This is a genomic window from Amycolatopsis anabasis, from assembly GCF_009765355.1.
Classification (GTDB): domain Bacteria; phylum Actinomycetota; class Actinomycetes; order Mycobacteriales; family Pseudonocardiaceae; genus Amycolatopsis; species Amycolatopsis anabasis.
Genome location: NZ_VTHK01000031.1, coordinates 54,474 through 110,220, shown reverse-complemented (window position 1 = coordinate 110,220; position 55,747 = coordinate 54,474). Strand labels below are relative to the sequence as shown.

Sequence of the window (55,747 nt, the reverse complement as noted above, 5' to 3'; positions counted from 1 at the left end):
GGGCTGGAGCAGGAGCAAGTTCATGTCTGATCTGTCGAAGACTCTGACAGGCGAGCCGTATATCCGTGTTTTTGTGAAGGTGGCCCACGGTCCGGATTTCGTCCGGAGCTACCTGCATAACTTCAGCGCACGCCTTGAGTACGTGTTCAGGATTCCGCGGTTGAACAACCTGCAGGTCGTCGGCATCACGTCGGAGCTGGGCAACATCTCCGCAGTCATCACCGACTCACTCGACGGGTTCCCGGAATACCTCGCCAAGACGAAAGTCATCTACAAGACCGATGACATGGAGGCCACCTTCAAGGCGGCCGAGGCCGCGGGGATGACAGTGCTCCAGGGAAAGACACCCGTTCCCATCGGCTACCAGGGCCGATTCGAGATGCCGGGCGGCTACATTGTCGAGCTGTTCGAGGTCTCCCCGGCGGGCGAGCAGTACATGAATCCCAACCCCTTGGAGTGGGGATTCGTCTAACAACGCGCGCTCATGCCGCTGACCGGGAGTTTCGCGTAATACGGGCTCGGCTCTTCGCTGGTAGTCAAAGAACCAACTGTCGGAGCGGCGAGCATCCCATATCCACAGCTCGGCATCGAAAACGACGATCACCGATTCATCATCGCACGCGGGACCGACAATCCTTCATCGTCTAGAGTCACACGCCGAGTGTGCCTCAATCGCCACCAGAAGCCCTTGCCGAGCACGCTGTCATGCCGACGTCGGTGCGCCTCGGTTTGAGGAAGGCTCTACGGGCACGGCTGGCGGGTCGGAGACTTCTGGTTCTCGCGTTGGACGTCCGTCGCGTCGGACGTCTGGGCCGCAGCGCTAGGTACCGTTTCGTTCTTGGCGTTGCCGGTACCGTGTCCAGTATCGGTTTCATTGTGGCGAGGAAGCTCTCGCGGGTGAAACCGATGGGTTGGATGCGGCGACTGTAGTGAGCCAGCCCGGGATAGTCTGCTGGGTCGGCGCCCAGTGTGATGACTCGGAAGGTTTCCAGTCTTCGCTTTTGCTCGGCCGGGCCGGAGGATTGGCTGGCTGCGTGCGCGGAGATGAGGGACACGGACAGGGTCACCAGCCGGTGGTACCACTCGGGGATGAGTTCCTCGGGGACTCCGGCGTCGCTGAGAGGCCCTGCAGGGTTTCCTCGATCACCAGTTGGCTGCCGGGTCCGCTGCCTGGGTAGTGGCTGGTGTCCTTGGCCAGTTGTGGCAGCGCGGCGTAGGCGTCCCATGAGCGCTGGTCAGGTCGAGGAGTCGCTCGCGCCAGGTCCCCTGCCGCTGGTAGTCGTGCATGGTTTGGACCAGCACGTGGTCCACGATTGCGAGCATCAGCTCGGTGCGGTTGCGGAAGTGGCGGTACAGGCTGGAAGAGTGCGCTCTCCGACGAAGAGCTGGTCGGCCTGGCGGATCTGCTGATCGCCAGGCCAGCGGCGCCAGCACGGGCGGTTCTATACCTGGGCCGGGTTCGCGATTGCTGGGATCGTCGTCTCCCTCTGGATGTCAGGGCAGGGTGGTGGTGTCGAGAGCCTGGATTTGGCGGGAACCGAAGTTGGTGGCGAGGAGGGTGGTTCCGTCCGGGCTGGGGGCCAACTCGCGGGGGAGCGTGCCGGTGGGGATGCGTCCGAGGTTGGCCGGTTTCCCAGCCAGGGCCGCGCGCGTGTCCACCACGGTCAGGCCGGTGGTCGCGCCCGGGGTGTCGAACCGGTTGGAGTCGGCGGTGACGATCCGGGCGCCGTCCCGGGTGAAGGTCAGCCCGACCGGGGCGCTGCCGACCTGGACCGAGGTGAGCAGGGCGTTGCTCCCCCGCGCGGTGACCCACACCGTCTTCCCATCGGGGGCGGGCGCGACCCGCACTGGGTTGCAACCGGCGGGCACGTTGCGCAGCAATGCCCCGCTGGGATTGGTTTCCAGCTTGGTGAGATCGAGGACGCCGAGTTGTCCCTGCCCGCCGGTCCCGTCAGGGGTGAGCTGGCTGGTCGCGTACAGCCAGCGGCCGTCGGAGGAAATCGCGGAGCCGACCACCGCCTTGCCGAGCGCGACGCTGCCGACGACGGTCCCGGGGCCGAACCCACCGCCCAGTGCCGTGCGCAGATCGAAGACTTCGATGGCACCGCGGCCACCGGTCTGGGCATTCCCGTATTCCTGGCTGACGAAGACAAACCGGTCGTCGGGGGAAACGGTCACCGCGATCGCGCTGGTCCCGACCGTGCCGGTCAGCGTGCCCAGCACCGCCCCTGGCATGCCGACCTCGGCTTTGGCCGCGTCCAGCACGATCGCTCCTCGCCCCGTGGCGACGAGCAGACTGCTGCCGTTGTGGGTCAAGGCAAGTCCGGTGGCGCCGCTTTTGCCCAGGCTCTCCGCGGGGAGCGGGATCGTGCGCACCAGCCGAGGTGGGAAAGTGTCTGTGGCCAGCACCCCGAGTTCGGTCCGCAATGCGACGAACGCCGTACGACCCGATCGGGCGTAGGCCAGCCCGAACGGGGCGGCGGGAACGGTCAGGCTCGCGGCGCGCACGTTGTTGAGCGTCGCCTGTGGCGGCGGCGCGGTGGTCTGACACCCCGGCGCGGACTTCCCGGCCCCGGTGGCCGGTGCGATGGCGGCCGCGGGACCGCAAGCGGCGACCAACGCGACCGCCGCGAGCACGACCGCGGCCCCGAACGACCGCCGCTGGCGGTGAATTGCGCTGTTCACGGTTATCTCCGATCCGATCGTCTCGAATACGTCCGCGAGATTACCTATTTCCCGACGAAGAAGTACTGCGAACCGGCGCTATGGGAATTTTCCGGCCGAATCTGACTTTTGCGCAGATCGGAAATACGCGTGGACATACGTAGATCTACCAATGCCTCTCGCCAGGTCAGCCAATTGCGGTCGCGGCCCGGCGTGCCGCAAGGCGGCCGTCCCAGTAGCGGTAGTGACCACGTGAACGTGACCGACCTGCCGTGGCTACCCGCGAGGCACGACCTCGATGCCTGCAACAACTTCCCCGAGATCCGGAACGCCTGGCACGACAGCAAACCCGGCGAACCCGCGCACTACGCGGTCAGACTGATCTGCGCCGGATGCCCGGTCCGGCTCCAGTGCGCGCTCTCCGCGCTCGAACGTGGCGAACCGTGGGAAATCTGGAGTGGCCTCAACCGCGCCGAACCCAAAACGGTCGCGCTGGAGTTCGGATACCCGGTGCCCACGATGATGCCCGACGACGGCACCCTCGCCCGCTACGTCAAGCACGGCCGCGGATGCCCAGACTGCAGGCCCGGCCCCGAGCAACTCCTGCTGCCCGGGCTGCCGCCATGCCGAAGTGCAACCCCGATCGACGACACGACCAGCGCGCCGCCCCGGCTCGCGGTCGCCGCATAGGAAATGACGGAACCGCGTGACCGTGAACATTCGTCTGATGGGCGTTGCAGACGAGGGCGATGCCGTGTTCGCCGCGATGAGCGGAGTGCTCGACGTCGCGGGCGGCTACCGGGCGCCGACACTCTCAAGCCGTGGTAGCGGGTGTCGGCACTCGGGGGATCGCGGAGGTCGGATCGACGCCGGAAAACGCGAGTCCTATGACGAATCCGGCGACTTCCTCGAGCTGACGGGCACGGCTCAGTGACCCGAGCACCGCAGCCTGCGCGCCCACGTCGCGGACAAGGTCGGCAGTGGTGCGGAGCGCGGCATCATGGTCACCAGCCAGCACCACCGTCACCGGCTTCCGGCTCTCGCTCCATTGATCGGCGGCGAACAGGTGAAACGCCTTGACCACCTGCGAACCCGGCGCCCAGTCGGCGATATGTTCGGCTGCCGCGCGGCCATCCCGGGTGAGCAACTCGCCGACGCCATGCTCGACGGCGTTGGTAGGGTCGATCAACGGCGTGCCGGCCAGCGAACCATCCGCCGCCCCGGCGGCGCGAAGGATGCCCGGCAACCCCGGCCAGGACACAGCGACCAGCACGGCGTCCCGCTCGATAACCGCCTCGGCCGGAGCTACCGCCTGGGCTGGTCCACCCATCCGCGCGGCCGCGGCCGCGGCTTTGTCTGGTGAGCGGCCGCCCACCAACACCTCGTGCCCGGCGCGGGTCCATGCCCCGCCCAACGCGATGGCCAAGGCGCCGGTGCCCAGAATCCCGATACGCATGGTTGGCTCCTCACTTGATCGTGGACTGCCGAGAGTTACAGCTACCGTAGGAATCCGAGACGCACCGATCGGTAGGAAACGGACGCGCGACCATGGCATCGACGAATTCCGACCGCACCGTGGACCGACGCGGCTCCTGCGATGAGTTGCTCGTTGACTGCCGCCTGCGTGCGGCGACGGAACTGTTCACCCACACCTGGGACCCGGTCGTGCTCGTCGGCCTGCGAACCGGGCCGCGGCGCCGTTCTGAGCTGCTTGAGGCGGTCGGCGGTCTCAGCGACAAGGTGCTGACCGAGACCCTGCGTCGGCTACTCGCCAACGGCCTGGTCGAACGCCACAGCTATCCCGCCGCGCCGCCACGCGTCGAATACCGCCTGAGCCCGCTGGGTACGAGCCTCGTCAATGGACCGATGCGCGAGCTAGGACGATGGATACTCGAGCACGGCGACGAGTTACTGGAGGCCCAGGAGCGCGCGACCGTACCGGCAGCCATCGGTGCTGCACAGTCCGCTGAATGACGGATCGGGATGGTCATGAGCTTGGTCGGCCACCACGTCGCCGGTGACGAGACAGTGGTGACCGAGGCGATCCGCCGGTCTTGCCGCACACTGCGTCCCGAACCACGGAAGCGCATCGGAACACAACTCGAAGCCGGTCGGAAGCAGGGCTGGGCACTCTACGCCTGGAACGTCCGAACCACGGAGAGAACAGGATGCAGGCAAGTGCGCACACAAATCATGCGGATGGCTTTGCTCGCGAGCGCGGCGGTCGCAGCGACCACCGGTGTAGCATCCGCCAGCCCCTCGGCTGGCGCGGGCCCGGCGAGTGAGATCGCGGCCCAGTTGGCGGCCGTCCCCGGGGGCACACAGGTCAGTGACAATGTGATCGTGTGGCGAGGTGGGAACGTGGTGATGTCCTTCCCCGATCCCGGTCAGGAATATGCCCCCGCAGGTCTCGGCCGGAACGTGCGGCCAGATGCCTTGCGTGCCGCGGGAGCCGAATGGCTGAACACCGCCGGCCCACGGGATGTGCACGGCTGCCAGTCCGGAGAGGGCATCAAGGACGCCTACTGCTTCTACACCGACCGGGATTTCCAGGGGCGCAGGCTTCAGTTCTTCGAGACCTGCTCGGACAACGCCTACAACTGGGGATTCGAACACAAGACCAGCTCGTGGGTGGCTACCGACATTGACAAGACAATCTATACATATGATGTTGTTGACGTTGACCAAGATGACTATTTGTGGCGGGAGCCTGAGAACTCGCAGTCCTCTTATGTGGGTGATAATGTCAACGACGATATGGTTTCGTGGATGTGTGGGAAGTAATGGCACCAGGGGACTGAGGTCGTCGGAATGTCAAACGGAAGAAAGCGCGGACACGGGTAGGCCGATCTGGTGCCTGGGTATCACCGGCGAAATCAGATCGTTCAACCGCGTTTCCAGCACTTTCCTCGTGAACATTTCCAGCAGCCCGTCCGCGCTACCTATCCGGCCCGGGCACACCAGCCCGGGGCGAGTGCGGCGGCCACGCAGCGGTTCGCCGACCGCATCACAACGGCCTGGATCCGGCCAGCCGGGCGCTGCCGGAATGGATCGGTGAACAACTACGACCCCTGTTGAGCGAACAGAAGGAGACCGTCCGATGAGAACTGTTGCCGCGTATGCCGCTCCGGCGGCGAAGGCGCCGCTGGAACCGACCACCATCACGCGGCGGCCGGTGGGCGACCACGACGTGCTGATCGAGATCAAGTACAGCGGAATCTGCCACTCGGATATCCACCAGGCGCGCGAGGAATGGGGCAGTGGGGTCTTCCCGATGGTGCCCGGACACGAGATCGCGGGTGTGGTCGCCGAGATCGGCGCTGCGGTGACCCGATACGCGGTGGGGGATCGGGTCGGCGTGGGCGTGTTCGTGGATTCCTGCCGCGAGTGCGCACACTGCCGGGCGGGGGAGGAGCAGTACTGCCTGAACGGGATGACCCCCACCTACAACGCGATCGGACGCGACGGGGAGCCGACCTACGGTGGCTACAGCACGCACGTGGTGGTGGACGAGAACTACGTGTTGCGGATCCCCGATCAGATCGCCCTGGACGCCGCCGCCCCGCTGCTGTGCGCGGGAATCACGATGTACTCACCGCTGCGGCACTGGAACATCGGTCCGGGAAGCCGGGTGGCGATCGTCGGGATGGGCGGCCTGGGCCACCTGGGCGTGAAGATCGCGCACGCGCTGGGCGCGGAGGTGACGGTGCTGAGCCAGAGCCTGCGCAAGAAGGACGACGCGATGCGGATGGGCGCCGATCACTACCACGCCACCAGCGACCCGCGAACGTTCACCACCCTGGCGCGATCGTTCGACCTGATCCTGTGCACGGTGTCGGCCACCCTGGATGTGGACGCCTATCTGGGGCTGGTACGGCTGGACGGGTCGCTGGTGTTCGTCGGGTTGCCGGAGGAGCCGGTGTCGTTCCGCATGTTCTCGGCGGCCGCGATGCGGCGAAGCGTCGCCGGCACCAACATCGGCGGAATCCGCCAGACGCAGGAGATGCTCGAGTTCTGCGCGCGACACGGAATCAGTGCGGACATCGAGACCATCGCGGTGGACCAGATCAACGAGGCATACGATCGGGTCCTCGACAGCGACGTCCGCTACCGGTTCGTGATCGACACCGCGACCTTCGCCCAGTAGGCCGACCAGTCATCGGCAACAGGGCGGGCGGATGACATTCGTCGCGAGTCGGGTCCGCGGAGCGTTCTGCCGTCCTGCGGTTCGGACGAGGGCGTCCCGTCGGGCCTGCTTGTGGTCGTTATCGTTGCCGGTGGTGAGCATGCGGATTACTTGGGCGACGTCGAACCGGCAGGCCGCCAAGACGGTGACCGCGTACATCAGATGGGCGGGCTCGGTGTCGGCGGACAGGTGATCGCCTGTTGCGCGGACGCAAGGGCGGTGACCTTGTCGCGTGCGGGGTGGTTTTGGTTTCACACGGGGGTTCCTGGCAAGCGCGGAGGTCCAGATCGCGTCCTCGGGCACGTCCAGCCCGGTGCGGCCGAGCCGGGCCCGCAGGTCGCGCGGGGTGTAGATCGAGTTGTTGGTCAGCACCAGGAACCGGATGTCGTTGGCGCGCAGTTCGGCGAGGAACTCGTCGGCGCCGGGCACCAGGTGCTCCTCGTGCACCAGCACCCCGTCCATATCCGTCAGGTAGGTCCACATGTGTTCGATCCTGTCGGCGGCGTGTTTCTGGAAAGTGAAATTGGCAGCCGGGCGTGAGGTGCTTCACCGAAAGACGTAACTGGATTGTCTGAATGCGACCGGAAAACTGTTCTGCCGGTTGTTTGGCGAGTGAAGTCTACGCTCTAGTAGATGTGAAAGAGCTTCGAATTGTCGTTCTGTCGGCCGGGGTGAGAAGTACCACTCCACCGACTCCGTGTCTGGCGGCTAATTTCGATGGAAAGCATGACGGAAGGCAAAGGGGGCGCAGTGACCGTTGTCGTGGTATCGGGTGCGGCCGGGTTGGGCAAGACCACGGTCGGCACCGCACTCGCCGCGGAACTCGGAGTGAAATACGCCGAAGCGGACGAATTTCATTCAAAGGTCAACATTGCGAAAATGAGTGCCGGAATTCCGCTGACGGACGAGGACCGCTGGCCGTGGCTGCACGCGATCACGGACTGGATCCGCGCGTATCAGGAAGGCGGAGGAATTGTGGCTTCCTCCGCGCTCAAGCGGAGATATCGAGATGTACTCCGGCGCGGGGGCCGGTCTGGTTTCTGCATCTGAGCGGAAGTCGTGAACTCATTGAGCTTGTTGGAGCGTGACGCGGTCGTCGTGTGTGGCGGTGGGTGTTTCCTTAGCATGATGCCGAAGGGGTGGCTTCGCCTATTCCAGGGGATGTCCGGTTCCGTACGTGGCCAGGAAGGTGTGTGTTGCGGCGTCGGCGATTGCTTGCAGTTCTTGGTCGGGGATAGGCCGGGTGCCCAGTCGGGATCGGGCGTCCCACGGGCCGGTGAGCAGGGCGAGGAATTGCTCGGCGGCCAGGTCCGGGTTCTCGGTGCTGAGGTGCCCGGCGAGGGAAAGGCGGGCGAATCGGTCAGCCAGCGCGTGCTGGACCTGGTTGGCACAGTCCAGGGCGGCCAGCAGTTCGGGGTGCCGGGACAGTTCGGTGTGGAGCAGTCGGCGCAGCGCAATGGATTCGGGGGCCGCGTGCATGCGCAGCAGGTGGATGGCGGTGTCACGCAGGTGGCCGGTGTCGGCGAGTCGCGTCACCACGGCCACCCCCGCGGCGTGCACGCGGTCGGCGGCGGCGGTCACGGCGTGGCGGAACAGGGTGGCCTTGTCGTTGAGGTGGTTGTAGACGGTGGGCTTGGCGACCCCGGCCTCAGCGGCAATCGCCTGCACGCATGCCTGCGCGTAGCCCTCGCGGGCGAACACGGTGAACGCGGCGACCAGGATGGCCTGCCGCTTGTCAATCCGTCCCCGTGACCGGGCGGTATCCACCCCTGCTGTGCTCACAGCGATGATCCTAACCTTGCCCTGTTGGTCTACCACTCAGTTCAATAGAATGAACCCATGAGTTCAAGAACGCTGGTGGTTTCGGGAGGCACGGACGGGATCGGGCGGGCGCTGGGGCTGGCGTACCTGCGCCGCGGCGAGCAGGTCGCGATCATCGGCCGGAACACCGCGAAAGGTGATTCGTTCCTCGCCGAAGCCGACATGGTGGGCGCCGCTGGCCGGGCGCATGTCATCACCGCCGATCTGAGCCTGGTCGCCGGGGCCAGGGCGGCGATAGCGGCGGTGCGGGAGCGGTTCGACCGGGTGGACGCGCTGGTGTTGGGCGCGCGGCATGTCAGCTCGCACCGGCAGGTCACCGCCGAGGGCTTCGAGCTGACCTTCGCCCTGTACTACCTGAGCCGGTTCCTGCTCAGCCACGAGTTGGCCGACCTGCTGGACGCCGCGCCCCACCCGGTCGTCGCGAACGTGTCCGGGCCCGGCGAGACCCGCGGCGACCCACGGTGGGACGACCTCAACCTGGCCAGGGGCTACACCCTGACGGCCGCACTGTCCCACGGGGGTCGGCTCAACGACCTGCTCGCCGTCGGCTGGGGCATGCGCCATCCCATGGCGAGAACGCGGTACGTGCTGGTGCATCCGGGGGTGGTCGCGACCAGCTTCTCCGGGACCTACGACCCGCGCACAGCCGCCGTAATCGACCAGCTGCGGAGCACGGGCGCCCCGGTCGCGGAGGCGATTCAGCCGATCGCCCGGCTGCTGGACGACCCACCCGTGGCACCGGTCAGTGCCTGGGCCCAGGGCAGTTCGCTTCCGCTGACCAGGGACGCCTTCGACCCGGCCGCGGCGCGGCGGCTGTACGACATCACCATGGAATTGTTGCAGGGGGAAAAGTGACGGTGTCCCAGGAGAAGCTGCAGGAACTCCTTGACTCGCCGGTGTTCGCCACCGTCGCGACGATCCAGCCCGACGGCAGCACTCAGCAGTCGGTGGTGTGGATCCTGCGGGACCGCCAGGACGTGCGATTCATGATGGCCGTCGGCAGCCGCAAGGAACGCAACATCCGCCGCGACCCGCGAATCAGCGTCCTGGTCAGCCCACCCGACGCGCCCTACACCTACGCGGTCCTGCACGGGGCCGTAGTGCTCGAGACCGAGGGCCGGTTCCAACTGCGGGACGAACTATCCAAGAAATACATCGGTGTGCCCTACGCCCAGCACATCAAGCAAACACCCGAAGCCGGACACGACCCCCGAGACATCATCGCCGCCAGGCTCACCCCGCACCGAATCGTCGGCCGGCTATGACCCACCACACGGGCACACAACAGCCGACGTCCACACATGCCGCGTAAGCACACTCAACTGCCGAGAAGTGGGCACTGCGAGTAAGCGGTTCACTGACGTTTAACGGTACCCAGCCGCTTCGACTGTTACAGCCCCATCTGAGGGCAACGACGTGGCCGTCGTCGGTGATGGCGACGATTCTGCGACCGTCGAGCTGCGGAAAGAGCCAACGGGCGGGGCGGGTCGAAATCGCTGTGGTGAAGCATTCACGCAGGTGATCCGGATCGGGACCGTCGCTTGACCAAGGGGTGTCTGACCGACCTGCGGTGCAGGCTGTGCTTCACAGCATCGTTGCCGCCCAACCGGGCAGGTTTGGCTGTTGTGGAGCCAGTTCAGGTATTCGAAAAATCGTTCCACATAGGACGTCGATGCCGGCGCCGCGGCAATGGTGTCCGCGTACTGTCGCACATGCTGGTAACGGTCGATTCTGTCGTGTTAGTACGCCGCCAACGGGGCCCGGTTCCCCCGGACGGGCAGAAATTTACGACACCGGTCGATGCGGCGAAGGGGTGCGCTGGAGCGTGCGCTGCCGAGGCGGGCGGGCGATGATGAGAGCGACGCTGGCCGCCCGGTGGTGCGTCTCACGCGTCGCATGGACTCGCCTGAGCGCGTCCTTGGCTTGGTGGGCCACGGTCTCGGGCACGCCGAGCTGCACCAGGTTGCGCACCCGGTCGGCGGCAACGCCGAGCTCGTCACCATGGTGATCCCGGGCCATCCGGGTCAACAGGACCACCGCCGCTTGCAGAACTTCCGGCCCAGCCGGATCCATCTGCCCCGGCGGAAGCAGTTCCTCAACAACCTCGGCCAGCGCTTTCGCCGAAACCCGATCGAAGCTGGCCATGTTGTTGTCCTCGACCACGGTCTCCACCCTGCGCACGAGAACCCGCTTCGGAGAAGTACCCGTCCGAGTGTCCCTCAGAATTCACCGGATGCGGTGAGGTCCCAGGCAGTCAGGGTTTTCGCCGCGGAGAGCCCAGCCGGATCGCCTTCGGCGACTTGTGGGTATGCGGGTCGGCGGCTACTGCGGCTTCAGGACGTGGCAGAAGTCGCCGTACATCAGGACGACAAATCGGTACTGATGGCATCGCGAATTCAACTGTTGCGAGTTTTCCAGAACTGCCGTCAGAGTCCCTCCATTCGCGAGATCGTGAAGTTCTCACGCTCCCGGCCGCGGCCTTCCGACACTGCCAGGGTCTGGGGAGTTGTCCCCGGGCCCGGGTCTGCGTAGGCAAATTCGGTTGGCTATGGCCGGTGGATCCTGGACACTGCTGCGGTGTTCTCCAGTGCTGATGTGGCAGCTCTGTACGACCTGATGAACCCGTGGGACTCCGCTCGACCCGAGGTCGTCTTCTGTACCGAGCACGTCATGGCGGCCGATGCCGTGCTGGATCTGGGTTGCGGCACCGGGAGCATGCTGCACCACGCCCGCGACCTTGGCCACACCGGCCGTCTGGTTGGGCTTGACCCGGATCCGAGCATGTTGGACCGAGCCCGGCGCCGCACCGACATCGAGTGGGTCCACGGAGTCGCCGCCGACGCTGGTTGGCGCGAAGAGTTCGACCTGGCCACGATGACCAGCAACGCCTTCCAGTGCCTGGTTACCGACGACGAACTGCGCGCCTCCCTGACCGCGATCCGCACCGCTCTGCGCGATGGGGGTCGCTTCGTCTTCGGCACCCGCCACCCGCAGGCCCACGCGTGGGATGACTGGAATCCATCGAACGCCTTTGACGTCGAAGACGCCACAGGGCGCAAACTACGCATGTGGCACGACGTGGAGTCCGTCGCCGCCGGCGTCATCACGCTCACCGAGACCACCACCGAGCGCGACGGCACGGTCCTCCGCGTCGACCGGGCAAGCCTGCGCTTCCTCGACGTTCCGACACTGGCGAGATTTCTGACCGAGGCCGGGTTCACCATCGAGGACCAGTACGGCGATTGGCACCGGGGACCCATCACGAACACCAGCCGGGAGATCATCACGGTCGCCCGCAGAACCTGATCACCCATCGCAGACGGTCCACGCCGCCGGCGACCCGCCGCGACGGTGCGTCCGGCGCTTCAGCAGGTGCTCAACGCCATCACCGATGCGCCGGCTTGGATTTGCAACGGCCGTTATGACGTGCTGGCCATGAATCAACTTGCCCGCGCGCTGTATCCACCGGTGCTGGCCGACACGCGACGGCCGGCGAACACCGCGCGGTTCGTGTATCTGGATCCCGAAGCGGCAAAAACGTTCTTCGTCGACTATGACCGAATCGCCTGCGATGTGGCCGCGAAGCTACGCATGGAAGCCGGCCGCAATCCGCACGACGAGGAGCTGATCGCCCTAGTCGGTGAATTAGCAACAAGCAGTGAACTGTTTCGGCAGCGGTGGGCATCTCAGGACGTTCGGCTCCACCGGTCCGGACGCAAGCGTGTGCACCATCCGGTAGTGGGCCGGCTCGACCTGGACGTCGAGTCGATGGATCTGCCTGCCGAACCCGGGCTGCTCCTGAACGTCTACACCGCGCCCGCCGGCACGGCGACCGCGGACGGTCTAGCCCTATTGGCGTCGTGGGCGGCTAGCCAGGAGAGGCCAGCGACCGAGATTCAAGCACTCAGCTGAGTCAGCGCTGAACGATCGGCGAGAGCGTCGGACCCACGTCGATCACGAGGCAAAGCCACCGTGATCTTCACCGGCCTCTGCTACGCACAGTGACCGGATCACAAAACTTGGGCCAGAGCGGTGGGAAGCACGTCCACCACCGCAGGGGGTTCAGCTTGCCAGGTTGGGCGGCTGCCCGGGATGCGGCTCAGACGACGATCACCCGGCGCCCGCGGCTGTGACCGGCCTGGCTGTCGATGTGCGCCGCCGCGGCGTCGGCGAGCGGGTAGGACTTCTCGACCGGGATGTGGAGCTTTCCCCGCGCGATGAGGCAGGAGGCTTCGGCGAGCGCTTCCGGCACGCTCCCGGCCACGCCGGAGAATCGGACACCGAGCTCCGGCGCACCGAGATCGGCGATGGAGACCACCTTCTGCGGATCCCCGGTCAGCTCGACGAGCTCGCGGAGCACGCCCGCACCGGCCAGATCGAGAGCCGCGTCGACGTGGCCGAGCTGCCGCACCCGCTCGACCCAGCCCTCGCCGTAGGTCGTGGCGAGGGCACCCAGGCTGCGCAGATAGTCCTGGTTCGCGGCCCCAGCCGTGCCGATCACCGTGATGCCGCGGTCGCGGGCGACCTGCAGCACCGCCGAGCCGACTCCGCCGGACGCACCGCTGACCAGCAGCGTCTGCCCGGACCGCACATCGACCTCGCGGAGGACGCGCAACGCGGTCTCCACCACGGAGGGGTACCCGGCCGCCTCTTCGAACGTCAGGCCCTCGGGCATCCGGGCCCAGGCCGTCAGCACGGCGAACTCGGCATAGGTGCTCGAGCCTTCGCCGAACACGCGGTCGCCGACCGCGACCCCTTCAACGCCCTGACCGACCTCGTCCACCACCCCGGAGGCGTCCAGCCCGACTCCGGCGGGCAACTCGATCGGATGGGCCTGCCGGAACTGGCCTTCCCGGATCCTCCAGTCGACGGGGTTCACACCAGCCGCCCGCACGGCGATGCGCACCTGACCGGGGCCCGCGTGAGGCTCGTCGGTGTCGGCCAGGTGCAGGACGTCCGGGCCGCCGAACTCGGCGAAGCTGACCCGCTTCATGCGATCGGCGCGGTGGTGAGCATCCAGTGGCTGAATGCGGCGTATCGTTGCGCGGATTCTGTTGGGCCGCCGGCATTCGCGACTTCGTCCGCCAGCTTCCGCACCTGCTCGAAGCGATGCATGCGCAACTGTTCGTAGCTGGTGAGCGCCTCGCGCAGGGTCGACGTGGTCGCGAGCGCGTTGCGGAGCACGCCCACGTCCTCGATGCCCAGGGTGCCGCCGGCGGCGATGTGCGGCGAAAGTCCGTGGGCGGCATCGCCGATCAGCGCGACGCGGGGGCTTGTCCAGCGCGGCAGGGGCGGCACGAGCATGATCTGGTTCTCCAGGATGCTCTCTTCCGGGGTGGCGGCGATCATGCCCAGCAGGTCCTCGTGCCAACCGTCTTCGGCGAGGTGGCGAGCGCGTTCGAGTGCGCGGTCGCGCTTGCTGCCGGTGAGTGTTCCGGCCTCGAATTGATTGACGAACCACATGGTCTCCCTCGCGGTGATGCGGGAATACCCACCGCGGGTGCGCTCTCGCCCGATGGTGAGCACAGTCCCGTCGAGCCGCTCGTCGCCCGCTGGGACCACGGCACGCCAAGCGACGTTGCCCGCATGTGGTTGGGCCTCGCTGCCGGGCAGCAGCTGTGCACGCACCTGGGAATAGACGCCGTCGGCGCCGATGAGCAGGTCCCCGTGCACGCTCTCCCCGCTGTCGAGGTGCACCACGACCTCGTCCTCGGTCTCGGTGTAGCCATTCACCCGCGCGCCAAGGGTGATCCGGCTCCGGCCGACGGCGTCGGCCAGCACGGCATTGAGCTGTGGACGGGGCACGAGCAGATACCGATAGGCGGAGTCGTCATAGCCCGCGGACCGCATCGCGCGGCCGGCGGGGTCGAAGAACCAGGCGTCGATCTCGTGCCCCATCGACCGGACCACGGTGCCGATCCCGCACCGGTCGAACTCGCGAAGCGCGTTGGGCCACAGGCCGATCCCCGCCCCGGCGGCCCGAATCTCCGGGGCCTGCTCGAGAACCGTGACCTGATGTCCGTCGCGGCGCAGCGACGCCGCGGCAGTAAGCCCGACCAGGCCGCCTCCGGCGATGATCGCTCGCATAACCCTGCTCGATCTCTTCATACCGCCGACCATAACACTACCTGTTAGTGTTTTAGAACAGTTGCGGCTCTGTATCTGGTAGTGTTAGCGCATGCCCGTGCCGACCGGACGCCGTGAGCGCAAGAAGGCCGCGACCCGCCAGAAGATCGCCGACACCGCCCTGCGCCTCTTCCTGGAACGCGGGTACGACGCGGTGGGCATCCGCGACGTGGCCGCCGAGGCCGACGTGGCCGTCACCACGCTCTTCTCCCACTTCGCCTCGAAAGAGGCCCTGGTGTTCGAGCAAGATCAAGACTTCGAGCAACGTCTCGCCCGAGCGGTCACCGACCGGGCACCGCACGAGCCACTCATCCCGGCCCTGCGCCGGGAGATCCAGGCCCTGGTACGACACTGCGCGGCAGAGGATGCCGCCCCGATCTGGCGCATGATCGACGCCTCACCCGCCCTGCGTCAGTACGAAGTGTCGATGCGGCTGCGCCACGCGGAGTCACTGGCAGCGGCCATCGCCGCCGATCCCGACCAGGCGCAGACCACAACGGCCTGCCGGACGATCGCGAGGTTCGTGATCGACGCCCATTCACTGGCCCGCGAGGCGGCCGATCCGGAGGCCGCGGTGGACGAGATCTTCCGGATGATCGAAGCGGCCTGGAACGTCTAAACACACGCACCCACCCCAAGGGCTACATCGCCGTCGACGGCGGCCCGCACCCCCAATCCGCGCAAGGCGGCCGAGGGGTTCCGGCTGCGCGTGCTGACGATCGACGTTGAGGCGGCTGCGGTGGTGCGGCGGATCTTCGCCGAGTGCTCAACCAGGACGGGATTCCGTGCCCTTCCTGGTACCGGCCCGAGCAGAACCGGCACCGGCACGTCGTCCGGTTCCGTCGCGCGGAGCCGGACCGGATCGTGCGCTCACGGCGGCGTTCGACTACTTCCGGATCGATCGTCCGTGAGGAACGCGCGTACCGCGTCCGCCTCGGGAAGGCCGAGTGCGGTGTAGAGGCCCAGCGCGGCTTCGGCGTGGCGACGGGCTTCGGCGGGCTCGCCGAGTTCGCGGTGCGCGCGGGCGAGGCCGTGGCAGGCGATGGCTTGGGCTTGCCGGTAGCCGATCTCGCAGGAGAGGGTTTCGGCTTGCCGGTAGTGTTTCCGCGCCTCATCCGGATCGTCGGTGACCAGGGCGAGCTCGCCCAACTGGTTGAGCACCTCCACCTCAAGGCTGTGCGAGCCGTCCCGCGCATCGGGGAGCGCGTGCTGGAAGCATTTGCGGGCTTCCGCGAAGCGACCGGTTTCCTGGTGCAGAGCTCCGAGACTTGTCAGAATGATCGCGCCGAGGGACCAGTTTTGCAGTTCCCGCACGATGGCGAGGCCCGCGTGCAGGTGCTCCGCGGCCATCTCGTAGTGACCCAGTTTGCGGTGGAGGTCGCCGAGATTGTTCAGGGCCGTGCCCTCATGGGACCGGTGCCCGGCGCGCCGGGCCGTCGCGAGCGCGTGTTCGTAGTGTTTGATCGCCTGGTCGTACTGGCCGAGCTGATCGTGGATGATGCCGAGGCTCGCGCTCACTGAGGTTTCCCCCGCGAGCCCGCCGGTTCCCCGGAATAGTGCGAGGGCCTTGTGGCTGTCGGCGAGCGCCTCGGCGTAGCGGCCCAAGCGGACAAGGGTGAAGCCGCGGCAGCCGAGGGCGTGGCCTTCGCCTTCGGTGCCGCGGGCGGCGTCGAGTGCGATGGTGTGCAGGGTGAGTGCGTCGTGGTAGTGCGCGTTCCAATCGAGGTAGCGGAACAGTGTGATGGACAGGTGCCACGCGTGGCGGCGCCAGCCGTGGGCCGCCGCGTGGGCGGCCACCGCCAGCAGGGTGGAACGTTCGGTGTCCAGCCAGGCACGTGCGTCGCGGAAATCGGCGAATTCGATCGGCGGACCGGTGGGCTCGGGGATCGGCGGGCGGCGGTAGGGCTCGTGTGGCGACAAGTGGTCCGCGGCGACGGAGGCGGCGTAGCGGTAGTAGTCGAACAGTCGGGTGAGTGCGACTGTTTTGTCCGCAGTGGTTGGGAGTTCGGTGGCGTAGAGCCGGACGAGGTCGTGCATCCGGTACCGGCCGGGGACGTACTGGCGTACCAGGTGTGCGGATTCCAGTTCTCGCAGCACCGTGCGGGTGCGGGGGAGTGGCAGGTCGAGGAGGGCGGCGGTCGCGGGCAGGCCGATGTCGGTGCCGGGGGCCAGGGCGAGCAGGCCGAACGCGGTGGCCGTTTCGTGGGCCAGGGCGTGCACGGATGCGGCGAATACCGCGCGGAGGTCGGCGGGTAGTTCGCCGGCGTCGAGGGCGTCGAGCCGGGTGTCGCGAAGTTCGGTGGCCAGTGCGGTGAGCGGGAATTCGGGGTGCGCGGCCGCGCGGGCGGCGATGATGCCCAGGGCCAGGGGGAGGCCCGCACAGTGCCGGGAGATCTCGCCGACCGCTTCGGGTTCGGCCGCGACGCGGGAGGCGCCGAGGTGGCGGATGAGCAGGTTGCGTGCCTGGATATTGTCGAGGACGTCCAGTGGCAGCGGGCGGGCGCCGTGTGTGGTGAGCAGGCCGCCGAGCCGGTGGCGGCTGGTGATCAGCACGGTGCCGCCGCCCGGCAGCAGCGGGGTCACCTGGGCGGTGTCGCGGGCGTTGTCCAGGACGACCAGTAGCCGCCGGTCGGCCATCAGGCTGCGGTACAGGCCTGCTTGGGCGTCCAGGTCGGCCGGGATCCCGGCGGGCGGCACGCCGAGCGCGTCGAGGAAACCGCGGATCGCCGCGGACGGGGACAGCGGGCGTTCCACCGGATCGAATCCGCGCAGGTTCACATACAGCTGCCCGTCGGGGAATTCGTCGGCGTGGTCGTGTGCCCAGCGCAGGGCCAGCCAGGTCTTGCCGATCCCGCCGCCGCCGCTCACCACGGAGATGGGGGTTGTGCTGTCGAGGGCGGCGAGTTCGGCGGTCCGGCCGGTGAACGAGGGCGGCATCGCGGGCAGCTGGCGCGGCACGACCCGGCCCGGCAGGCTCGCCGGTGTTTCGATCGCGGGGTCGGCGGTCAGGATGCGTTCGTGCAGCCGCCGCAGTGGCGGGCTCGGGTCGGTGCCCAGTTCCTCGGCCAGCCGGGTGCGGATCTGCTCGTAGTGCGTGAGGGCCTCGGCTTGGCGGCCGGACCGGTACAGCGCGAGTATCAGCTGGCCCGCCAGGCGTTCGTCCAAACGCGACTCTTCCGCGCGGGCGGACAGATCGGTGAGCAGTTCCGCGTGCTGGCCGAGCCGGAGCCGGACGTCGTTGCGGTCGAGTTCGGCCTCCCGGCGCCGCCGGTTCAGGGTGTCGCGCAGCGCGACCAGCCACGGGGTGTCCCCCTCGGCCAGGGGCTGCCCGCGCCAGAGGGCCAGGGCCTGGTCGAACAGCTCCAGCGCCCGCCGGTCGTCCGTGCTCGCCCGGGCCCGCGTCACTCCATCGGAGAATCGGTGCAGGTCCACGGTCGCCGGGTCCGCGGTGAGCGCGTAGCCGCCGGGTTGTTTGCGCACGGTGACCGTGTCGAGGTCGGCGAGCGCGCTCCGGAGCCGGGACAGGTGGCCGTAGAGCGCGTCGCGGGGTCGCCGGGGCAGCCGTTCGCCCCAGATCCGGTCGGCGAGTTCGTCGAGTGGCACCGGGCGGTTGAGGTCGGCGAGCAGGGCGAGCAGCACGGCCCGTTCCCGGGTGTGCCCGATCCGCACCGGATGCCCGTCGACGAGCAGCTCGAGCTCGCCGAGCAGCCGGAATTCGACCTCCATGACGCCTCCCCCGAAGCTTTGCCGAAGGTTCTCACACGGTCGGGCCCCCACGGTGGTTTCGGCAACGGAATTACTCCAGGGGAGGAACACCAGATGGGACTGCTGGACGTGGAGGCCGCCCACCACATGGCGCGGGAACGCCGGGAACAAGCGACCACCGAAACCGACCGCCACGCCGAACAGAAGCCCGACTTCAGTACCCAATATCGCTCTCTATTCGGCGTGAGCGGGCTCTGGCGCGTGGCTTCTGATGAGAGTCGGTCAGGAGGTGGTCGGTGAGGTGGGTTGTTCGTCGTGACGTTGCCTTTGCGCGTCGGGACCGGTCCCGTCCTGGGGCGGTAGGTTTGGCCTTCGGTCGCGTGGCCGCTGGGAAAGGTAGTGGACTTCTGGCTACGATCGGTACTTCCTGCAGGAGCGATGCGGGTGACGTGCTCGGCTAGCGCCACGCGGGCTTTTCGATCAGCCCGGGTACGCCGCCAGCGATTCGGAGTAGATGCTGGTCGCCGCGTGGTGGATCGGCGCTGGGGAGAAGCGTGTCGTTCAAGTACTACCTCTACGTCAGCGACGCCAAGATCGACATGCTCTTGTCGCAGATCGATCCGGGAGCCAGCCAGAAACGAGGGACCGAGCTCGGCGTCGACCTCAAGATGCTGAAGGTCAAGCGGGTGTCCGAACCGGGTGCGGGCGACCGTATCGCGCGACTCGAACTCGTCGTGCGTCATCTGCTGGACCATGGCGACGTCGGTTCGGTGGCGGAACCGGGACAGTTCTTCTGGGGGCTGCTCCCGATGCGATGGGGACCGTTTCCGGCCGAGACCGGCTCGTCGCTGGTGTTCTTCGGCGGGTCGGCCGACGGAACGACCGTGGGCCTGGGCGGTTCCGTCAAGCACGTGTTCGGGTCGGTGCCCGACCTCGCCGAACACGGCATCGGCCGCTCGCTGATGCCTTCGATGCTGGACGCGCTCGGTGCGTCCGCCGAACTTGAGGACGAGTACGTCGCCGACGCGGTGGACGGCGATTTCGACCGCGCCGACGGTGTCGCGCTCGCCAAGGTGCACAAGGCCGTGACGAGTCTGCGCGGGCCTGCCCAGAACGTCGAGTTCGTGGCGAAACGCCTGCTTCATGGCGATGATCCGAGCTCGGGAGGGTCCGTGCTGCTCGGCTCGCCGATCTATGTCGCGCTGGTGGACTGAATCGGTATGGACGCCGGACGCAGGTGGCAGGTGGGCGAGGTCGTTCTCGACCTGTACGAGGTCCGGGAAGTGGTCCGCAGCGGGGGCATGGGGCTGGTCTACCGGATGTACCACCGCGGCTGGAATGTCGAGCTCGCCGTCAAGACGCCACGTCCGGCGCTGCTCCGATCGCCGGGGAGCCGGTCGGACTTCGAGCGAGAAGCCGAATCCTGGGTCGCACTGGGCCTGCACCCGCACACGGTGAACTGCGCGTACGTGCGTAGGGTCGGCGACCTCCCGGCGGTGTTCGCCGAATGGGTCGATGGGGGCGACCTCGCCGACGAGGTACGCACCGGGCACTTGTACGAGGGCGGACCGCGGCGAGCGCTAAGCCGGATTTTGGATGTCGCCGTCCAACTCGCCTGGGGCCTCGGCCACGCGCACGCACACGGGCTGGTGCACCAGGACATGAAACCGGCCAATGCCATGATCACCCGAGCGGGCACGGCCAAGGTAACGGACTTCGGGCTGGCCAGGGCACGCGCCGCCGCTGGCGGGGACGGTGGCGGCGCTACCGGAGCCAGCCTGGCGGCCAGCTACGGGGGACTGACCCCGGCGTACTGCTCACCCGAGCAGGCACGTGGCGCGCGCCTGACCAGTGCCACGGATGTCTGGTCATGGGCACTGACGGTGCTCGAAATGTTCACCGGCGGCCCGCCGGCCACCCACGGCCAGGACGCGGCCGAAGCTCTTGCGGCAGCCGTGCGCCAAGGACCACCGCACGATCGTGTTCCCGCGTTGCCGGACGCACTGGCCGATCTGCTGCGCCGCTGCTTCCAGCCGGAGCCGTCCGCCCGACCGGCACGGATGGACGAGCTGGCTGACACCCTGATCGAGATCTACCCGGACCTGCTCGACGAGACCTATCCACGCGAACGTGCCGAACCTGCCGACCTGATCGCGGACAGCCTGTCCAATCAGGCACTGTCCATGATGGACCTCGGCCACGCCGAGCAGGCGGAGACGTTGTGGGATCAGGCATTGCGGGCCGACCCGCAGCATGTCCACGCGATCTACAACCGGGGGCTGCTCCGGTGGCGTGCCGGAAGGATCACCGACGCGCAACTCGTGGCCAAACTCGAAGTGGCCCGCGCCCACGAGCTGACCGAACAGTTGCTCACCCAGGTACAGCTGGAACGCGGTGCGGCGACCTCTCGATGGGAGGTGGTGGGCGAGGACGAGGGCGCGTTCTTCCGGGATGACGCGGCCGCGTTGAGTGCCAGCGGCAAGCTGGCCGCGGTGGTGACCACCGAATACTCCGAGAACGCCGAGCGGTGGGAAGATTCCGTCACGGTATGGGACGTCGAAGCCCGGCGCCTCCTTGTCGATCGGGGTGCCCACGCCGGGAAGATCACGGCGGTCGTGTTCACCTCCGATGACCGGCTGATGATCTCGGCGAGCGAGGACCGGACGGTACTGGTGTGGGATGTGTCGACTGGCCGGCGACTGCACCGGCTCGACCACGCGAGTGACGTCAGATCGGTGGCCGTGGCGGGCAACGGTGGCCTGGTGGTGTCGGCCGCGCTGGACGGGGCGTTGCTGGTCTGGGATCTGCGCACGGGACAGCCGCGGCGGACCTTGCGTCCGGGGCGCCCTGGCACTCGGCACCTCTGGTCGTCGGTGGCCGTGACCGAGGACGGCGGCACCGTCATCACCTCGGACTACACCACCCACACGCTGCAGGTTTGGGAGACCGCGACCGGGCGCCTGGTGCGTTCGACAACCCTCGCCGCGGACAACCTGAACACGGCAACCGGCATGCGGCAACTGCTGTTCACGGCGCTGGTCCAGGTGGCGCCATCGCGCGATGGCAGGTTCGCCCTGACTTACCAGGAAGACCAGATCGCGCTCCGCGACACCGCGACCGGCCAGTTGGTGCGTGCCATCGTCTCCGACGCCAACTGGCACGAGGCAGCGCTGAGCGGGAACGGGCGATGGGCACTGTCCTGGGGGCTTGGCGGCGTGCAGTTGTGGGACATGGAAACGGGCCGCTGCTTGCACACCTTGCGACCGCACACACCCCAGCGGGTGTGTTTCGCGCTGAGCGCCGACGGCAGCCGCAGCCTGCTGTGTTCCAGCCGCACCGCCGCCGTCTGGGACCTGTCGGGTCCCGGCCCGGCGGCATCGTGGAGCTATGCCCGGCCACGCACCGCCGTCGAGCTCACCGAAGGCGATGATCTGGTCAGCCGCGCGATCGAACGCGCGCGCGGTTACGCGCAGGATGGTCGGCTCGCCGATGCCGCCGCGACCCTGCGGGAGGCCCGCGGAGTCCCCGGTCACGAGCGTGATCGGGAACTGCTGGACCAGTGGGCCGATCTGGGCCGCCATGGCCGGCGAAGCCGCCTGCGCGACGCCTGGCTGGTACAGGAATTCGAGACCGGCGATGTCCACGCGCTCGACGCCCCGTTCGCGCTCAGTGCCGATGGCCGCCAGGCACTGATCCGGTCCGCGTTCTGGTCGGTGGACGCGGTGGACCCGATCGCCGGCGTGCGCCGACACAGACTGGCCTGGAACGGCGACGCCATCCGGGACTTCGCGCTGAGCCGGGACGGCCTGTTCGCGGTCACGGCGGGAGAAGACAAGGCGGTCCGCGTGTGGGACCTGGTGGACGGGCAGTGCCGGCACGTGCTCACCGGGCATCGGCGCGAGGCTCTGGCCGTCGCGATCAGCGCGACCGGCGGCTTGATCGCGTCGGGCGGTGTGGACGGCACCGTGCGGGTGTGGCAGTCGGCACGGGGCCGCCGGTTGCGGTCGATGCGACCGCATCGTCGGCGTATCACCTCCATCGCGTTGAGCGCGGATGGACGGTTCGTGCTCACGTCCGACCACGCCGGTGACATCTGCGTGCGCGACATCGTGGCGAATCAATGCCGTCATGTGTTGCCGGGCACCGACCAGGGAGTTGGCCTGGTGGCGCTCGGGCCGGACAGTCGTACGACACTGTCCCCGAGCGCCGACGGCAAGACGCTGCGCGTCACCGATCTGGCGACCGGAGAGCTCCGGCACGTCCTGCCAGGACACCCGGAAAAGATCATCTCGGTCGCCATCGGCGCCGACAGCACGATGGGGTTCTCTGGGGGATATGACAGCACGGTACGCGTATGGGATCTGGTGGCGGGGGAGTGCGCGACTGTCCTGACCGGCCATTCCGACTCGGTCTGGTCGCTCGCACCGAGCGGTGACGGCCGTGTCCTGCTTTCCGCGGCCAAGGACGGCACGATTCGCATCTGGGACCTGGCCGACGGCCACTGTCTGGGCACGCTGGACAGCCGCACCCGTGCCGCCACCTTCCTGGCGGTCGATGCCGACGCCCGCATCGTGCTGTCGGGCGGCAGCCTGGGCCAGGACCTGATACGTGTCTGGGAACTCGACTGGGACTACGAATTCGACAGCGCGGGAGGAGGTAACGCCCGATGATTCTCGCCTGCGGCGGATGGGCATGCCAACGCTTCATCTCACAGTCCGATATTCGTGGCGGAAACCCGGTGGCACGTCAGGACCAGGAGCACTTCTCGAGCCGATTCCAGGTGTGCGCCGACTGCCGCAAGAACTTCTGTGATCGATGCGTTCCGTTCACACTTCTGCGCAGGACGCGCTGCCCGCTGTGCGGGGGCCGGCTGGTCGACGGTCAGCGGGCGGACCGGGTGTGGGGGACTCCGCTGCCTGGCTTCGTGCTGTACCACAACAAAGGCATCGAGCTGAGTGAGTCCGGGCAGTTCCGCGCCGCACTTGTCGAATTCGACGAAGCGGCGCGCCGCCGCCCTGAATATCGATCCGCGCACTTCCACCGGGGCGTCCTACTCGCTCGCGTGGGACGAGATCAGGAAGCTCTGCGCGCTTTCCAGCGAGTGATACAGCTCGACCCGCGGAATATCGCCGCCCGGTTCGAACTCGGCAAGATGCTCCGGCAACTGGGGAAACCGGCGGAGGCTGTCCGCGCTTACGATCGTGTTCTCCGGCTGGAGCCGCGCTACGCCATCGCGTTGACGCACAAGGCAATCGCCCTCACTGATCTCGGCCACCACGACGAGGCGTTGGCCGCGTGTGACACCGCGCTGCGGCTGCACGCGACAAACGAGGCGGTGGAAGGCACAGCCCATGTCGCCGGCACGGCATACGCCGCACAGACCGCCGTGTTCCTGAAACTCGGCCAGTACGACGACGCGCTGGCGGCCATCGACAACTCACTACAGTACGAACCCGACAACGCGGATTCCTATGTTGTGCGGGCGAGAATCCTCGACGAACTCGGGCGCGAAGCGGAGGCGCGTCGGGACCGGCGGCAGGCCGAGAGACTTCGCGATTCTCAGCCAGGATAGTTTTCGCCTACTGGCGGAAACGGCATCTGGAAACCCCTGAACCGGTCGTGCATGGGTGGGTTGATCTCCCGGGGAATCATGGTCAGCGGTTGCGCGCCCTGTTCACCGAACCACTTCTGGCCGTCATCCCGGGGAGACGCGTGACAGAAGTGGCGGATGACCGGGCACAGCCATGCGATCTCGGCCCGTTGCGCCGCATGCACCACAAGCCACCTGTCCGGGTGATCCACTACCGCGCCCGGGTGTTGCGCGGTAGTGGATTTCCGCGGGTCTCGGTCAGGACACGGCGAGCCCGCCGTCGACACGGACCGCGACGAGTTGCGAGGTTCTCCTGGGTCGGTGAGGTTGGTTGTGGATGATCGGGTGGAGGTGCGCGACATGGCCCACGGAGTGTCGTTCGCCGGGCAGGGCATGACGGTTACCGGCCCGGACGGAACGGTGTTCGAGAACGTCGACCTCGAGGTGGAACCGGCATCGCTGGCCGTGGTCGCGGGTGAATCGGGCAGCGGGCGGACCTCGCTGCTGCTGGCGCTCAGTGGGCGGCTGTCCCTGACCGCGGGGCGGCTGGAAGTGGGCGGGCACCGCCTCCCCGCCCAAGCCGCCACCGTGCGGAGGTTGGTCGCTCCAGCGCGGCTTCGCCCCGGAGTGGAACTGGAACCGCGGCTGCGCGTTCGCGAGGTCATAACCGAGACCCTGGTGGTCGCCGGGGCCAACCGGCAGGCCATCGGTCGCTCCTGCGCGCTGGTGGGCCTGCATCCCGAAGGCGGTGAGCTCGTCGAGCGGTTGCCGCCGGTGGAGCAGTTGCTGCTCGCGGTGGCACTGGCGGTGGCCGGGCGGCCGGGCGCGCTGGTCGTCGACGACGTGGACACCGGGCTGTCCCCGGAAAGCCGGGAACGTGCCTGGCAGGCGCTGCACACGGTCACCGAAACGGGGGTCACGGTGGTGGCGACCGCCACCGAGGCGCCTGCGTGGGCACCGGTGGCCCTGGATCTCCGGCGGAGCGGCTCGCCACCCGAACTCGCCTTCTTCGACGGACTTCCCGAGCAGCCCCAAGAGGACCGATGAAGGCGTTGCGGCTGGCCGGGCTGGAGTTGCGGCGGTTCCGCGGACCGGCGTTGCGCAGGCTCGTGCCGGTCGTCCTGGTGCTGATCCCGCTGCTCTACGGCGGCCTGTACCTGTGGTCGAACTGGGATCCTTACGGTCGGCTCGACCGGGTTCCGGTGGCGGTGGTCAACGAGGACCAGCCGGTGGACAGCCAGGGTCAGCACATCGACGCGGGCAACCAGTTCGTGCAGCAGCTCAAGGCCGCCGACATCTTCGCCTGGCGGTTCGTCGACCGCGCGGAGGCGCGTGAGGGCCTGGAGCAGGGCCGGTACTACTTCACCCTCGAGGTGCCCGCGGACTTCAGCGCCAAGCTGGCCACCGCGACCGAACCCGACCCGCAGCGCGCCGGGCTGACGATCACCAAGAACGACGCGAACGGCTACATCGCCGGGGTCATGGCGGACACCGCGAAATCCGAGCTGCAGAACCAGATCAACGCCGCGACCCACGCCGCGTACGCGAAGGCGATCTACGGCGAGGTGGACGACATCCGGGAGAAGCTCGAACTCACCGCGGAAGGAACCCGCCAGCTCGTCGACGGGACCGCGCTGGCCGAGCAGGGCACGGCGGGGCTGACCACCGGGCTCTCCGGGGTGCGCGCCGGCACCGGGCAGATTTCCGCCGGCGCCAGGACCGTGGCCGACGCCACCGCCCAGTTGGACGCGGCCGCCACCGAGGCCACCAACCAGGTGGCCAACCGGCTGCCGGAGGCGGTGAACGGGCTGGTCAACGGGAGCGCGGTGGTGTCGGGCGGGTTGGGCACCATCAAGGCCGGAACCGGGTTGGTCGCCGAGCACGCGGGCTCCGCGGCCAGCGCGCTCGACGCACTCGGCGGGGCACACCCCGATCTGCGCGACGACCCGCTGTACCGGCACGCGGCCGACGCCGCGCACAAGGTCGCCGCGGCCACCGGACGTGTCGACGGCGACGCGCAACGAGCGCTGGACACCGCCAACGACGCACATCAACACGCGCTCGCCCTGCAGCGGAACACCGGAATGCTCCAGGAACGCATCCGGGCGATCAGCACCCCCGTTACCACGCTGCGCACCGGCGCCACCCAGGTCGCCACCGGCACCGACGGTGTCGGCGGTGGTCTGGATACGCTGGTCTCCAGCAGCCAGGTGCTGAACACCGGCGCCGGGCAGTTGTCCGGCGGCGCGCACCGGCTGGACGGGCTGGTGAACGACGCGCTGCACCGGATCCCGCCGACCAATCCGGCGCAGGTCGCCCGCGCGGCCGATGTTCTCGGTTCCCCGACCGACCTCCACGTCGGCAACCTCAACCCGGCCGGAGTCTACGGACGCGGGCTGGCGCCGTTCTTCTTCTCCATCGCGCTGTGGGTGTTCGGCCTGTTCGCTTACCTGCTGCTCAGACCGATCAACCAGCGCGCGCTGGCCGGGTCCACGAACGCGGTCACCATCGCGATCGCCGGGTGGCTCCCGGCCGCCGCGCTGGGTGTGCTCGGCGGCCTGGTGTTGTTCGGCGTGGTGGACCTCGGGCTCGGGCTGCACCCGGTGCACCTGTGGTCCACGCTCGGGCTGCTCGCCCTGGCCGCCGGCGCGTTCGTCGCGATCGACCAGTTCCTGCGTGCCACGCTGGCCGCGGTCGGCGACGTGCTGTCCTTGGTCCTGCTGATCGTGCAGCTCACCGCATGCGGCGGTCTGTATCCGCTGCAAACCACGCCCGAACCGTTCCAGGCGATCCATCCCCTGCTGCCGATGAGCTACCTGGTCGACGCGTTGCGGGTGACGATTTCCGGCGGTGACACCGCCCACCTGCTGCGCGACGTCGCGGTTCTGGCCGGGTTCCTGGTCGCGTTCCTGAGCCTGACCGCACTGGCCGTGTGGCGCCAGCGGACCTGGTCGATCGCGCGGTTGCACCCGCAGATCGAACTCTAGCTTCGCCGGAATCAGCAGTGCGGCGGTGCTCGCGAATCATGAACCGTCCCGAGTTCGGGAGGAACTGTTTCACGGACGGGGCCTGGTTCGTCGAAAGCCCAGCGCCGCAACCGAAAAGGCCGTTCCCAGGGCGGCGGCGCGCGCAGCACACCACCACCCGTGCAGACCGACCACTACCGGGCGAGATTACTGGTGCCCCACACCGTCGCCGGGGGTGAGCCATTCGGTGACCATGCGGTCGGCCGCGTGGATGCAGACCAGTTCCAGGCGGCCGGGGCCGAGGTTGCGGAAGCTGTGCGGGGTGTTCGGGCCGACCACCACGACGTCGCCCGGGCCCGCTTCGATCTCCTCGCCCTCGGCGAGGAAGACGCCGCGGCCGGAACGGACGATCCAGGTTTCCGGGTAGGGGTGCTGGTGCGGCGCCGGACCCTCACCCGGTCCGTTGTCCACCAGGAAGAACGAGACGCCCGCACCGTAGGGCGCGCCTTCGAACTGGGCGCTGCGTGGGCCCTCGGGGGCGTGGAGCTGGCGGATCACGTGGTACATCGGCGGCCTCCTCGTCCGGATGCTGCCGATCGTCGCACCGGCGGGAGCGAAAGGGGAGGGATGATCGTCGCGCGCTAGGGTTACGGGGTGACCGAATATCACGAGCGGCCGGAGGGGCTGCCGCCGACGAACGGGTACAGCCACGCGGTCGCTTTCGGCGGACGCGCGGTCGCGGTTTCCGGTCAGGTGCCGCTGGATCGGAACGGGAACCTGGTCGGGCGCGGGGACGTGCGGGCGCAGATGAGGCAGGTGTTCGAGAACCTCACCGGTGCGCTCGCGGCGGCGGGCGCGCGCATGGAACATGTGGTCAAGCTGACGATCTTCCTCACCGATCTCGCCGACCTCGAGGCGTTCCGGCAGGTGCGCGACGAATACGTCTCGCTGGAGAGGCCCCCGGCGAGTTCGCTGGTCCAGGTGAGTGGTCTGGTCCACCCGGAGTTCCGGGTCGAGGTCGAGGCGCTGGCGTCGATCCCGGAGTAACGCGCTCAGGCGGGGCCGGGAGCGGTTCGTCCGGTGGCGAGCGGTTTGGCCGCAGAGGTGGCCCGGCGGACCGGGAACCGGTCGTTCAACTCGACCAGCAGTGGTGTCACCGCCATCAGGACGAACAGCAGCAGGGCCAGCGCGGTCGCGAGCGTGGTGAAGATCGACATCGGTGCCTCCGGCGGTCGGGCGGGCCGCTGGTGTCGGCCCGGTACTTCCACTTTCGGTGTTTTCCCAGGTCAGCGGATCGGCCGAGTGGTCCGGACCGGTCGGCCGAAGGGCTGATCCCGCGACCGCCGAACGGCCGGGCGGGCATGGGTGGTCCGGACCAGTGGCAATTCGCCCGTCCGGCTGGCAAATGGCAATTCTGTTAAGTGTTACAGCGACACTCGGAAAACGCTGTCATTTCCCCGGGAAGAACCAATGATCGGCACTGTTGATCTCTTTGGATCGATTTCGGTAATGACCTGATCGGCGGTACCGGATAACGTTTTGAAAAAAAGGGTTATGGGATGTGGTATGTCCGGGTAACGCGTGGGAATCATGGACGACTCTACCTACCGGTGGTGCGTCGAATCCGGGTTGCGGATGAACTCCGGCGATTTGGTTTCTTGATCACTCGTGGCCTGGAGGAACTTTGTGTGCAGAGTGAAAACCGCGTGCAGAAGGTCTTCGATCGCGCTGATCGTCGTCCTGGCGACGAGTGTCCTCTCGGCAGCGAACGCGGGCGGGACGCCGGCGCCCGCGAGTGATCGGGTCGCGTTGCGGCAGTTGATCGTCGCCACCGAGGCGGACGATTTCGGGCTGTCCACTTGGAAAACGATCCTGGACCGGGTGGGAACGCCCTACGACGTGCTCGTCGCGAAGCCGGATCCGCTGACCGCGGACCGGTTGGTGAAACCGGACGGCACCGGCCGGTACAGCGCGATCCTGTTGACCAGCAACGACCAGGCGACGGCACCGGCCGAGCAGACCTTGCTCTACAACAGTTTCTACGGTCCGAACGGGCGGTGGCCGTACTTCGACCACAACCTCGGCTACGCGGAGATGCTGGACTTCGAGTCCGATGTGGCGCTGGACCACGTGCAGTCCGGATCGGCCTACGCGCACACGGTGCACCAGGGCAACCTGCGGCAGTACGCGTCCGGGAAGAGCCTCACCTTCGACTCCCGGGTGGCGGTAACGGCCGGGGCCACCACCTTCACGGCGGTGCCGCGGCCGTGAGACGCATCGACCCGCGTGCCCTGATCCGCAAGTCGCCGATCCCGGTGCTGGTGCTGCTGGCGCTGGCGCTGGCGACCATCACCGTGGTGAGTCCCGCGCCGCGGTCCGGTAAGGAGCGTGACGACGTGGCGAGCACCGCGATCCCGCCCGCCCGCAAGCACCTGGTGCCGGCGCGAACCACCACCGGCGAACCGCCCGCGGGGCCCGGGGACAAGGTGGCCTTGCGGCAGCTGATCATCGCCACCACGCCGGACGACTTCGCCCTGCCCGGGTGGAAGGCGGTCCTGGACCGGATCGGCACCCCGTACGACGTGCTGTTCGCCCGGACCGAACCGGTGCGCGCCAGCCGGTTCGTCCGGCCCGACGGAGTCGGCCGGTACAACGCGATCCTGTTGACCGACAACGCTTTGCTCACGCGAGAGGGTGGCGAGTACCGCAGCGCCCTGGACGATTCCGAGTGGCGCGAGCTGTGGCACTACGAACGCGCCTTCGGGGTGCGGCAGGTCGCGCTCAACACCGCGCCCGGCACGGCCCCCGAGGACTACTGCCTGCGCTCCCGGGCCGAAGGCGAAGTCCGCGCGGATCCGGTGCCGGTCGCCCTGACCGGCGCGGGCGCCGGAGTCTTCGACTACCTGAAACCCGCCGCGCGGCTGCCGCTGACGCATTCCTACCTCTACCGCACCAGGCTCGCGCCGGACTGCGCCGCCCAGCCGATCCTCACCCACGAGCGGGACGTGCTCGGGGTGCTCAGCACGGCGCCGGACGGCCGGGAACGCGTCGCGCTGACCTTCGTGCCGGGCGCCGACCAGCCCAGCGCCGATCTCCTCGGTTTCGGGCTGCTGCGCTGGGCGACCCGCGGGATCTTCCTCGGGGAGCGGCGGCACTGGCTCAACGTCGACGTCGACGACTGGTTCAACGCCACCCTCCGCCGCCACCCGGACGGGACCACCGGCATGTTCCGCTTGTCCGGCCCGGACGCGGCGGCGGCCGACCGGCAGCAGACGGAGTTGCGCGGGCGGCACCCGATGGCCGGGGACTTCACGCTCAACCTGCCCTACAACGGCAGCGGGCTCGACCCGCGGGCGCCCGCCCGGTGCGACGAGGCCGCCACCCCCGACCCGCTGACCAGCTACTCGCGTTGCCTGATCGACCGGTTCCGCTGGATCAACCACACCCTGACCCACCCGCAGCTCAACTTCACCTCCTACGAGGAGAACCGCGCCGAGATCGCGGCCAACCTGTCGGCCGCCGCCTCGATCGGGCTGCCGGTCCCACCGGCCGTGCTCAAAACCCCCGAATACTCCGGACTCGGCGTGTACCACCCGGTTCCGAACGCGCTGGGCGACCCCACCGACCACGGGCTGACCGGCTCCAACCGGAACCTCCTGCGCGCGGCCGCGGATCTCGGGGTGAAGTACCTGCACGGCAACATGTCCTTCGCCAGCCACCGGCCCGGCTGCTTCAACTGCGGGATCCACCACCCCGCGCAACCGGACGTGCTGGTCGTCCCGGACTGGCCGACCAGCATCGCGTTCGAGGCGACCACCCCGGACGAGCAGACCGCGCTCTACAACGCCGCCTACGGCCGCGACGGAACCGCGAAGGACCACGGCGACCACGATCTGGCGTACCCGGAGATCGTGGACTCCGAGGCGGAGGTGGCGCTGGGACACCTGATCAGCGGGTCCGCCTACGCGCACACGCTGCACCAGGGAAACCTGCACGAGTACGCGCCGGGCCGGAGCCTGACCTTCGACTGGCTGGAAGCGTTGCTCACCAAGTACGACGCCCTGTTCCAGACCCCGTTGAAGAACCCCGACTGGTCCACCCTCACCGAATACGTGCGCGCCCGGACCGAACACTTCACCGAACTGGCGCGCGAGTCCGACGCCGTGTGGAACCGGCGCACCAACGCGGTGACCTACACCCCGGCGACCGACGGCACGGTGTTCCTCACCGGGCTGGTGACCCAGACGGCCACCGAGGAGGACCAGCAGGGGCCCGATCAAGCCGAGGTCTACGGCACGGACGCGGTGTCCCAGCTCGGCCTGCACCACGGCGAAACCGTCACCGTCACCGCGAGGCCGCGCCGATGAGCGCCCGCCGAGGTGCGCTGCGGGTCGCGCTGGTCGCCGAGGGGAGCTACCCGTTCTTCCCGGGCGGGGTGAGCCTGTGGTGCCAGCAGCTGATCCACGGCATGCCGGAGCACACCTTCACGGCCGTCGCGATCACCGTCGACGGCACCGAACGCGGCACCTGGCCGGCGCCGGACAACCTGGCCGAGGTCGTCAACCTGCCGCTCTGGGGGCCCGCGCCCCGCCGGGCGCGGCGCCGAGCGCCCGCGCGGTTCGCGGAAACCCACCGCGCGTTCCTCGGCGCGCTGCTCGCCGCTCGCCCGTCCGGTGACGAGTTCGCCGCGGTGCTGCGCGAGTTGTTCGGTTACGGGCAGGACGGGGTGCTCGGCCGCGCGCTGGTGTCCAACGACGCGGTCGACCGGTTGCTGCGGGCCGGGCGGGACGCGGGCCTGACCGGGCTGTCCCTGCGCGACGCGGTAGCCGTGGCCGACCAGTTCGAGCACCTGCTGCGCCCGCTGTCCCGGCCGCCGGTGCGCGCGGACGTGTGCCACCTCGCGATGAACGGCATCAGCGCGCTGGTGGGCATGACCGCCCAGTGGGCGCACGGCACCCCCGTGGTGATGTCCGAGCACGGCGTCTACCTGCGGGAGCGGTACCTGGCGGCGGCCGGGGAACCGGGATCGCATCCGGCGAAGACGCTGATGCTGCGGTTCTTCCGGGCCCTGGCGTGCGCCGCCTACCGGACCGTCGACGTGCTCGCGCCGCATTCGACCTACAACCGCCGCTGGCAGCTGTACAACGGCGCCGACGCCGCGCGGATGCGCACCATGTACAACGGCATCGACCCCGCGGACTTCCCCGAAGCGGGGGCGGAACCCGAGCGGCCGACGATCGTCTTCGTCGGCCGGATCGATCCGCTGAAGGACCTGCACACCCTCATCCGGGCCTTCGCGCTGGTGCGGGAGCGGCTGCCGGACGCGTGCCTGCGCATGTTCGGCCCGGTCCCCGCGGGCAACGAGGGTTACCACCGCGGCTGCGTGCGGCTCATCGACGAACTCGGGCTGACCGGTGCCGCGACCTTCGAGGGCCGGGTCCCGCGCCAGTACGACGCCTACCGCGCTGGCCACCTGGTCGCGCTGACCAGCGTGTCCGAAGGTTTCCCCTACACGGTCGTGGAATCCATGGCCACCGGGCGGCCCCAGGTGTGCACGGACGTCGGCGGGGTGTCCGAGGCCGTCGGCGACGCCGGTTTCGTGGTGCCGCCCCGGGATCACACCGCGGTCGGCGAGGCGTGCCTCCGGCTGCTCGCCGACGCCGGACTCCGGGGCCGCCTCGGCCGGCTCGCCCGGGAGCGGGTGCTCACCGAGTTCACGCTCGACCAGTGGAACGACGCCTACCGCGCGATCTACGCGGATCTCACGCGGGCGCCCGAGGCCGCCGCGTCGGTTACCACCGCGACCCAACCGGCGGTGACGCGATGACCGGAGACGCCACCGACGGGCTGGTCCGGTCGCTCGCCGAGACACTGCCCGCGCCGATCGACGAACTCCACGTGGCCGCGATCCTGGAAAGCCGCGGGGTGACCGATGAGGCCGCCCGGGAGCACTACCGGCACGACGACGTGTTCGCGTTGGCGCGCACGGTTTTCCAGCGCCTGCCGGGGCCACCCGCGGACACCCGGGCGCCGGTGGCCGGGCCGCGGCCGAGCCGATGGCGGACCCTGGCCCACGGTCCGCTGTACATCCTGCCCAGCGCGGTCTACCCGGCGGTGTTCGCCGAACTCGGTCCGGTGGCCATGGTGCGGGGGCTGGTGTTCGCCACGGCGCTGGGGTGGGTCTGGGGCATGGGCATGTCGCTGGCCGCGCACCGTCTGCTCGGCGAGGGCCGGGCCGCGGGGCGGCTGCTGCGCCGGTTCGTCGCCGCGGGGTTGGGGGTCGCGCTGGCCGGGGCCGTCGCACTCGCGCTGACCGGGCCGGGCGGCCCGCTGCTGGTGGCGTTCGTCCTGGCGCAACTGGGTTTCCAGCTCGCCTGCGGGGTGCTGATCTTCGACCGCGGCGAAGTCCGGGTGTTCGTGGTGATGCTGCCCGCCTTCGCCGCCGGGGTGCTCCACGTGGTGTCCGGTTACGCCCCGGCGATGGTCGGGGTGACCCTGGCGATGGGCGCCTCCTCGAGCGTGCTCGCGCTGGCCGCCGCCTGGCGCGCGACCACCCCGGCCGCGGAGCCACCGGGTGCGCCGCCGGTGCGTACGGCGGTGGTCGCCGCCCTGCCCGGGGCCTGGTACGCGGCGATGTCCGCGCTGTTCCTGCTGTCCACCGACGCCCGATTCGTCACCGCGCGGTTCGACCTCGCGATCGCGGTCGCGCCGCTCGCGTGCGCGATGGGCGCGGTGGAGTGGCGGTCACACCATTTCGACGCGCGGGCGCGGGAACTGCTGCACCGCGCGCGGGACGCGGCCGAGTTCCTCCGCGAGGTGCGGCGCACCCTCGTGCGGGAACTCACCCTGTGCCTGCTGGTCGTCGGCGGCTTCGCCCTGGTGCTGCTCGCCGTTCTCGCCGCGTCCGGGGTGCTCACCTCGCGCGGCGCCCTGCTGATCGACGCCCACGTGGTCCTCGGTGGCGCGTACTTCCTGGGTTTCCTGCTCGCCAACTACGGCCGGTACCGCCTCCTGCTGGGCATCGCGACCGGGGTGACCGCCGCGCAGCTCCTGGGGGCGGGCCTGGCCGCCGCACGCTTCGCGCCCCACGGGGAGGTACCGATATTCCTCGCGTGCAGCGGGATCCTGCTGGCCCTGCTGCTCACCGCACTGCGCGACACCGTGGGACGGGTCCACCACTACCGATAGCGCCGAGTTCGAACCACCGAGGAGGTCGTCATGCACGTGGCAATAGTCGCGGGAGGACGGGGAGTCCGGCTGCGGCCGTTCACGACCGCCCTGCCCAAACCGCTGGTGCCGATCGGGGAGGAGTACGCCATCCTCGACATCATCCTGCAACAGCTGAAGGCCCAGGGATTCACCCGGGTGACGCTGGCCATCGGGCACCTCGGTTCGCTGATCCGGGCGTTCGCGGGCGACGGGACGCGCTGGGGCCTGGCCGTGGACTATGCCGAAGAGGACAAACCCCTGTCCACCATCGGACCGGTGCTCAACTTCCTCGACCAGCTGCCGGAACACTTCCTGGTGATGAACGGGGACGTGCTCACCGACCTCGACTACGCGGAATTGCTGAGCACCCACGCGAATTCCGGCGCGCCGCTGACCGTCGCCGCCTATCGCCGCGAGGTGAAAATCGATTTCGGAACCCTGGAAACCGAGGGCGATCGGATCGTCAAGTTCGTCGAAAAACCCACCCTGTCCTACGGGGTGAGCATGGGGGTGCACGCCCTTTCCCGGGACACCCTGACGCGTTATCCGAAGAATGTGCCGTTCGGTTTCGACGATCTGGTGCTGGACCTGCTTTCCCGCGGTGTGCCGCCATCGGTCTACCAGTTCGACGGGTACTGGCTCGACATCGGCCGCCCGGACGACTACGACGAGGCCAACCGGACCTTCGAGCAGATGCGGCCGGTCCTGCTGCCCCAGGCCAGGAACGGCCACCGGGTGGAGTACGTGTGATGGGCGCCGCCCGAGTCCTGCTGTTCGGCGCGTCCGGGTTCATCGGCCGCCCGGTCGCCGAGGCGCTCCGGCGCGATGCGCGGGTCGAGACGGTGATCCCGGTCGGCCGGACCCCGCGTGCCGGGTTCCTCCGCCACGACCTGTACGCGGACGGCACCGGCGAACTCGCCACCCTGCTGCGCGGCGTCAAGCCCCGGGTGGTGATCAACTGCGCGGGCCGCCTGTCGGGTGGCACCGCCGCGCTGGTCGAGGCGCACGTCCTGGCCACCGCCCGCCTGCTCGACGCGATGACCGAGGCGGCCCCGGCCGCGCGGCTGGTCGTCCTGGGCTCGGCCGCCGAGTACGGCGTCACCCCGGCGGGACAGCCGGTCGCCGAGGACGCCCTGGCGATTCCGGTGGCCCCGTACGGCATGGCCAAACTGGCCGGCACCCAGCTGGTCCGGCTCGCCGTCGAGGAGGGCCGCCTGGACGCGGTGGTGCTGCGGGTGTTCAACCCGATCGGACCGGACACCCCGGACCAGACGCTGCTCGGCCGGGCCGCCGCGGGGATCCGGGCGGCGCTGGAGAACCGGGACGACCACATCCGCCTCGGCCCGCTCGGCGCCCACCGGGACTTCGTGGACGTCCGGGACGTGGCCGCGGCCGTCGTCGCCGCGGCCCTGGCCGATCAGGTGAAGGAACCGGTGCTGAACGTCGGGTCGGGGATCGCGGTGCCGATCCGGTCGGTGATCGGGATGCTCGCCGAGATCGCCGGATTCGCCGGACAGGTGCGCGAACTCGGCCTGGCCCCGGCCAGATCCGCGGCGGTCTCGTGGATCGCCGCCGATCTCGGCCGGATCCGGCGCACGCTCGGCTGGGCCCCGGAGCACGACCTGCGGTCCTCGGTTCTGGCGTGCTGGCGTTCGGTGTGAACCGGGTGTTCGCGTTGGCGGCCGCCGCCCTGCTCGCGGCGGGCTGCGCTCCGGAACCGAAACCGGCACCCGGACCGGAGGGCGGCCCCCTCACCAGCGTCGCGTACCAGCTGCAGGACTACCGCGACGACCGGCTCGACGAGATCGCGCGGAGCGCCCACCCGTTGGCGGTGATCGACCTGGCCCGGGACGCCGCGGACCAGTACTTCACCGCCGACGAGATCGCCCGGGTGCGGGCCACCGGGAAGAAGGTCCTCGCCTATTTCGAAATCGGCGCGATCGAGGAATTCCGCCCGGAATTCCGGGAGATCCGGGACGGGAACGCCGATCTGCTGCTCAACGAATGGCCGGAGTGGCCGGGGGAGCGGTTCGTCAGGTACTGGGACCCGCGCTGGTGGCGGCTGGTGGTCCAGCCGCGGCTGGACCGGGCGATCGCCGCGGGTTTCGACGGGGTGTACCTGGACACGCCGCTGGCGTACGAGGAGATCCGGCTCGAACTGGTCCCCGCCGAACGCCGGGACGGCCTCGGCGCGAAAATGGCCGAGCTGATCGTCCGGATCACCGAGTACGCCCGTTCGGCCAAGCCGGGATTCTGGATCTTCCCGCAGAATTCCCCGGAGCTGCGGCGCTATCCCGGATACGAGGCGGCGATCGACGGGATCGGGATGGAGGAACTCTTCTTCCGCGCCACCGACGAACCGTGCGTCCAGGATTACTGCGCGGAAAACCTGCGGGAGGCCCGGGCGCTGCGGGACGCCGGAAAACTCGTGGTCGCGATCGACTACGCCACCCGGCCGGAGAACATCGCCACGGCGTGCCGCCGGTACCGGGAAGAACACTTCGCCGGTTCGGTGACGGTGCGTTCCCTGGACCGGATCACCGCACCTTGCCCAGGAACGAAAGGGACGATCACATGGTAGGCAGCGCACCGGAATTCGGCCGTGTCGGCATCATCGGAATGGGCTACGTCGGCCTGACGCTGACCGCGGCGCTGGCCCGCAAGGGCTACCAGGTGCACGGGGTGGACGTGCAGCCGGCGGTGCTGAATTCGCTCGCTCGCGGCAAACCGCACATCTTCGAACCCGGTGTCGACGAGGTGTTCGCCGAACACGTGGGGCGGAACATCTTCGTCGCGCCCGAACTCCCGCGCGACGCGGTCGACGTCGCCATCCTCTGCGTGTCCACCCCGGTCGACGAGGGGACGCGCACGCCGAACCTGAAGAACCTCGCGATCGCCGCGGAACAGGTGGCCGCGCGGTGCTCCCCGGACACGCTGGTCGTGGTCCGCAGCACCGTCCCGGTCGGCGCCAGCCGGGAGGTGGTGCTCCCGCCATTGGCCGAGGCCTTCGCCACCCCGCGCCTGGTCATGGCCCCGGAACGCACGATCCAGGGGCAGGCGTTGCGCGAGCTCGTCGAACTTCCCCAGGTCGTCGGCGGGCTCGACGCCGGCAGCCTCGAGCTGGGCACGGCGTTCTTCGCGGGCGTCGCCGCGCAGGTGGTGCCGGTGTCCACTTTGGAGACCGCGGAACTGGTGAAGCTGACCAACAACTGCCACACCGACGTGATCTACTCGTTCGGCAACGAGGTCGCTCTGCTGACCGAACGCCTCGGACTGGACCCGCTCGAGGTGATCCGGGCGACCAATGTGGACTATCCGCGGCCCGACATCGCCAAACCCGGGTACGTGGGCGGCGGTTGCCTGTCGAAGGACCCGTACATCATGCTCGCCGGCGCCGAACGCGCCGGGCACCGGCCGCCGGTGATCGGCGCGGCGCGGCGGCTCAACGAGGAACTGCCCGTGCACGTGGCGCGCCGGGTGACCGGGTCGCTCGCCGGTGGCCGGACGCTCGCCGTGCTCGGCTGGGCGTACAAGGGCTGGCCCCCGACCGACGACATGCGGGGGACGCCGATCGCCGCGATGATGCCGGTGTTCACCGCGGCCGGGTTGCGGGTCCTCGGGCACGATCCGCTGGTCGGGCCGGACGTCATCCGGGACCACGGCGGCGAGCCGGTGGATCTGCGCACGGCCTTCCGGGAGGCGGACGGCGTGCTGATCATCACCGATCATCCCGACTACCGCCGCCTCGACGTTCCCGGGCTCCTTTCCGGGTCGAAGGCGCGGTTCGTCTACGACTCGTGGCGCATCCTGGACGCGGACGCGGTGACCGGATGCGGGGTGCGGTACCTCGGGCTCGGCTACGAACCGGTGGTGCGCCGATGAAAACCCTCGTTCTGGGCGGCGCCGGGTTCATCGGCCTGCACCTCGCGCGCCGCCTGCGGGCGGACGGCCACGCGGTGACCATCGTGGACAACTTCTCCCGCGGCCGGGACGATCCGGAACTGGCCGCGCTCGACGTTCCGGTGCTGCACGCCGATCTCACCGATCCCGGCGCGTACCGGGAACTCCCGGCCGGGTTCGACCACGTCTACCACCTGGCCGCCGTGGTCGGGGTGCGGAACGTGGAACGGGATCCGGCCCGGGTCATCCGGACCAACACGCTCGCGCTGCTGCACCTGCTGGACTGGCTGGAACCGGGACAGCGGCTGTTCTTCGCCTCCACCAGCGAGGTGTATGCGGGCGGGGTGAGCGCGGGCGTGGTCCCGGTGCCCACCGCCGAAACGGTCCCGTTGCTGGTGCGGGACGTCGCCGCGCCGCGATTCGCCTACGGGATCAGCAAACTGCTCGGTGAGGCCGCCGTCATCCACACCGCGAAGGCCAAGGACATCCCGTTCGTCATCGGGCGCTTCCACAACGTCTACGGCCCGCGGATGGGGACCGACCACGTGATCCCGGAGCTTTGCGTGCGCGCCCTGCGCCGCGAGGACCCGTTCCGGCTCTACGGGATCGAGCAGTTCCGGGCGTTCTGCCACGTCGACGACGCGACCGAAGCCATGGTCCGCCTGCTCACCACGGACGCGGCCACCGGGGAGATCGTGCACATCGGAAACGACACCGAGGAGACCAATATCGGCGATCTGGCCCGGCTGATCCTGCGGATCGCCGGGTTCGAGCCCGCACTCGACAACGTCCCGGCGCCCCCGGGTTCGGTCGCTCGCCGGTGCCCGGACCTGTCGAAACTGCGCGAGCGCACCGGTTTCGAGCCGAAGGTCGCGCTCGAGGACGGCGTGCGCGCCACCTTCGACTGGTACGCCGCGCGGTGCTGACCGCCTTTCACAACACGCTGGTGTGCGGCAGGTAGGGCGCGAGCGGACCGGTTTCTCCCCGGCGGCACAGCGGCCCGGTGGGGCGCAGCCGCAGCCCCGCGCGGTGGACGACATCGACGGCCCATTGCTGATCGGCGCGCAGGACCTGTACCGCGACGTCCTCCCCGGAGCTTTCCGCGAGGGCGGCCCACAGCAGGGCCGCCGCCGCCTCGGAATCGGTGGCCGCGACGATCTCCGGTTCGTCCTCGACCACCGCGTAGCCGCGCTGCCGCCCGTGGTCGAGGACCAGCAGCCGGGCGCCGGAGCGCAGCAGGCCGTCGAGATCCGGGCCGTGCGCCGCACCGCGCAGGCCGCGGTCGATCTCGGCGGCGAAATCCAGATCGCCGAAATCGCCGGGGCGCACGTGACCGTTGGCCGGGAGCGCGGCGCGGCACACCGCACCGGTGGCCCGCAGGGCGGGTTCGAGCGCGAACCCGGCGCGGTGGTAGCACCGCATCGCCTGGGGATCGAGCGAGGAATGCAGCAACCCGCCCCGCGCGTTCGCGCCGTAGCCCAGCGCCGCGTCGAGCAACCGGCGGCCGAGGCCGCGGCCCTGGTACCCGGGCCGCACATGCAGATGGGCCAGGTACCACAGGCCTTCGCGCAGCCCGGCCATCGCGGCGCCGCAGAGCCGGTCGTCCACGGTGGCGATCCACGCGCCGGCCGGATCGAGGTCCAGGAGCCGCCGGACCAGGGGAGGCCCGCCGGTCGGCCGCCGCGAGGGCCGCCCGCCCGGCGCCGGGGTTCCCTCGCGCTCGTGGAGATCCTGGAGCGCGGCGTGCACCGAACCGCGCAGGGCGGGCAGATCCGCCGCCACCATCCGCCGGATCACCGGATCGGCGCTGCGCACCCCAGCCATGGACACCTCCGCCGCCTCCATGGTGCCAGGCGCCACGCCGTGTTCGCCCACCGAGAGACGGGTGGCGATAACCGGTGGACGCGGACATGGTGGACCCATGCGAATCTTGGTGCTCGGCGGAACGATCTTCCTCAGCAGGGCGGTGGCGGCCGAAGCGCTGCGCCGCGGCCACGAGGTGGTCTGCGCGGCACGGGGTGACTCCGGCGCCGTGCCCGGGGGCGCCCGGCTGGTCCGGGTCGACCGCGACCGCCCGGACGGGCTGGAACCGTTGCGCGGTGAGCGGTTCGACGCCGTGGTCGACGTGGCCAAGATGTCGGTGACGTGGGTGCGCGAGGCGGTTCGAGTGCTCGGCGAGTCGGCCGCGCACTGGACGTTCGTCTCGAGCGTCTCGGTGTACGCCGACCACGGCACCCCGGGCGCGACGGACACGCTGCCGCCGCTGGAGGACGAACCGGGCGCCGAGGTCACCTCGGAGCGCTACGGCTCGGTGAAGGTGGCCAGTGAACTCGCCGTCCGCGAGGCGCTCGGCGACCGCGCCTTCATCGTGCGCGCCGGGCTGATCACCGGGCCGGACGACCGGTCCGATCGGTTCGGCTACTGGCCCGCGCGGTTCTCCCGCGGCGGCCGGGTCGCCGTACCGGACACCCCGGAGCAGCCCGCCCAGCACATCGACGTGCGCGATCTGGCGGCCTGGATCCTCGACGCGGCCGAGCATCGGGTGCACGGCACGTTCGACGCCATCGGCCCGTCCGTTCCGCTGAGCGCCATGCTGGGCGCGATCGCCGAGGCGGTCGCGCCGCGGGACACCGAACCGGTCCGCGTACCGGTGACCGACCTCGAAGAGGCCGGCGTGTCGCCGTGGTCCGGACCGCGGTCACTGCCCCTGTGGCTGCCGCCCTCACACCAGGCGATGATGTCCCGCGACGCCGCCCCCGCCCTGGCGGCGGGCCTGAAGGTCCGCCCGGTCGCCGACACCGCCCTGGACGCGCTGGAGTACGAACGCGGCCTCGGGCTGGATCGGGTGCGCCAGGCCGGGTTGTCCGCGGCGGAGGAGGCCGAGCTGCTCGCCGGGCTCCGTCAGCTCCGGACGCCGTAGACGGCGTAGACGGGGATGCCGAGTTCGCGGGCCACCCGAACCAGCGGATCGGCCAGGTCGTCCTCGGCCCAGGGCGGGAATCGCGGATGGACACCGCCGCCGGAATCGGTGGTGTAGCCGACGATTTCGCCGTGGTGCCGCACGAAGTCGCTCCATTCGGCTGAGCTGATCATGCGGTGATCGCCACTTTCTCCATCGATACCGGGTAAGCGAGAAGATAACCAACACAGTAATCATCTGGTCACCCACAGTCGATACTACTTGCGTAGTCCACTCTCCCGGAGCAGTCCGCGCAGACTCGGTTGCCCAGGGTGATCGCCTGTTTCGGCGACCATCCGGCCCCGCGGATGCCGCTATCCGGGGGAACCTGAGTCCATTCCGGTCTCGAGGCGCGGAGCGGCGCGGTAGGGAAGGGGGGTGCGCGAGCCGAGCCCACCTACTCGATCTCGGGGTTTCCAAGCCCTCGTTTCCGCGGGGGCCTGGCGGGAACTGCTCGTGAGCGGGGTACGGCGGACCTATCGCGACGGCGAGACCATCCTGCTGCAGGGCGCGCCGGCGACCTCGGTCCGGGTGCTCGTGTCGGGCCGCGTCGAGGTGGGGTGCCAGGACGAGGACGGCGCCTACTGCCTGGTGGCACTGCGCGGGACGGGCGATGTGGTGGGCGAACTGGCCGCGCAGAACCTGGGCACGCGCTCGGCGACGGTCACCGCGCTCGAACCGTGCGTCGCCCACACCGTTCCCGCCGCCACCTTCCACGGCGTGCTGGCGCGGCACGGGGTGGACGCGCAGCTTCGCCGGTACCTCGCGGGCAAACTGCAGGAGTCGGTGGGGGCCGCGGTCGACACCGTGCACCATCCGCCGCGGCAACGGCTCGCCCGCCTGATCGTCCGGCTCGTCGAACTCGCCGACCCCGGGCATCCGGATCCGTTGCGCGTGCCCATGTCGCAGACCCGGCTGGCCCTCGCGCTCGGGTTGTCGCGCAGTTCGGTCGCGCGCCTGGTGTCGGCGATGCGCGCGGACGGGTTGCTCGGCAAGGATCGGCGCCTGCGGGTCGAACGGCCGGGGGAGCTGCGCGATCTCGCCCGGCAGTCCGCACGGTTGACCCCGAGAATGTGATCTGCGTCACTTAGGGTTGTCCAGGAATGGACAGTCCTGCCGCAGCTCCTGCGGCACGGTGAGGCGCATCGTCGCGACGGAAGGAGCCCCTCGACCATGGCCGAGCAACCGGAAATCCCGGTCCTGGAACTTCCGGCCTACCGGGCCGTCCTCTCGGTGGATGTGAAGAACTTCAGCGGTCTCAAGGCCGTCGACCACCACGAGCTCACCGAGAAGATCCCGCTGGTGCTGGAACAGGCCTTCGCCCGGGCCGGGCACGCCGCGGTGTGGGCGGAGCGGCGGTTCCCGGCCGGGCGGGGAGACGGTTATGTCGTGGGGTTCCGGCCCGAGGTGCTGCCGGTTCTGGTGGGGCCGTTCCTGGACAGCCTCCAGGCGGAACTCGCCTACCACCACCGGATGCGGTCCGGCGGTGCGCGTGCGCTGCGGATGCGGGTGAGCATCGCCGTCGGCCCGCTCACCGACTCCGACGACGCGCGGCTCGGCGACGGTTCGGGCTCGGCGATGATCGAAACACACCGGCTGCTGGACTGCGAACCGGTGCGGCACCTGCTCGAGGATTCCGATCCGGAGGTCACCTTCGTCGCGGCGGTCCTCTCGGCCCGCGTCTACGAGGACGTGGTCGTCTCCGGCTACTCGGCCAAGGCCCCGACCGAATTCGCCCAGGTTCCGGTCCAGGTCAAGCGCTACCAGGGCGCCGCGTACCTGCACGTGCCGAAACCGTCGGGCGGCCTGCTCGAACGCGGCCTCGGCCCGGCCACCGAACGACCCGACCCGGCACCCGAGTTCGCGCCGCCACCGGTGGAGGCGGGCGGCGTCTCGAACTCGATCAGCGGCAAGGTGGGCGGCAGCGTCACCCAACTCCGCGACCAGTACCTCGGCGCGGGCGGCGTCTTCCAATCCGGCGGCCACTACACCCGAGGCGACGGCGACCAACCCACCCCCGCGTCTTGAACGTTCGCGGCCGTGCTCAACCGAGTGGCGAGGGATCATGTGCGCGCTGGTTGCATAGTGTGACGACACCGATACGGGAGACTGATCATGGGCAGGCACGACAAGGACGGCGACGATGAGGGAAGCGCCCAGCCGGACAAGTGGACGACCTGGCGAGGTGACGAGGGTGACCAGGACAAAGCAGGCGGCACTCGGGGGAAGGACGACGAGGAATAGCAGCTAGTGGACTGGAAAGAAGCCCTGGCGACCGTTCCGCGTGAGCCGTTCGTCCCCCGAATAGTGTGGGTTGGCAACCCTTCCGGCGAAGGGTTCGTCTCCCTCGATCGAGAGGCGGAACCAGATCAGTGGAGTGCCCTGGTCGCCGGCAACGAACTGATCGTGACGCAGGTTGACGACGGCAGAACGCGACCCGCGGGGATTGGGCTGGTTCCGACAAGTTCATCGAGTAAGCCGTCGCTGGTCGCGGCGATGCTCGACGCGCTTGACCTGCGCCCGGGACACCGCGCGCTCGAAGTGGGCACCGGCACCGGCTGGAACGCGGCGCTCATCTCGACGCGAGTCGGTCCGACCGGTCATGTGGTTTCCATCGAGGTCGACCCCGCCCTGGCCGACGAGGCGCGTCGGGTACTGCACCGGAGCGGATACGCGGTGAAAGTGGTTACCGGAGACGGCGCGGACGGATATCCATCGGATGCGCCCTACGATCGGCTGCTGGCCACGGCGTCGGTTCGGCGGATGCCCGCCGCGTGGCTGGAGCAGACCCGGCCCGGCGCGGTTCTCGTGGCCCCCTGGGGCACCGACTATTGCAACGGGGCCCTGCTCACTCTTGTCCGGGACGAGGACGGCGTGGCATCCGGCCGATTCAGCCGCAATTTGGCCTTCATGCGGCTGCGGGACCAGCGACGTGAGTTTCTCGACCCCAGCGACAACGAGATCGACACGGCGGACAAGACCGTAACCACGCTCCAGCCCCCGCGACTTTTCGACATGATCTCGTTCGACCAAGCGGCGTTTACGATCGGGCTACGCGTCCCGCGGTGCTACCTCACGGTCGAAGACGGCGAAGACGACCCGACGGAGCACACCATCGAACTACACGACGTGGCCTCCGGCTCCTGGGCGCGCGTAGACGTCGTACCGCCTGGACCGGAGTTCATTGTCCGCCAGCTCGGCTCGCGTCGGCTGTGGAATGAAGCCGAGTCCGCGTACCGGTGGTGGCTTGATCACGGCAAGCCCGAGCCGAAGCGATACGGGCTGTCAGTCGCTCCGGACGGCACCCAAACGGTTTGGTTGGATGAGCCGGACGGTCTTCATCACTGGGCGGTCTGAGGTGTCTCGATGCCTCATGTGGTGGCCAGGCCGGTTCGCCAGCTCGGGACCTCGGGTCGCCAGCCGAGTTCCTGCCGCGCTCGGTCGTTGGCCGCGCCGCGCATCGTGGTCAGCTGGTAGCGGGTGAACCAGCCCCACAGCCGTTCGACCAGTTCCACCGGCATGGTGCGCGGGGCCGGTGCGCCGAGCAGACCGGCGTATTCGGGTACCCAGGTGGCGGCCTCGGCGGGATCGTCGTCGGCCACGTTGAACACCCCACCGGCCTCGGATTCCACGGCGGACACCGCGGCTCGCGCGGCGTCTTCGACGTGCAGGAACGAGGTGACGCCGATGGCGGATTCGGGCAGCGGCAGTTTCCCCTTCGCCACCGCGGAGCCGATCGAACCCGTTGCCGCGTAACGGGTTCCGGGCCCGTAGAGGGTCCCGTACCGCAGCACGGCACCGGGGAGGTCCGGGGTGCCGAGGACGAGCCGTTCCAGCTCGGCGACCGCGTGCACGGTGCGGGTCCAGGCCGGATCGGGGGCGTCCAGGTAGAGCGGGGCGTCTTCGGCGAGCACCGGCCCGCCGCGCGGCGCGGTGGCGAACGAGATGCTCTGCGCCACGATCCGCCGCGCCCCGGCCGCGCGGGCCGCGGTGACGAGGTTCGCGGTCCCCTCGGTGCGCAGGCGGGCGGTCGCCTCCAATCCGTCCACTGTGGAGTCCCGCAGGGCGGACAGCTGGTGCACGACCACCTCGGGCCGGGCCGCCAGTACCGCGGTGCGCACCGCGTCGCCGTCCAGCGCGTCGGCGACCACGACGTCGTCGGCGCCGAGCCCGCCCGCCGCCGACCCGTCCCGCACCAGCGCGGCCACCCGGTGCCCCCGGGCACGCAGCAACGGCACCAGCGATCGGCCGATCACCCCGGTGGCTCCGGCGACCAACACCCGCATGCTCAACTCCTCCCCGCTGGATCGGCGACCCGCATCAGCAGTCGGCAGGCGGGGTCCCCGTGCCGGAGGCAGGCGGTGGCGCAGTTCCCGGTCAGCTCCACCCCCAGACCCTCCGACCAACCCGCGTGGATCTCGGTGCACGGGCATTCGTATCCGTCCAGCGACCCGGCCATCCGGACCATGGTGACCGCGAAGTTCTGCCGCATGGTCAACTCGATCTCCGCATCGGAGAGCACCGCGGTGGCGCCGTCCCGCAGTTCGCTCGGGAACATCCACTCCGCGCAGGCGTCGTAGCGCAGGCGGAGTTCCTCGATCCCGGTCGCGGGCTTCCCGCCGAACTGCCGGACGATCCGCCTGCCCACCTGGGTGGCCACGTAGCGCAGGGCCTCGGCGTTGATCTCGTTGGCCACCTCGTGCCCGAACCGCTTCGCCACCCCCTGGTACCAGCGGGCGTCGTGCAGCCACCACTGCCGGTAGACGTCCATGGCCCCGGCGCGCGTGGTCGCCGTCATCGGAACTCCCCGGCGGCGATCCGCGCGCGGAACCGCTCGCGCAGTTCGCGCTTGAGCACCTTCCCGGTGGCACCCTTGATGACCTCGCGCGCGTCCATCCGCAGCGCCCCGGTCAGGAGCGGGAAGCCGCCCGCCTCGAGCACCTCGTTGACCTGGGCGGTCCAGCGGGCGTCGTCGCGCGCCGGTGCGTCCGGGTTGACCTGCAGCAGGGCGTAGGCGTCGGCGATCCCGTCCCCGTCCCAGTCCGCGCGCACCCCTTCCGGGGCGACCGCGACCACCGTGCAGTCGTCGAGTTCGGGCAGTTCCCGCAGCAGCAGTTCCTCGGTGCGGGTGCTGAACACGATCCCGCCCGCGGTGCGAATGGCGTCCGGCGCCCGGTCCAGGTGGTAGAAGTTGCCTTCCTCGTCGCGGTAGGACAGGTCTCCGGTGAGCCAGTAGCCGCCGAGCCGCAGCCGGTGGAAGGTCAGCGAGTCGTTCCAGTAGCCCGGAGTGAGCGTGGGGGACCGCACGCCGAGGCGCCCGACCTCGCCCGGCGGCAGCGGCTTGCCGTCCTCGGACAGCACGGCGGCCTCGGCGAAGCTCATCGGCTTGCCCACGCAGCGGGCGAAGGACGAGCTGCCGATCTTGTGTCCGTTGTGGAAGAGCGAGTACCCGGTCTCCGAGGAGCCGAGGCCGTCGGTGAACACCGAACCGGTGACGCGGCGCCGTTTCAGGTCCCCGCCGACGGTCTCGTGGCTGCCCTGGGCGATCAGCACCTTCACATGCGCCTCGTGCGCCGCGTCGCCGGTGTTGTACCAGGCCTCCACACTGGACAGATCCCTGGTGGACAGATCGTGTGCGGCCATTTCCCCGTAGGTCCCGGCGAACGCGAACACCGTGGTGGGCCGGAACGACTCCATGGCGTCCAGCACGTCGCCGCCGCGCTGGCTGGACAGCAGCAGCACCGGCGAACGCAGCAGGAGGCCGAACATCATGACCGACATCGCGGCGTTGTGCGAGCCGGGGAGCGCGACCAGCAGCCTGCCCATCGCGGAGCCGACCGAGAGCTTGAGCCGGTGCAACTGGGCGTACAGCAGGGTTTGGTGGGTGTGCGGGACGGCCTTGGGCATCCCGGTGGTGCCCGAGGAATGGGAGATGATGATCGGGTCGGTGGCGTGGTGCGAGTACGGGTACCCCGCGGGCAGCGGCTCGCGGTCGCCGGTGCGGATGTCGGCCGCGGTGCCGCAGAAGCCGAGACCGAGTTCTTCCCGGTCGGTGGCGAGACCGGTGTGGTGGACCGCGTCGGTGATCGCGCCGACGGCGCCCTGGCGGCGCACGTACTCGCGGGCGATCTCCGGGCGCAGGTTGCCGTTGACGAAGGACGGGATCGCGCCCAGGGAGGTGAGCGCGAGGAAGTTGATCGCGAACTCGGTGCTGGAGTAGGTGTGGATCGCCACCGGGTCCCGCGGCCGGACCCCGCGGGCGTGGAACCAGGCGGCGTAGGTCTCGACGATCTCGTGCAGCTCGCCGAAGGTCAGCACCTCGGGGTAACCGCCGTCCGGGGCCCGCCACGTCCGGTCGGTCCACAGCACGGGCTCGTCCATCGACCGGCCGTAGGCCTTCATCCGGTGGATCACGTTCCCGGCGCCGAGGGTGGCGTCCTGGCTGATCTGCGCGCGTTCTTCCTTGGTGATCATGTTCGGGTTCCTCGGATTCGGGCGGCCAGCTCGACCAGGCCGCGGAGGCTGCCGTACTCGGTTGATGGGACATCGTTGGGTGGCGAGGGAAGCGGGTCGTCCCGGTCGAGCACGATCGCGACGGCCAGATCGGCGGCCGGTGGTCCGGTGCCGAGTTCGCGGTAGGCGGCCGCGGTGCGGTCGGTGCCGGTCAGTTCGACCCCGATGAGCAGGACGCGGTCCAGCTCCTCGTCCTCCAGCAGCAGTTGCGCGGTGGCCAGCAGCTCACCGGCAAGATCGTCCATAGTGGACAAGGAGAGCAGTGGCCCGGTGATGGCGAAGTCGCGGCTGAGCTGGCCGAGGATCGCGTTCGCGGTGCTCTGCATGAACAGCAGCGGATTGTGCACCCGCCCGCCGACGAGCAGGCGGCTGCCGAGGTCGAGGGTGGTGGCGTCCCCCATGGTGCTGGCCAGCACCACCGCGGTCCGGGCGCCGTCGCCGGGCCGGTCGGCGAGGCACCGCCGCGCGGCCTGGTACACGACCGGGCTGAACACCGACTCCACGAATCCGGGGACCGGGGGCGCGGAGGCGTCCGCTCGTGCCGCGATCATGCCCGCTCCAGCACGATCGCGGTGTTGGCGCCGCCGAACGCGGCGTTGACGGTCATCGCCCGCCGGGCCTCGGCCCGGCGCGGCCGGTTGGGCACGTAGTCCAGATCGCACCAGGGATCGTGCTCGGTGAACCCCGCGGTGGGCGGGAGGACGCCCTCGCGCAGGGCGAGCAGGGTGATCACCAGTTCCACCACCCCCGCGGCCTCCAGCAGGTGACCCGTCGTGCTCTTGGTGGAGCTGACCGGCACCGCTTCCGCCCGCCGGCCGAAGATCGTCCGCAGGCCGCGGGTCTCGGCCGGATCGTTGTGCTTGGTGGCGGTGCCGTGCGCGTTCACGTAGTCGATCCGGGGCTCGCCCGCGCGGCGCAACGCCTGCCGCGCGGCGGCGACCAGGCCCGCGCCGTCGGGGTGCGGGCGCGCCACGTGGTAGGCGTCGGACGCGGCGCCCCAGCCGGTGAGCGCGCCGAGCGGGCGCGCGCCCCGGCGGCGGGCGGCGTCGGCCGCTTCGAGCACCACCGCGGCAGCGCCGTCCCCGAGCAGCAGCCCGCTGCGGTCGGCGCAGAACGGCCGCACCATCCCGTCCCCGGACAACGCGAACCCGGAGCCGAACTTGGCGAGGTTCTCCTCCTCGACCAGGTAGCCGCCCGCGCAGATCGCGGTGTCGATCCGGCCGGACGCGATCAGCCGGCAGGCGTGCAGGACCGCGGTGGCCGAGGCGACGCAGGCGGTGGTGAACGCGATCCGGGGACCCCGCACGCCGAGGCGCTCGGCCAGCAGCGCGGCCTGCCGGGCCGGTACCGTCTCCGCGGCGGACCCGGCCGGATCCGCCCCGCGCCAGAACCGGGTGAGCCCGGTGAAGTCCCCGGCGGTGCCGACCAGGGTCGCGGCCTCGCCGCCCGCGGGCAACGCCGCCATCCGCACCGCGGCCTCGGCGCATTCGGCCAGCACCTCCCGCAAGGGAGCGGCCGGGCCGGAGGTGGCGGCGATCCCGGTCCGGAAGGGGCCGGTGTCGAAGCGGGTGATCGGCTCGAACGCCGGGTGCCCGCCGAACACGCCGTCCCGGACCGCTTGGGCGCCGGCGCCGAAGGCCGTCCGCACGCCGAATCCGGTCAGCAGCACGTCACGGTTCATCGAGCCTCGCCAGGTATTCGGTGATCCGGCGGATCGAGGTGAAGGTGGTGAAGTGCTCCTCGGCCGGTTCGACGGTCAGCTCGTACTTGAGTTCCAGCTGGTGCAGGAACCACACCAGCCCGAGCGAGTCGAGGGCGAATTCGGCGTCGTCGTCCAGTTCGGACGGCAGCTCGGGGAAGATCTTCGGATCGGCGAGCAGTTCCCGCACCGCCGCCGCGGTGATCCGGGTATCCGCGATCACGCGGTCGCACCCCGCCCGATGATGTCGCTGACCAGCTCGCCGAGTTTCATCGCGCCGAGCGGTTCGATGTCGGTTTCCGGGAATTCCACGCCGAAGCGCCGCTCGAGCCGCATGGTCAGCTCGATCAGGCTCAGCGAGTCGAGGTCGATCCCGCCGGCGCCGATCGGGCTGTCGTCGGTGACCTCTTCCGGCTTCAGCGGGTGGTTCATGTCCTCGATGACCGTGCTGAGCACGAACTCGCGGATCTCCTGCTCCAACGTCGTCTGCATGGCACTGCCTTTCTGCGCGGTTCAGGGGTTGGGTGACACGGCGAGGAGGGCGTCGCGGCGCCGGACGAGCTTTCCGTTGGAGGTGCGGGGAAGTTCCGGCAGCACCTGGATCACCCGGGGCACCTTGTAGTCGGCGAGCCGGTCGCGGCACCAGCTGAGCAACTCCGCGGGGGAGGCGTTGGCGCGGACATAGGCCTCGGTCACTCCGGCATGCACGACCACCGCCTCGGCGACCAGCGGGTGCTCGCGCAGCACGGCTTCCACCTCGGTCAGATCGAGCTTCAGGCCGCCGATGACCACCAGGGAGTCACCGCGGCCCAGCAGCCGCACCCCGCCGGAGGCGTCCACTTCGGCCCGGTCGTGGGTGCGCAGCCAGCCGTCGACGTACCGGTCCTCGCCGGGGGACCGCAGGTACGGGGACCCTTCGGGCAGCTCGACGTCCAGCTCGCCGTGCCGGATCCGCAGCCGGATCCCGGGCGCGGCCTTGCCGACCGAGGGCCGCGAGGCGCCGCTCACCTCCATCGCGATCACCCCGGTCTCGGTGGTGCCGTAGGACTCGCCGACCCCGACGCCGAACCGTTCGGCGAACCGCGCGGCGGTCTCGGGCGGCATGATCTCCCCGCCGGAAACCGCGGCGCGCAGGGCGGGCAGGGGTGGCAGTTCGCGGGCGGTGCTCAGCAGTTCGTAGTGGAACGGGGTGCCGAACACGGCGTGCACCTCGTGCCGGGTGGCCGCGGACAGCATGTCCGCCGCCGAGATCCGCCGGGTGAACACCGCGGTGACGCCGCGGGCCAGCGAGTGCAGCAGGCCCGCGATCAGGCCGAAGCTGTGCACGGTCGAGCTGAGCAGCAGGACCCGCTCACCCGGCCCGGGCATGCCCTCGATGTGCGCGAACCGGTCGACCTCGGCGGCCAGCGAGCCCGCGGTCCGCCCGATCACCTTGGGCAGCCCGGTCGAACCCGAACTGAACTGCACGAGCCGGTGCCCGGTGGCCGCGGGAAGGCCGTCTCCGCACCGTGCGGTGACCAGTTCGTACCCGGCCTGGAAACCGAGCGCCGACCGGCCCGCGACGCCGCCGCGAACCAGGAACTGCGGGCGGCACAGCATGCGCAGGGTGTCCACCTCGCTCGGTTTGAGCCGGTGGTCGACCAGCATCACCTGCGCGCCGAGCCGCCACAGGGCGAACAGCGTCTCCACCTGGGTGTAGCTGGGCGGCACCTGGAGCAGCACCGTGCTGCCCGCGCCGACGCCGTGCCCGGCGAACACGACGGATTCCTCGGCCACGGCGTCCCGCAACTGCGCGCGGGTCAGGACGTGGTCGCCGTGCGCGAGGTACGGCGATTCGCCGGGATGGGCCTCGAACAGCCCGTCGAGCAGCTCCCGCATCTCGGCGCTCATCAGATTTCCTTGCAGAATTCGCCGATCGGAAAGCCCACGTGCCGCTGGTCCGTCGCCAGGTACCCGAGCAGTTCGTCGCCGCGCCGCAGTTCGGTGACGTTGCGGACCTTGCCGCCCGGCCCGAGCACCCGCACGTGCCAGTCGTCCTGCACGGTCAGGCTCACTTCCAGGCCCTCGGCCGCGTGCGCCGTGATGGTCAGCAGCGGGCGGGATTCCAGTTTGGCCCGACCGACCAGGACCCGCCGGGTCTTGCCCTCGGCGTTGACGGCCAGCGTCGTGCGGCCCGAGCGGAGCTCGCTGAGGTAGTTCGTCCGGTTGTCCGGGCCGAGCACGTACGAATGCAGCGCCCCGGCGTTGACCCGGAACGGGCGGGTCGGCATGTACGGCAGGGGGTGGGTTTCGCTGCAGCACAGGATGAAACCGGTCGAGTAGGAGCCGACCAGGATGCCTTCGTCCTCGGCGAAATGCGTGCAGGTGTCCACGCACACCCGGTCGCCGAGGCCGTGGTGCTCGATGCGGTCGACGGTCAGGGTGGACAGCTCGAGCGGCGGCGAGGCAGCCTCCAGCAGCCGGGCCAGCGCGAACACCTCGCCGGCGTCGGCGGGGGCGAGCAGGACCCCGTCCGAACCGCGTTCGAGCACGTCCAGCACGATGGCCGCTTCCTCGAGGTCGGCGCAGACGGTGACCAGTTCGCCGGGGGCGCGGTCCGCGGCGGCGAGCACGATCTCCAGCGGGATCTTGGTCGGATCGGCGAAGCGGACCACGGTGCGGGGCAGCGCGACCGCGGCGGCGCAGGCCAGCCGGAGCGTCCGGTCGTCGTGGACGTCGACCCAGCCGGTCGTGTCGCCGTCGAGGTTCGCCAGCTGCCCCTCGTCGGTCACTGTCGTCGGCGTGATGCCGGTTACGGTTGGCGGGAGCTTCTCCAGGACGGCCGGGTCGGCGAGCACACCCGGCACCCGGGCGTGGATCGCGGCGTCCACAATGGACTCCTGTTTCGCCGGCGGGACATCGCGGAGGTCGATCCAAGCGAACTTCATGCGGCACCTGTCGAGATCGTCGGTTGGTGGTGGGTGGCGCCCGCCTCGGTGGCGTGCACGACGGCGGCGAGCCGGGACACCAGCGAGGCCGGTGCGGGGGCGGAGAAGATCCGGCGGCCGATGGCCAGGCCCCGGCATCCGGCGAGCATCAGCGAGGTCCCGTAGCTGATCAGATCCGATCCGTCGGGCGGACCGCCCGCGGCGAGGATGGGGATCGGGCAGCTGTCCACCACTTCCGCCATCCGGTCCAGTGGCAGCGCCACCGAGGTCTTCACCAGATCGGCCCCCAGATCCGCGGCGATGTTGACCGCGTGCGCGAGCACCACCGGATCGTGCGGATCGGCGATGCGCGGCCCGCGCGGGTAGATCATCGCCAGCAGCGGCATGTTCCAGGCGTCGCACGAGGCCGCGACCGCCCCGAGGTCGGCGAGTTGCCGGTGCTCGGTGTCCGAACCGATGTTCACGTGCACGCTCACCGCGTCCGCGCCGAGCCGCACGGCCTCTTCGACCTCGCCGACGAGCACCTTGGCGCCGGTGTCCTGAGCGTGCACGGTCCCGGCGCTCAGGTGCACGATGAGCGCGCACCGCCGCAGGATCTCCGGGGCGATGGTGCGTGCCCGGCCCTTGTGCAGGACGACCGCGTCGGCGCCGCCGTCGACGAGGGTCCGCAGCAACTCGTCCCAGCCGGCCTGCGGCACCACCGGGCCGTCGGACACGCTGTGGTCCAGCGGGACGAACAGGTATCTGCCGTCTCCCGCGACCGAAAGTCTCCGCATTCGGAACGATTTCCCGATATCGGCCATCTCCCAGGTACGCCTTCCTTCGGGGGTGAACCGCGATTCGTGATCGCTGGAAAACAATGACATGCGCGGTCAAAAGGCCGCACATCTCGAATCCGGATAACTCGGCGGTTATGCGGTTCTGAGAACTTTCTGATAACTCGCTGCCATGCTGGAAACCGGCCGTTGCCGAGCCGGGGACGGCGCTGGGAGGAGGCTGGTTTGAGCGCATGGACGCATCCGGTACGACTTTCGATCGCGTGCCACGGCGGTCGCGGGCACACCGCGCGGCTCGCCGAGGCCGTGCGGGCGGGGGCGAGCCAGGTCCCGGGCACCGAGGTGACCCGGATTCCGGTCGAGGAGATCACCGTCCGGCACTGGCACCAGCTCGACGAGTCCGACGCGATCATCTTCGGCGCCCCGACCTACATGGGCACGGCCTCGGCGGCCTTCCACACCTTCGCCGAGGCGAGCGCGAAACGCTGGTTCACCCGCCGATGGCAGGACAAGCTGGCCTCGGGGTTCACCAACTCGGGTTCGATGGCGGGGGACAAGTCCGGCACCCTGGGCTACTTCGGCACGCTGGCCGCGCAGCACGGGATGGTGTGGGTGAGCCTCGGCCTCGCCCCCGGCTGGAACTCGTCCTCCGGCAGCGAATTCGACCTCAACCGGCTCGGGTTCTACCAGGGCGCCGCCGCGCAGTCCAATGTGGACGACCGATCCGGGAACGTGCACAAGTCCGACGTCGCCACCGCGGAGCACCTCGGGCGCAGGGTGGCCGAACTCGCCCGGGTCGTCGCCGCGGGCAAGCGGGCGCTGGCGCCGTGACCTCCCGGTTCGCGCCCGCGCTGGGCGGCCGGGAACGCGGCACCGCGCGGCAGTGGTGGATCGTCGCCGTGGCGGTGGTCGCGCAGACGCTGGTCCTGCTGGACCACACGATCCTCAACATCGCGCTGGAGACCCTCGCCGACCCGGTGCGCGGCCTCGGCGCGAGTTCGGCCGAACTGGCCTGGGCCGTGGCCTCCTACTCGGTGGTGTTCGCGGCGGGAAGTTTCGCCGGTGGCGCCCTCGCCGACCGGTACGGACCGCGCCGCGTCCTGATGATCGGGCTGCTCGTGCTGGCCGCCGCCGCGACCGCGGCCGCGTTCTCGGCGAACGCCACCGAACTGGTCGTGACCCGTGGCTTCATGGGCGCCGGTGGGGCCCTGGTCACCCCGGCGACGCTGGCGCTCGTCACCCGGCATTCGGCCCCGGCCGACCGGACCCGGGCGATCGCGATCTGGGCGTCGTCGGGCGGGGTGGCCGTCGCGCTCGGTCCGGTGGCGGGCGGCCTGCTGCTGAGCCATTTCCGGTGGGGCGCGGTGTTCCTGGTCAACCTGCCGGTGGTGGCGGTGTGCCTCGCCGCCACCGCGGCGCTGGTGCCCGAGGTGCGTTCTGCGGATCGCCGGGTGCTCGACCCGCTCGGCCTCGCGCTGTCCGTCCTGGGGCTGGGCTGCCTGGTGTACGGGATCGTCCGGGGCGGGCAGCGGCCCGGGTGGACGGATCCGGCCACGGTCGGGTCCCTGGTGACCGGCCTCGCCCTGCTCGTGGTGTTCGTGCTGGTGCAGCGCGCCCGCGACCGGCCCAGTTTCGACGTGCGGATCTTCGCCGAACCGCGGTTCGCGGGCGGCAGCGTGGCGCTGTTGCTGCTCTTCTTCGGCCTGGCGGGCCAGCTGTTCTACTGCGCGTTCTACCTGCAGGGCGTGCACGGGTTGTCCGCCCTGGCCGCCGGGGCGGTGATGACGGCCGCCGCGGGCGGGATCGTGCTCGGCAACCAGGTGTCCCCGGCCCTGTCGCGGCTGGTTTCCGTCCGGTGGGCCGCGGTCGCCGGGATCCTCCTGGCCAGCGGCACGTTCGGTTGCTACCTGCTGTTCGACGCGGAAACCCCGGTGGCCTGGTTCGCGCTGATGCTGTTCGCGCAGGGGGCCGGGATCGGTGCGGTGGTCGCGCCGATGACGTCGGAGATGATGGCCGCGCTGCCGCCGGAATACACCGGGGCCGGTGCGGCGATCAACGCCGCGACCCGGCCGGTGGGCAGCACGCTGGGGGTCGCGGTACTCGGTTCGGTGCTCGCCTCCGCTTACCGCGGGGCGGTCCTGCCCGCGCTCGCGGACCTGCCGCCCGCGCTCCGCGAGCGGGCCCTGGACTCCGCCGAAGCCGCGCGGTCCGTTGTCCGATCGTTGGGTCGGCCGGACCTGCTCGCCGCGGTGGACCGGGCTTACCTGCACGCCATGTACGTCACCTCGATCTGGACGGCCGCGCTGTCCCTGACCGGGGTGGTGCTCGTCATCCGGTCTTTCCGGCCGCGAAAGTGAGGAAAGAACATGGATCTGGGACTGCGACACCTGCGAATCGTGGTCACCGTCGCCGAATCGGGCAGTATCAGCCGCGCCGCCACCACTCTGAAGATCGCGCAGTCCGGACTGACCGCGCAGCTGCGGCGGATCGAGCAGGGGTTCGGCGGCCCGCTGTTCCGGCGCCGCCCGGACGGGGTCGTCCCTACCGAACTCGGCATGCACGTGCTCGCCCATTCCCGGGAACTGCTCGACCAGTTCGGCGACCTGCTGACCACGGCGAGAACGCTCGCCCGGCAGACCCAGCCGGCTTCGGCGGTCGCACTCGGCGGGGTGGACAGTCCCTGGGTGCCGCTGATCGCCGCGATTA

54 protein-coding genes and 3 pseudogenes (1 of these 57 running past the window's edge) are annotated in these 55,747 nt (G+C 69.7%); 35 read left to right on the top strand and 22 right to left on the bottom strand.

The genetic code is table 11. The features are described 5' to 3' along the window. The first annotated feature begins 22 nt into the window (after positions 1–22). A complete protein-coding gene (locus FXO23_RS33130) occupies positions 23–472 on the top strand; it encodes a VOC family protein (protein ID WP_158889550.1) in 450 nt (149 codons plus the stop codon). Between the two features lie 1,022 nt (positions 473–1,494). Here the strand turns inward: FXO23_RS33130 and FXO23_RS33125 are convergent. Then, positions 1,495–2,685, bottom strand: a complete 1,191-nt coding sequence (locus FXO23_RS33125) for a YncE family protein (protein ID WP_158889548.1) — start codon at positions 2,683–2,685, stop codon at positions 1,495–1,497. 231 nt (positions 2,686–2,916) lie between these two features. Here FXO23_RS33125 and FXO23_RS33120 point away from each other — a divergent pair, with 231 nt between their 5' ends. After that, complete coding sequence (locus FXO23_RS33120) at positions 2,917–3,354, top strand: WhiB family transcriptional regulator (protein ID WP_218952214.1); 438 nt, start codon at positions 2,917–2,919, stop codon at positions 3,352–3,354. Between the two features lie 124 nt (positions 3,355–3,478). Here the strand turns inward: FXO23_RS33120 and FXO23_RS33115 are convergent, their stop codons facing one another. Beyond that, positions 3,479–4,120 (bottom strand): NADPH-dependent F420 reductase, encoded by a 642-nt coding sequence (locus FXO23_RS33115; protein WP_158889544.1) that lies wholly within the window; start codon positions 4,118–4,120, stop codon positions 3,479–3,481. 92 nt (positions 4,121–4,212) lie between these two features. On the opposite strand from FXO23_RS33115, the gene FXO23_RS33110 reads away from it, so the two are divergent. From FXO23_RS33110 to FXO23_RS33100, 3 genes are all read left to right on the top strand, one after another. Beyond that, positions 4,213–4,638 carry a winged helix-turn-helix transcriptional regulator gene (locus FXO23_RS33110; protein ID WP_158889542.1) on the top strand — a complete coding sequence of 142 codons (426 nt, stop codon included), beginning with the start codon at positions 4,213–4,215 and terminating at the stop codon, positions 4,636–4,638. Between the two features lie 57 nt (positions 4,639–4,695). Further along, on the top strand, positions 4,696–5,448 hold the full coding sequence (locus FXO23_RS33105) for a hypothetical protein (RefSeq protein ID WP_158889540.1): 753 nt from the start codon (positions 4,696–4,698) through the stop codon (positions 5,446–5,448). Positions 5,449–5,764: 316 nt separating this feature from the next. Then, the gene (locus FXO23_RS33100) at positions 5,765–6,811 is read left to right on the top strand and encodes an NAD(P)-dependent alcohol dehydrogenase (protein ID WP_158889538.1); all 1,047 of its coding nucleotides are present in this window, start codon (positions 5,765–5,767) and stop codon (positions 6,809–6,811) included. Between the two features lie 306 nt (positions 6,812–7,117). Here FXO23_RS33100 and FXO23_RS33095 read toward each other — a convergent pair. Next, positions 7,118–7,333 (bottom strand): annotated as a pseudogene (locus FXO23_RS33095) (HAD-IIA family hydrolase); the annotation flags it as partial. A 267-nt stretch (positions 7,334–7,600) separates the two neighbouring features. Here FXO23_RS33095 and FXO23_RS33090 point away from each other — a divergent pair. Then, positions 7,601–7,920, top strand: a pseudogene (locus tag FXO23_RS33090) (gluconokinase); the annotation flags it as partial. A gap of 79 nt (positions 7,921–7,999) precedes the next feature. Here FXO23_RS33090 and FXO23_RS33085 read toward each other — a convergent pair. After that, a complete protein-coding gene (locus tag FXO23_RS33085; RefSeq protein WP_246258173.1) occupies positions 8,000–8,632 on the bottom strand; it encodes a TetR/AcrR family transcriptional regulator in 633 nt (210 codons plus the stop codon). A gap of 57 nt (positions 8,633–8,689) precedes the next feature. On the opposite strand from FXO23_RS33085, the gene FXO23_RS33080 reads away from it, so the two are divergent. Together FXO23_RS33080 and FXO23_RS33075 are read left to right on the top strand one after the other, a co-directional pair. After that, positions 8,690–9,526, top strand: coding sequence for an SDR family NAD(P)-dependent oxidoreductase (locus tag FXO23_RS33080; RefSeq protein ID WP_158889536.1), 837 nt, complete (start codon positions 8,690–8,692; stop codon positions 9,524–9,526). After that, a complete protein-coding gene (locus tag FXO23_RS33075) occupies positions 9,523–9,936 on the top strand; it encodes a PPOX class F420-dependent oxidoreductase (RefSeq protein ID WP_158889534.1) in 414 nt (137 codons plus the stop codon). Before FXO23_RS33080 ends, FXO23_RS33075 begins: the two co-directional genes overlap by 4 nt. A gap of 520 nt (positions 9,937–10,456) precedes the next feature. Here FXO23_RS33075 and FXO23_RS33070 read toward each other — a convergent pair. Then, positions 10,457–10,834: a hypothetical protein gene (locus tag FXO23_RS33070; RefSeq protein WP_158889532.1), complete on the bottom strand. Its 378-nt coding sequence runs from the start codon at positions 10,832–10,834 to the stop codon at positions 10,457–10,459. Positions 10,835–11,248: 414 nt separating this feature from the next. Here FXO23_RS33070 and FXO23_RS52745 point away from each other — a divergent pair, with 414 nt between their 5' ends. Both FXO23_RS52745 and FXO23_RS33060 read left to right on the top strand, forming a co-directional pair. Further along, positions 11,249–11,977 carry a class I SAM-dependent methyltransferase gene (locus FXO23_RS52745; protein WP_158889530.1) on the top strand — a complete coding sequence of 243 codons (729 nt, stop codon included), beginning with the start codon at positions 11,249–11,251 and terminating at the stop codon, positions 11,975–11,977. A 15-nt stretch (positions 11,978–11,992) separates the two neighbouring features. Beyond that, a pseudogene (locus FXO23_RS33060) lies at positions 11,993–12,583 on the top strand (MmyB family transcriptional regulator); the annotation flags it as partial. A gap of 187 nt (positions 12,584–12,770) precedes the next feature. Here FXO23_RS33060 and FXO23_RS33055 read toward each other — a convergent pair. Further along, the gene (locus FXO23_RS33055; protein WP_158889528.1) at positions 12,771–13,664 is read right to left on the bottom strand and encodes an NADP-dependent oxidoreductase; all 894 of its coding nucleotides are present in this window, start codon (positions 13,662–13,664) and stop codon (positions 12,771–12,773) included. After that, the gene (locus FXO23_RS33050; protein ID WP_158889526.1) at positions 13,661–14,758 is read right to left on the bottom strand and encodes an FAD-dependent oxidoreductase; all 1,098 of its coding nucleotides are present in this window, start codon (positions 14,756–14,758) and stop codon (positions 13,661–13,663) included. Before FXO23_RS33050 ends, FXO23_RS33055 begins: the two co-directional genes overlap by 4 nt. A 91-nt stretch (positions 14,759–14,849) precedes the next feature. Between FXO23_RS33050 and FXO23_RS33045 the strand changes: the two genes are divergently transcribed. Further along, positions 14,850–15,416 (top strand): TetR/AcrR family transcriptional regulator, encoded by a 567-nt coding sequence (locus FXO23_RS33045; RefSeq protein ID WP_158889524.1) that lies wholly within the window; start codon positions 14,850–14,852, stop codon positions 15,414–15,416. 251 nt (positions 15,417–15,667) lie between these two features. Here FXO23_RS33045 and FXO23_RS33035 read toward each other — a convergent pair whose 3' ends face one another. Next, positions 15,668–18,523 (bottom strand): AfsR/SARP family transcriptional regulator, encoded by a 2,856-nt coding sequence (locus FXO23_RS33035; RefSeq protein ID WP_158889522.1) that lies wholly within the window; start codon positions 18,521–18,523, stop codon positions 15,668–15,670. A gap of 93 nt (positions 18,524–18,616) precedes the next feature. On the opposite strand from FXO23_RS33035, the gene FXO23_RS33030 reads away from it, so the two are divergent. From FXO23_RS33030 to FXO23_RS33005, 6 genes are all read left to right on the top strand, one after another. Then, positions 18,617–18,802 (top strand): hypothetical protein, encoded by a 186-nt coding sequence (locus FXO23_RS33030; protein ID WP_158889520.1) that lies wholly within the window; start codon positions 18,617–18,619, stop codon positions 18,800–18,802. 254 nt (positions 18,803–19,056) lie between these two features. After that, on the top strand, positions 19,057–19,716 hold the full coding sequence (locus FXO23_RS33025) for a DUF7019 family protein (RefSeq protein WP_158889518.1): 660 nt from the start codon (positions 19,057–19,059) through the stop codon (positions 19,714–19,716). 30 nt (positions 19,717–19,746) lie between these two features. Further along, positions 19,747–23,172, top strand: a complete 3,426-nt coding sequence (locus FXO23_RS33020; protein ID WP_158889516.1) for a protein kinase — start codon at positions 19,747–19,749, stop codon at positions 23,170–23,172. Continuing rightward, positions 23,169–24,074, top strand: coding sequence for a tetratricopeptide repeat protein (locus tag FXO23_RS33015; protein ID WP_158889514.1), 906 nt, complete (start codon positions 23,169–23,171; stop codon positions 24,072–24,074). The genes FXO23_RS33020 and FXO23_RS33015 overlap by 4 nt, the downstream gene beginning before the upstream one ends. Positions 24,075–24,452: 378 nt before the next feature. After that, positions 24,453–25,139 (top strand): ATP-binding cassette domain-containing protein, encoded by a 687-nt coding sequence (locus tag FXO23_RS33010; RefSeq protein WP_158889512.1) that lies wholly within the window; start codon positions 24,453–24,455, stop codon positions 25,137–25,139. After that, positions 25,136–27,079 (top strand): YhgE/Pip family protein, encoded by a 1,944-nt coding sequence (locus tag FXO23_RS33005; protein ID WP_158889510.1) that lies wholly within the window; start codon positions 25,136–25,138, stop codon positions 27,077–27,079. Before FXO23_RS33010 ends, FXO23_RS33005 begins: the two co-directional genes overlap by 4 nt. A 186-nt stretch (positions 27,080–27,265) precedes the next feature. Here the strand turns inward: FXO23_RS33005 and FXO23_RS33000 are convergent, their stop codons facing one another. Then, positions 27,266–27,625, bottom strand: coding sequence for a cupin domain-containing protein (locus FXO23_RS33000; protein WP_158889508.1), 360 nt, complete (start codon positions 27,623–27,625; stop codon positions 27,266–27,268). Between the two features lie 87 nt (positions 27,626–27,712). Between FXO23_RS33000 and FXO23_RS32995 the strand changes: the two genes are divergently transcribed. Beyond that, positions 27,713–28,105, top strand: coding sequence for a RidA family protein (locus FXO23_RS32995; protein ID WP_158889506.1), 393 nt, complete (start codon positions 27,713–27,715; stop codon positions 28,103–28,105). 5 nt (positions 28,106–28,110) lie between these two features. Here FXO23_RS32995 and FXO23_RS32990 read toward each other — a convergent pair whose 3' ends face one another. Next, on the bottom strand, positions 28,111–28,275 hold the full coding sequence (locus FXO23_RS32990; protein WP_158889503.1) for a hypothetical protein: 165 nt from the start codon (positions 28,273–28,275) through the stop codon (positions 28,111–28,113). Between the two features lie 478 nt (positions 28,276–28,753). Between FXO23_RS32990 and FXO23_RS50850 the strand changes: the two genes are divergently transcribed. From FXO23_RS50850 to FXO23_RS32945, 9 genes are read left to right on the top strand one after another with little or no spacing between them, the layout of a single operon-like run. Further along, a complete protein-coding gene (locus tag FXO23_RS50850) occupies positions 28,754–29,329 on the top strand; it encodes a hypothetical protein (protein ID WP_179956949.1) in 576 nt (191 codons plus the stop codon). Next, positions 29,326–31,425, top strand: coding sequence for an Agd3-related carbohydrate-binding protein (locus FXO23_RS32980; protein WP_158889501.1), 2,100 nt, complete (start codon positions 29,326–29,328; stop codon positions 31,423–31,425). The genes FXO23_RS50850 and FXO23_RS32980 overlap by 4 nt, the downstream gene beginning before the upstream one ends. Then, positions 31,422–32,885 carry a GT4 family glycosyltransferase PelF gene (pelF, locus tag FXO23_RS32975; protein WP_158889499.1) on the top strand — a complete coding sequence of 488 codons (1,464 nt, stop codon included), beginning with the start codon at positions 31,422–31,424 and terminating at the stop codon, positions 32,883–32,885. The genes FXO23_RS32980 and pelF overlap by 4 nt, the downstream gene beginning before the upstream one ends. Further along, on the top strand, positions 32,882–34,246 hold the full coding sequence (locus FXO23_RS52740; RefSeq protein ID WP_158889497.1) for a hypothetical protein: 1,365 nt from the start codon (positions 32,882–32,884) through the stop codon (positions 34,244–34,246). The genes pelF and FXO23_RS52740 overlap by 4 nt, the downstream gene beginning before the upstream one ends. Before the next feature lie 30 nt (positions 34,247–34,276). Continuing rightward, positions 34,277–35,017: a nucleotidyltransferase family protein gene (locus FXO23_RS32965; protein WP_158889495.1), complete on the top strand. Its 741-nt coding sequence runs from the start codon at positions 34,277–34,279 to the stop codon at positions 35,015–35,017. Continuing rightward, the gene (locus FXO23_RS32960) at positions 35,017–35,928 is read left to right on the top strand and encodes an NAD-dependent epimerase/dehydratase family protein (RefSeq protein ID WP_158889493.1); all 912 of its coding nucleotides are present in this window, start codon (positions 35,017–35,019) and stop codon (positions 35,926–35,928) included. Before FXO23_RS32965 ends, FXO23_RS32960 begins: the two co-directional genes overlap by 1 nt. Next, positions 35,910–36,848, top strand: coding sequence for a glycoside hydrolase family 191 protein (locus FXO23_RS32955; protein WP_158889491.1), 939 nt, complete (start codon positions 35,910–35,912; stop codon positions 36,846–36,848). The genes FXO23_RS32960 and FXO23_RS32955 overlap by 19 nt, the downstream gene beginning before the upstream one ends. Further along, positions 36,842–38,149 carry a nucleotide sugar dehydrogenase gene (locus FXO23_RS32950; RefSeq protein ID WP_158889489.1) on the top strand — a complete coding sequence of 436 codons (1,308 nt, stop codon included), beginning with the start codon at positions 36,842–36,844 and terminating at the stop codon, positions 38,147–38,149. The genes FXO23_RS32955 and FXO23_RS32950 overlap by 7 nt, the downstream gene beginning before the upstream one ends. Then, a complete protein-coding gene (locus tag FXO23_RS32945; RefSeq protein ID WP_158889487.1) occupies positions 38,146–39,093 on the top strand; it encodes an NAD-dependent epimerase/dehydratase family protein in 948 nt (315 codons plus the stop codon). The genes FXO23_RS32950 and FXO23_RS32945 overlap by 4 nt, the downstream gene beginning before the upstream one ends. Positions 39,094–39,100: 7 nt before the next feature. On the opposite strand, the gene FXO23_RS32940 is transcribed toward FXO23_RS32945, so the two are convergent. After that, entirely contained in the window at positions 39,101–39,991 is an 891-nt protein-coding gene (locus FXO23_RS32940) for a GNAT family N-acetyltransferase (RefSeq protein WP_158889485.1), read from the bottom strand. 97 nt (positions 39,992–40,088) lie between these two features. Here FXO23_RS32940 and FXO23_RS32935 point away from each other — a divergent pair, with 97 nt between their 5' ends. Then, positions 40,089–41,087 (top strand): NAD-dependent epimerase/dehydratase family protein, encoded by a 999-nt coding sequence (locus tag FXO23_RS32935; protein WP_158889483.1) that lies wholly within the window; start codon positions 40,089–40,091, stop codon positions 41,085–41,087. On the opposite strand, the gene FXO23_RS32930 is transcribed toward FXO23_RS32935, so the two are convergent. Next, entirely contained in the window at positions 41,069–41,260 is a 192-nt protein-coding gene (locus FXO23_RS32930) for a hypothetical protein (RefSeq protein WP_158889481.1), read from the bottom strand. The genes FXO23_RS32935 and FXO23_RS32930 overlap by 19 nt on opposite strands. 322 nt (positions 41,261–41,582) lie before the next feature. Here FXO23_RS32930 and FXO23_RS32925 point away from each other — a divergent pair, with 322 nt between their 5' ends. The 4 genes from FXO23_RS32925 to FXO23_RS32915 all read left to right on the top strand — a co-directional run bounded on the left by FXO23_RS32925 (position 41,583) and on the right by FXO23_RS32915 (position 44,483). After that, positions 41,583–42,203, top strand: coding sequence for a Crp/Fnr family transcriptional regulator (locus FXO23_RS32925; protein ID WP_158889479.1), 621 nt, complete (start codon positions 41,583–41,585; stop codon positions 42,201–42,203). A 96-nt stretch (positions 42,204–42,299) separates the two neighbouring features. After that, complete coding sequence (locus FXO23_RS32920) at positions 42,300–43,154, top strand: hypothetical protein (RefSeq protein ID WP_158889477.1); 855 nt, start codon at positions 42,300–42,302, stop codon at positions 43,152–43,154. An 87-nt stretch (positions 43,155–43,241) separates the two neighbouring features. Continuing rightward, entirely contained in the window at positions 43,242–43,370 is a 129-nt protein-coding gene (locus tag FXO23_RS52350) for a hypothetical protein (RefSeq protein WP_281356660.1), read from the top strand. 6 nt (positions 43,371–43,376) lie between these two features. After that, the gene (locus FXO23_RS32915) at positions 43,377–44,483 is read left to right on the top strand and encodes a methyltransferase domain-containing protein (RefSeq protein WP_158889475.1); all 1,107 of its coding nucleotides are present in this window, start codon (positions 43,377–43,379) and stop codon (positions 44,481–44,483) included. A 14-nt stretch (positions 44,484–44,497) separates the two neighbouring features. Here FXO23_RS32915 and FXO23_RS32910 read toward each other — a convergent pair whose 3' ends face one another. Genes FXO23_RS32910 through FXO23_RS32865 form a run of 10 tightly spaced genes read right to left on the bottom strand, consistent with a single transcriptional unit; the run spans position 44,498 to position 53,041 of the window. After that, on the bottom strand, positions 44,498–45,412 hold the full coding sequence (locus tag FXO23_RS32910) for an NAD-dependent epimerase/dehydratase family protein (protein WP_158889473.1): 915 nt from the start codon (positions 45,410–45,412) through the stop codon (positions 44,498–44,500). Positions 45,413–45,414: 2 nt separating this feature from the next. Then, positions 45,415–45,924: a DUF6125 family protein gene (locus tag FXO23_RS32905; RefSeq protein ID WP_158889471.1), complete on the bottom strand. Its 510-nt coding sequence runs from the start codon at positions 45,922–45,924 to the stop codon at positions 45,415–45,417. Next, complete coding sequence (locus tag FXO23_RS32900; protein ID WP_158889469.1) at positions 45,921–47,600, bottom strand: class I adenylate-forming enzyme family protein; 1,680 nt, start codon at positions 47,598–47,600, stop codon at positions 45,921–45,923. The genes FXO23_RS32905 and FXO23_RS32900 overlap by 4 nt, the downstream gene beginning before the upstream one ends. Beyond that, on the bottom strand, positions 47,597–48,190 hold the full coding sequence (locus FXO23_RS32895) for a beta-ketoacyl synthase chain length factor (RefSeq protein ID WP_158889467.1): 594 nt from the start codon (positions 48,188–48,190) through the stop codon (positions 47,597–47,599). Before FXO23_RS32895 ends, FXO23_RS32900 begins: the two co-directional genes overlap by 4 nt. After that, positions 48,187–49,320, bottom strand: a complete 1,134-nt coding sequence (locus FXO23_RS32890) for a beta-ketoacyl synthase N-terminal-like domain-containing protein (protein WP_158889465.1) — start codon at positions 49,318–49,320, stop codon at positions 48,187–48,189. Before FXO23_RS32890 ends, FXO23_RS32895 begins: the two co-directional genes overlap by 4 nt. After that, a complete protein-coding gene (locus tag FXO23_RS32885) occupies positions 49,310–49,561 on the bottom strand; it encodes an acyl carrier protein (RefSeq protein ID WP_158889463.1) in 252 nt (83 codons plus the stop codon). The genes FXO23_RS32890 and FXO23_RS32885 overlap by 11 nt, the downstream gene beginning before the upstream one ends. Next, positions 49,558–49,830, bottom strand: coding sequence for an acyl carrier protein (locus FXO23_RS32880; RefSeq protein ID WP_158889461.1), 273 nt, complete (start codon positions 49,828–49,830; stop codon positions 49,558–49,560). Before FXO23_RS32880 ends, FXO23_RS32885 begins: the two co-directional genes overlap by 4 nt. A 21-nt stretch (positions 49,831–49,851) precedes the next feature. Then, complete coding sequence (locus tag FXO23_RS32875) at positions 49,852–51,228, bottom strand: class I adenylate-forming enzyme family protein (RefSeq protein ID WP_246258172.1); 1,377 nt, start codon at positions 51,226–51,228, stop codon at positions 49,852–49,854. After that, a complete protein-coding gene (locus FXO23_RS32870) occupies positions 51,228–52,265 on the bottom strand; it encodes a 3-dehydroquinate synthase II family protein (protein ID WP_158889459.1) in 1,038 nt (345 codons plus the stop codon). Before FXO23_RS32870 ends, FXO23_RS32875 begins: the two co-directional genes overlap by 1 nt. Next, on the bottom strand, positions 52,262–53,041 hold the full coding sequence (locus tag FXO23_RS32865) for a 2-amino-3,7-dideoxy-D-threo-hept-6-ulosonate synthase (protein WP_246258171.1): 780 nt from the start codon (positions 53,039–53,041) through the stop codon (positions 52,262–52,264). Before FXO23_RS32865 ends, FXO23_RS32870 begins: the two co-directional genes overlap by 4 nt. Positions 53,042–53,266: 225 nt before the next feature. Between FXO23_RS32865 and FXO23_RS32860 the strand changes: the two genes are divergently transcribed. The 3 genes in view from FXO23_RS32860 to FXO23_RS32850 are tightly spaced (at most 9 nt apart) and all read left to right on the top strand, a layout consistent with a single transcriptional unit that may run on beyond the window. Then, positions 53,267–53,872: a flavodoxin family protein gene (locus FXO23_RS32860; protein ID WP_158889455.1), complete on the top strand. Its 606-nt coding sequence runs from the start codon at positions 53,267–53,269 to the stop codon at positions 53,870–53,872. Continuing rightward, positions 53,869–55,398, top strand: a complete 1,530-nt coding sequence (locus tag FXO23_RS32855) for an MFS transporter (protein WP_218952213.1) — start codon at positions 53,869–53,871, stop codon at positions 55,396–55,398. The genes FXO23_RS32860 and FXO23_RS32855 overlap by 4 nt, the downstream gene beginning before the upstream one ends. Before the next feature lie 9 nt (positions 55,399–55,407). Beyond that, positions 55,408–55,747, top strand: the 5' portion of a protein-coding gene (locus FXO23_RS32850; RefSeq protein WP_158889453.1) for a LysR family transcriptional regulator. The gene runs 590 nt beyond the window's last position; 340 of the gene's 930 nt are visible here — the first part of the coding sequence; it begins with the start codon at positions 55,408–55,410; its stop codon lies off the right edge, out of view.

Excerpts from the sequence above, each read along its gene's own strand:
- FXO23_RS33035 (WP_158889522.1), bottom strand. The coding sequence starts at position 18,523 with ATGGAGGTCGAATTCCGGCTGCTCGGCGAGCTCGAGCTGCTCGTCGAC.
- FXO23_RS32930 (WP_158889481.1), bottom strand. The coding sequence starts at position 41,260 with ATGATCAGCTCAGCCGAATGGAGCGACTTCGTGCGGCACCACGGCGAA.
- FXO23_RS32895 (WP_158889467.1), bottom strand. The coding sequence starts at position 48,190 with ATGATCGCGGCACGAGCGGACGCCTCCGCGCCCCCGGTCCCCGGATTC.
- FXO23_RS32880 (WP_158889461.1), bottom strand. The coding sequence starts at position 49,830 with ATGCAGACGACGTTGGAGCAGGAGATCCGCGAGTTCGTGCTCAGCACG.
- FXO23_RS33015 (WP_158889514.1), top strand. The coding sequence starts at position 23,169 with ATGATTCTCGCCTGCGGCGGATGGGCATGCCAACGCTTCATCTCACAG.
- FXO23_RS33010 (WP_158889512.1), top strand. The coding sequence starts at position 24,453 with ATGGCCCACGGAGTGTCGTTCGCCGGGCAGGGCATGACGGTTACCGGC.
- FXO23_RS32990 (WP_158889503.1), bottom strand. The coding sequence starts at position 28,275 with ATGTCGATCTTCACCACGCTCGCGACCGCGCTGGCCCTGCTGCTGTTC.
- FXO23_RS32965 (WP_158889495.1), top strand. The coding sequence starts at position 34,277 with ATGCACGTGGCAATAGTCGCGGGAGGACGGGGAGTCCGGCTGCGGCCG.
- FXO23_RS32905 (WP_158889471.1), bottom strand. The coding sequence starts at position 45,924 with ATGACGGCGACCACGCGCGCCGGGGCCATGGACGTCTACCGGCAGTGG.
- FXO23_RS32910 (WP_158889473.1), bottom strand. The coding sequence starts at position 45,412 with ATGCGGGTGTTGGTCGCCGGAGCCACCGGGGTGATCGGCCGATCGCTG.
- FXO23_RS33005 (WP_158889510.1), top strand. The coding sequence starts at position 25,136 with ATGAAGGCGTTGCGGCTGGCCGGGCTGGAGTTGCGGCGGTTCCGCGGA.
- FXO23_RS33130 (WP_158889550.1), top strand. The coding sequence starts at position 23 with ATGTCTGATCTGTCGAAGACTCTGACAGGCGAGCCGTATATCCGTGTT.
- FXO23_RS33055 (WP_158889528.1), bottom strand. The coding sequence starts at position 13,664 with ATGAAGCGGGTCAGCTTCGCCGAGTTCGGCGGCCCGGACGTCCTGCAC.
- FXO23_RS33080 (WP_158889536.1), top strand. The coding sequence starts at position 8,690 with ATGAGTTCAAGAACGCTGGTGGTTTCGGGAGGCACGGACGGGATCGGG.
- FXO23_RS33000 (WP_158889508.1), bottom strand. The coding sequence starts at position 27,625 with ATGTACCACGTGATCCGCCAGCTCCACGCCCCCGAGGGCCCACGCAGC.
- FXO23_RS33110 (WP_158889542.1), top strand. The coding sequence starts at position 4,213 with ATGGCATCGACGAATTCCGACCGCACCGTGGACCGACGCGGCTCCTGC.
- FXO23_RS33045 (WP_158889524.1), top strand. The coding sequence starts at position 14,850 with ATGCCCGTGCCGACCGGACGCCGTGAGCGCAAGAAGGCCGCGACCCGC.
- FXO23_RS32920 (WP_158889477.1), top strand. The coding sequence starts at position 42,300 with ATGGCCGAGCAACCGGAAATCCCGGTCCTGGAACTTCCGGCCTACCGG.
- FXO23_RS33030 (WP_158889520.1), top strand. The coding sequence starts at position 18,617 with ATGGGACTGCTGGACGTGGAGGCCGCCCACCACATGGCGCGGGAACGC.
- FXO23_RS32960 (WP_158889493.1), top strand. The coding sequence starts at position 35,017 with ATGGGCGCCGCCCGAGTCCTGCTGTTCGGCGCGTCCGGGTTCATCGGC.
- FXO23_RS32890 (WP_158889465.1), bottom strand. The coding sequence starts at position 49,320 with ATGAACCGTGACGTGCTGCTGACCGGATTCGGCGTGCGGACGGCCTTC.
- FXO23_RS52740 (WP_158889497.1), top strand. The coding sequence starts at position 32,882 with ATGACCGGAGACGCCACCGACGGGCTGGTCCGGTCGCTCGCCGAGACA.
- pelF (WP_158889499.1), top strand. The coding sequence starts at position 31,422 with ATGAGCGCCCGCCGAGGTGCGCTGCGGGTCGCGCTGGTCGCCGAGGGG.
- FXO23_RS32935 (WP_158889483.1), top strand. The coding sequence starts at position 40,089 with ATGCGAATCTTGGTGCTCGGCGGAACGATCTTCCTCAGCAGGGCGGTG.
- FXO23_RS32945 (WP_158889487.1), top strand. The coding sequence starts at position 38,146 with ATGAAAACCCTCGTTCTGGGCGGCGCCGGGTTCATCGGCCTGCACCTC.
- FXO23_RS33115 (WP_158889544.1), bottom strand. The coding sequence starts at position 4,120 with ATGCGTATCGGGATTCTGGGCACCGGCGCCTTGGCCATCGCGTTGGGC.
- FXO23_RS32950 (WP_158889489.1), top strand. The coding sequence starts at position 36,842 with ATGGTAGGCAGCGCACCGGAATTCGGCCGTGTCGGCATCATCGGAATG.
- FXO23_RS32870 (WP_158889459.1), bottom strand. The coding sequence starts at position 52,265 with ATGAAGTTCGCTTGGATCGACCTCCGCGATGTCCCGCCGGCGAAACAG.
- FXO23_RS52350 (WP_281356660.1), top strand. The coding sequence starts at position 43,242 with ATGGGCAGGCACGACAAGGACGGCGACGATGAGGGAAGCGCCCAGCCG.
- FXO23_RS32900 (WP_158889469.1), bottom strand. The coding sequence starts at position 47,600 with ATGATCACCAAGGAAGAACGCGCGCAGATCAGCCAGGACGCCACCCTC.
- FXO23_RS33100 (WP_158889538.1), top strand. The coding sequence starts at position 5,765 with ATGAGAACTGTTGCCGCGTATGCCGCTCCGGCGGCGAAGGCGCCGCTG.
- FXO23_RS32865 (WP_246258171.1), bottom strand. The coding sequence starts at position 53,041 with ATGCGGAGACTTTCGGTCGCGGGAGACGGCAGATACCTGTTCGTCCCG.
- FXO23_RS33050 (WP_158889526.1), bottom strand. The coding sequence starts at position 14,758 with ATGCGAGCGATCATCGCCGGAGGCGGCCTGGTCGGGCTTACTGCCGCG.
- FXO23_RS32940 (WP_158889485.1), bottom strand. The coding sequence starts at position 39,991 with ATGGCTGGGGTGCGCAGCGCCGATCCGGTGATCCGGCGGATGGTGGCG.
- FXO23_RS32875 (WP_246258172.1), bottom strand. The coding sequence starts at position 51,228 with ATGAGCGCCGAGATGCGGGAGCTGCTCGACGGGCTGTTCGAGGCCCAT.